The 43520-nt window shown below is 59.9% G+C and carries 34 protein-coding genes; 23 read left to right on the top strand and 11 right to left on the bottom strand.

Annotation, left to right across the window (positions count from 1 at the left end; translation table 11 throughout):
* The first annotated feature begins 110 nt into the window (after window positions 1-110).
* Complete coding sequence (gene nrdD, locus T370_RS22875) at window positions 111-299, top strand: anaerobic ribonucleoside-triphosphate reductase (protein WP_034506307.1); 189 nt, start codon at window positions 111-113, stop codon at window positions 297-299.
* A gap of 516 nt (window positions 300-815) precedes the next feature.
* Here the strand turns inward: nrdD and T370_RS0111335 are convergent.
* Window positions 816-1352: a ferritin-like domain-containing protein gene (locus T370_RS0111335; protein ID WP_005024673.1), complete on the bottom strand. Its 537-nt coding sequence runs from the start codon at window positions 1350-1352 to the stop codon at window positions 816-818.
* A 268-nt stretch (window positions 1353-1620) separates the two neighbouring features.
* Between T370_RS0111335 and T370_RS0111330 the strand changes: the two genes are divergently transcribed.
* The 3 genes from T370_RS0111330 to T370_RS0111320 all read left to right on the top strand — a co-directional run bounded on the left by T370_RS0111330 (window position 1621) and on the right by T370_RS0111320 (window position 4786).
* Window positions 1621-2418: an acyl-[acyl-carrier-protein] thioesterase gene (locus tag T370_RS0111330; protein ID WP_029435787.1), complete on the top strand. Its 798-nt coding sequence runs from the start codon at window positions 1621-1623 to the stop codon at window positions 2416-2418.
* A gap of 858 nt (window positions 2419-3276) precedes the next feature.
* Complete coding sequence (locus tag T370_RS0111325; RefSeq protein WP_005024675.1) at window positions 3277-3987, top strand: FadR/GntR family transcriptional regulator; 711 nt, start codon at window positions 3277-3279, stop codon at window positions 3985-3987.
* A gap of 1 nt (window position 3988) precedes the next feature.
* Window positions 3989-4786 carry a sulfite exporter TauE/SafE family protein gene (locus tag T370_RS0111320; protein WP_029435786.1) on the top strand — a complete coding sequence of 266 codons (798 nt, stop codon included), beginning with the start codon at window positions 3989-3991 and terminating at the stop codon, window positions 4784-4786.
* 67 nt (window positions 4787-4853) lie between these two features.
* Here the strand turns inward: T370_RS0111320 and T370_RS0111315 are convergent, their stop codons facing one another.
* Window positions 4854-5489: a CPBP family intramembrane glutamic endopeptidase gene (locus T370_RS0111315; RefSeq protein WP_029435785.1), complete on the bottom strand. Its 636-nt coding sequence runs from the start codon at window positions 5487-5489 to the stop codon at window positions 4854-4856.
* The gene (menA, locus tag T370_RS0111310) at window positions 5486-6406 is read right to left on the bottom strand and encodes a 1,4-dihydroxy-2-naphthoate octaprenyltransferase (protein WP_005024679.1); all 921 of its coding nucleotides are present in this window, start codon (window positions 6404-6406) and stop codon (window positions 5486-5488) included. The genes T370_RS0111315 and menA overlap by 4 nt, the downstream gene beginning before the upstream one ends.
* Window positions 6407-7788: 1382 nt before the next feature.
* On the opposite strand from menA, the gene T370_RS0111295 reads away from it, so the two are divergent.
* From T370_RS0111295 to T370_RS0111235, 12 genes are all read left to right on the top strand, one after another.
* Window positions 7789-8037, top strand: coding sequence for a DUF3311 domain-containing protein (locus tag T370_RS0111295; RefSeq protein WP_005024680.1), 249 nt, complete (start codon window positions 7789-7791; stop codon window positions 8035-8037).
* Window positions 8034-9509 carry a sodium:solute symporter family protein gene (locus T370_RS0111290; protein WP_029435782.1) on the top strand — a complete coding sequence of 492 codons (1476 nt, stop codon included), beginning with the start codon at window positions 8034-8036 and terminating at the stop codon, window positions 9507-9509. Before T370_RS0111295 ends, T370_RS0111290 begins: the two co-directional genes overlap by 4 nt.
* Before the next feature lie 406 nt (window positions 9510-9915).
* A complete protein-coding gene (locus T370_RS0111285; protein WP_029435781.1) occupies window positions 9916-10884 on the top strand; it encodes an exodeoxyribonuclease VII large subunit in 969 nt (322 codons plus the stop codon).
* A 531-nt stretch (window positions 10885-11415) separates the two neighbouring features.
* On the top strand, window positions 11416-12141 hold the full coding sequence (locus T370_RS0111280; protein WP_029435780.1) for a response regulator transcription factor: 726 nt from the start codon (window positions 11416-11418) through the stop codon (window positions 12139-12141).
* A gap of 241 nt (window positions 12142-12382) precedes the next feature.
* A complete protein-coding gene (locus T370_RS0111275) occupies window positions 12383-13867 on the top strand; it encodes a HAMP domain-containing sensor histidine kinase (protein ID WP_005024684.1) in 1485 nt (494 codons plus the stop codon).
* 360 nt (window positions 13868-14227) lie between these two features.
* A complete protein-coding gene (locus T370_RS0111270; protein ID WP_029435779.1) occupies window positions 14228-16381 on the top strand; it encodes a molybdopterin-containing oxidoreductase family protein in 2154 nt (717 codons plus the stop codon).
* 93 nt (window positions 16382-16474) lie between these two features.
* Window positions 16475-17197: a 4Fe-4S dicluster domain-containing protein gene (locus T370_RS0111265; RefSeq protein WP_029435778.1), complete on the top strand. Its 723-nt coding sequence runs from the start codon at window positions 16475-16477 to the stop codon at window positions 17195-17197.
* Window positions 17194-17934 carry a cytochrome b/b6 domain-containing protein gene (locus T370_RS0111260; protein WP_029435777.1) on the top strand — a complete coding sequence of 247 codons (741 nt, stop codon included), beginning with the start codon at window positions 17194-17196 and terminating at the stop codon, window positions 17932-17934. The genes T370_RS0111265 and T370_RS0111260 overlap by 4 nt, the downstream gene beginning before the upstream one ends.
* A 10-nt stretch (window positions 17935-17944) precedes the next feature.
* Complete coding sequence (locus tag T370_RS0111255) at window positions 17945-18238, top strand: ComEA family DNA-binding protein (protein ID WP_005024688.1); 294 nt, start codon at window positions 17945-17947, stop codon at window positions 18236-18238.
* 176 nt (window positions 18239-18414) lie between these two features.
* The gene (locus T370_RS0111245) at window positions 18415-19575 is read left to right on the top strand and encodes a hypothetical protein (RefSeq protein ID WP_029435776.1); all 1161 of its coding nucleotides are present in this window, start codon (window positions 18415-18417) and stop codon (window positions 19573-19575) included.
* Window positions 19576-19650: 75 nt separating this feature from the next.
* Entirely contained in the window at window positions 19651-19893 is a 243-nt protein-coding gene (locus tag T370_RS0111240; protein WP_029435775.1) for a hypothetical protein, read from the top strand.
* Window positions 19894-19973: 80 nt separating this feature from the next.
* Window positions 19974-20696: a UGSC family (seleno)protein gene (locus T370_RS0111235; protein WP_029435774.1), complete on the top strand. Its 723-nt coding sequence runs from the start codon at window positions 19974-19976 to the stop codon at window positions 20694-20696.
* A 577-nt stretch (window positions 20697-21273) separates the two neighbouring features.
* Here T370_RS0111235 and T370_RS0111230 read toward each other — a convergent pair.
* The 4 genes from T370_RS0111230 to T370_RS25690 all read right to left on the bottom strand — a co-directional run bounded on the left by T370_RS0111230 (window position 21274) and on the right by T370_RS25690 (window position 26942).
* Window positions 21274-22692 (bottom strand): outer membrane homotrimeric porin, encoded by a 1419-nt coding sequence (locus tag T370_RS0111230; protein ID WP_029435773.1) that lies wholly within the window; start codon window positions 22690-22692, stop codon window positions 21274-21276.
* A gap of 112 nt (window positions 22693-22804) precedes the next feature.
* A complete protein-coding gene (locus T370_RS0111225; RefSeq protein ID WP_016360861.1) occupies window positions 22805-24178 on the bottom strand; it encodes a sodium/glutamate symporter in 1374 nt (457 codons plus the stop codon).
* Window positions 24179-24298: 120 nt separating this feature from the next.
* The gene (locus T370_RS0111220; RefSeq protein ID WP_029435772.1) at window positions 24299-25945 is read right to left on the bottom strand and encodes an amidohydrolase; all 1647 of its coding nucleotides are present in this window, start codon (window positions 25943-25945) and stop codon (window positions 24299-24301) included.
* 751 nt (window positions 25946-26696) lie between these two features.
* The gene (locus T370_RS25690) at window positions 26697-26942 is read right to left on the bottom strand and encodes a hypothetical protein (RefSeq protein ID WP_211250521.1); all 246 of its coding nucleotides are present in this window, start codon (window positions 26940-26942) and stop codon (window positions 26697-26699) included.
* A 463-nt stretch (window positions 26943-27405) separates the two neighbouring features.
* On the opposite strand from T370_RS25690, the gene T370_RS0111210 reads away from it, so the two are divergent.
* The 3 genes from T370_RS0111210 (at window position 27406) to T370_RS0111200 (ending at window position 32074) form a co-directional block, all read left to right on the top strand.
* Complete coding sequence (locus tag T370_RS0111210; RefSeq protein WP_029435770.1) at window positions 27406-28047, top strand: class I SAM-dependent methyltransferase; 642 nt, start codon at window positions 27406-27408, stop codon at window positions 28045-28047.
* A gap of 358 nt (window positions 28048-28405) precedes the next feature.
* The gene (locus T370_RS0111205) at window positions 28406-31507 is read left to right on the top strand and encodes a sigma-54 interaction domain-containing protein (RefSeq protein WP_029435769.1); all 3102 of its coding nucleotides are present in this window, start codon (window positions 28406-28408) and stop codon (window positions 31505-31507) included.
* 303 nt (window positions 31508-31810) lie between these two features.
* Window positions 31811-32074 (top strand): hypothetical protein, encoded by a 264-nt coding sequence (locus tag T370_RS0111200; RefSeq protein ID WP_005024701.1) that lies wholly within the window; start codon window positions 31811-31813, stop codon window positions 32072-32074.
* A 346-nt stretch (window positions 32075-32420) separates the two neighbouring features.
* Here T370_RS0111200 and T370_RS0111195 read toward each other — a convergent pair whose 3' ends face one another.
* Window positions 32421-34061: an FmdE family protein gene (locus T370_RS0111195; protein ID WP_029435768.1), complete on the bottom strand. Its 1641-nt coding sequence runs from the start codon at window positions 34059-34061 to the stop codon at window positions 32421-32423.
* A 567-nt stretch (window positions 34062-34628) separates the two neighbouring features.
* On the bottom strand, window positions 34629-35276 hold the full coding sequence (locus T370_RS0111190; protein ID WP_005024703.1) for a LexA family transcriptional regulator: 648 nt from the start codon (window positions 35274-35276) through the stop codon (window positions 34629-34631).
* Between the two features lie 116 nt (window positions 35277-35392).
* On the opposite strand from T370_RS0111190, the gene T370_RS23625 reads away from it, so the two are divergent.
* Window positions 35393-35743 (top strand): helix-turn-helix domain-containing protein, encoded by a 351-nt coding sequence (locus T370_RS23625; RefSeq protein ID WP_051643822.1) that lies wholly within the window; start codon window positions 35393-35395, stop codon window positions 35741-35743.
* A gap of 58 nt (window positions 35744-35801) precedes the next feature.
* Here the strand turns inward: T370_RS23625 and T370_RS0111180 are convergent, their stop codons facing one another.
* Window positions 35802-36209 carry a secondary thiamine-phosphate synthase enzyme YjbQ gene (locus T370_RS0111180; protein ID WP_016360856.1) on the bottom strand — a complete coding sequence of 136 codons (408 nt, stop codon included), beginning with the start codon at window positions 36207-36209 and terminating at the stop codon, window positions 35802-35804.
* 212 nt (window positions 36210-36421) lie between these two features.
* Here T370_RS0111180 and T370_RS0111175 point away from each other — a divergent pair, with 212 nt between their 5' ends.
* Complete coding sequence (locus T370_RS0111175; RefSeq protein WP_029435766.1) at window positions 36422-38623, top strand: sensor domain-containing diguanylate cyclase; 2202 nt, start codon at window positions 36422-36424, stop codon at window positions 38621-38623.
* A gap of 455 nt (window positions 38624-39078) precedes the next feature.
* Here the strand turns inward: T370_RS0111175 and T370_RS0111170 are convergent, their stop codons facing one another.
* Window positions 39079-41019, bottom strand: a complete 1941-nt coding sequence (locus tag T370_RS0111170) for a sigma-54-dependent Fis family transcriptional regulator (RefSeq protein WP_029435765.1) — start codon at window positions 41017-41019, stop codon at window positions 39079-39081.
* A gap of 354 nt (window positions 41020-41373) precedes the next feature.
* Here T370_RS0111170 and T370_RS0111165 point away from each other — a divergent pair, with 354 nt between their 5' ends.
* Window positions 41374-41886, top strand: coding sequence for a tripartite tricarboxylate transporter TctB family protein (locus tag T370_RS0111165; protein WP_005024711.1), 513 nt, complete (start codon window positions 41374-41376; stop codon window positions 41884-41886).
* Window positions 41887-41907: 21 nt separating this feature from the next.
* On the top strand, window positions 41908-43416 hold the full coding sequence (locus tag T370_RS0111160) for a tripartite tricarboxylate transporter permease (protein WP_029435764.1): 1509 nt from the start codon (window positions 41908-41910) through the stop codon (window positions 43414-43416).
* Window positions 43417-43520 lie beyond the last annotated feature (104 nt).

The raw sequence follows: 43520 nt of genomic DNA, 5'->3' as shown, positions 1-43520 counted from the left end.
CCCCGCAAGCTCGTGGACGGGCTGTTCTTCTGGCAGAGGGAACACTGCAAGAGCAGTTATGAGAGCGAGAGGGAGGGGAGGCAGTCGCCGCCGGAATTGAGGAGGCAGGAATGAGCAGGATTGGGGAATGCGAATCAGGCAGGACGTGGAATGGATTCCGCGTTGAAGGCGGGAAGGCAGGCCAGGGTGTGAAGTTCGAGCGTATCCGGCGCATCACCGGGTACCTTGTCGGCACGGTGGAGCGTTTCAATGACGCGAAGCGGGCCGAGGTCATGGATCGAGTGAAGCACACCGTCTAAACAAAAAAATTTCCCTACCGGTGGTGTGCTCTGATGGAGGCATATCACGGCGCGAACCGAGAGGGGGAGTTTCGCATTCACACAGCATACCGATGCTCACTTTTTTGAGGCGTTGGGAAGACGCTTTTTGCCGTCTGCACCAAGCTGTTTGGTGCAGGATATTCGTTACATGTTAAAATAATTAGATAGTATCACTTCACCGAAGGAAGATAGCCCCTCTTGCCGAAAAAGCACGGACGGTATCAAGACAAAAAGCGGTTCCACACGCGGCGTATGCCGGATGCGGAACCGTTTTTACGCGCGGAATGCACAAGAAGCCACTCCAACGGACGGCATTCGTTCCCAGGCCGGCATGGAAGGCAATCTGTGCCGGAAAAGCCTGCGAGCACAGATTCGATAACGTCGAAAGTCTTTGGAAAGGGAGGGACGCGAGCCGCGCTGACAGTTTTGGGGAAAGGGAGTTTGCTGAAGAAAGCCCCCTTTCCCGGTGTCTCTAACTTTTCAAGTGTATCCGCTCTAGTTTGCGGCTGCGGGAGCGATGGCAAAGCCCTTGGTGGTCCCGCCGGTCGAAGACGGCGTACCGGCGATCTTGGAGAGGAAGGTATCGCCGAGGGTTTCGATGTGATCGCTGATGTTATCGAAATAATTCAAGTGAATCTGCTCTTCGCCGATGATCGTTTCAAACAGTTTGGCGGTCAGGATATCGCCGTTGTCCACACAGACTTTGCGAAGCTCGTTGTACACGAAGATGGTGTCGTCTTCACTGTCGCTGTCGCTACTGTAAATCGCTTTGACTTCCTGCCCCTTGACCACCTTCCCGGCAACTTCGGAAGTAGGCTCACCGCCGAGTTCTTTGATGCGCTCGGCGAACATTTCGCAGTGGCGCATTTCATCGATGGCGATGAGTTTCATATTCGCGGCCAGTTCGCCATAGTCCATGTCGTCCAGGTTGTAATGCTGGTTCATGTATTGATGAATCGCATGTAGTTCCATGCTCCGCGCCTTGTTCAGCGCTTCAACGACGTTGGCCTTGCGGGTTTCACGATCAGACATGGCAAATCTCTCCTTACAAAGGTTTGTGCCAATATACGTCACCCGGAAACGCCTGTCTATATAACATGGGGAATACAGGAAGCGCCGCTCCGGCTGAAACGGGTATTGTACGCGCATGCGGCAAGCGGCACCGTGAACCCCGCCTCACAGCACCCGGCACCCCGTGTGACCGGGCCGCAACGGTTAGGCAAACGGAGGCCGCGTCCTGGACGAAAGCGCTACGGGCGTGCTACAGGCAGGAAGTACTCATTTTCCCCCGGAGAAGCATATGTTGGATTATCCCGAATATACTCTAGGCATTCAAGCCCGTTACGGCGAAGCGGGGACCGACGGCAAGATACGTCTCGGCGCGTTGGCGAACTGGTTTCAGGAGGCGGCCGGACACAACGCCTCGGCCCTCGGTTTCGGCGACGAGCGGCTTTTCGCGGAAGGGAAGGCGTGGATACTCACCCGCATGGCCTTTCGTATCAAGGAGTTGCCCTCGCCCGGCGACAAGGTGAACATCCGCACGTGGCCCGCGAAGCTCGAACATCTGGGGCACAGAGGGTATGAAGTGTACAACGCTTCCGACGAGCTGATCGTCGCCGCCGTGAGCGCGTGGACGGTACTGGATCTCTCCACCCGCCGCCTGACGGCCCTGCCCGAAGAGCTTGCCGCCGTCTATCCTGTGAACACGATTCCTTGCATCCCCTTCCCGTCCCGTACCATCCCACGGTTGCGCGAGGGGATAGGCAGCGCCGACGTGCTGGTACGGCGCGACGACCTCGACATCAACGGACATGTCAACAACTCAAAGTACCTTGGGTGGTTGCTTGAGTGTCTGCCGTGGTCCCCCGGTGAAAGCCTCATCCCGTCCCTGCTCGACGTGACATTCCGCGCCGAATGCTTCCCCGGCGATGCGCTCACCTCACAATGCGTCCCCCTGCCCGACGAAGCCGACGCCACCGCGCCTGAAGGGTTCCCGCAAGCGCCGCACGGCCTGCTGCATGTGATTCGCCGCACCGACTCGGGCGATGACGTCTGCCGCGCCGTGACGCGCTGGACGCAAAAAGTCCGGCTGCCTTAATGATGTGTCCCAGCATGGCCGCCCCGATAACCTGACCAACTCCAAAAGGCCGTTTCAGACGGCCTTTTTACTGCCCTTTGAAGTGGAATTCCGGTTCTCAAGCATATTTCACATGAAACGGCTTAGAGCCTTTCGAAATGAGAATCCTCTGACCCGAACGCAATTCTTTGACTGTGTAACATATCATAAATTATAAATAAAAATCTATTATTCGGCTGGACGATTCTTGGAATGGTCTATCATTCAAAAGGGATCCGCTCCAGTCCCCATTCGGCCCCTTCTGCAACCGCAAGCAAGGAATCGTTTCCGTTCCGTACCAATATCGACCCAATGCCGACCATTTACCGCTTGCACAAAACCGACCAATTCCGCACTGTAGGGAAATGTACGGGCATACAGTGGCATCCGAGACATTTTTTCGCATCCAACATGGGCTCCATACAGTGCCTTTCAGCATATACCGCGCACAGTGCCATGATCCATCCGTTTTCACCCAATATGAACTTAATGACCCGTTGTGAAAAAAGAATATCAGTCCATCATAAAGTGCAACACATTTTTTGCTTGCACACTCGATTCCGAGAGGATACCTCTCAATAAGTTGAAACAACGGCATAAATGGCTTGATGTGACGCCATACGCCGATTCAGGACGATCTTATGCGAAGAGACCTTTTCCATCGCGCGCGCATCTGCGCTCTTCCTGTTTTATCTGCATATCACAGTGTATTTTATACTCTTTTCCCTATTCCAATTTTTTGAGGACAAAAGAAACAAAAATGGTCTGAGTGGTCTATTTACGGTTGACAGAATCTTTCAATGGTCATATTGGCCTTACCAATTCAGTGAGGAATACATCATGCCCAAAACAGACTCTTCCGCCGGGCGTCCGCGCCGGAGCTATCAGAAGCTCACGGAACGCCTCCGGCAATTCATGGAGGAAGGCCATTTCCGCGACGGGGACAAACTGCCCCCGGAACGGGCCCTTGCCGAGTCCTTCGGCGTTTCCCGCAGCAGCGTCCGCGAAGCCATCCGTGCCCTTGCCGAAAAAGGGCTCCTCGAAAGCAGGCAAGGGGACGGGACGTATGTCCGCGTGCCCGACATAGAGCCGCTCAAGGAGGCCATCCTTGAAGCCGTGGATTCCGAGGGCCTGATGTTCGACGAGGTGACGGAATACCGCCGCATCGTGGAGCCGGGCATTGCGGAAATCGCTGCCGTGCGCCATACATCCGAACAGCTTGACCGCCTCAAGATCATCGCCTGCGATCAACAGCGCCGCCTGCTCGTCGGCGAGAACGACGGCGATCTCGACGCCAGATTCCACCTCGCCCTCGCCGAATGCACGGGCAACAAACTGCTCATAGACACCGTCGCCCGGCTGAACCGCATCTACGCCAAGGGGCGCACCCCGGAGCTGCGGGACACGCCGTGGCGCCAGTTCTCGGTTTCCTCCCACCTGCGCATCATCGACGCGCTTGAGCGGCGGTCCCCGGAAGACAGCCGCAAGGCCCTCGAAGAGCATATCGATACGGTTATCCACAAACACCTTTTCGCCACCGTGAGGGACTGACATGCTGATTTCACTGGTTGTTTACTGTTTGCTCGGGGCTATTGCGGGCGTTCTGGCCGGGCTTCTCGGCGTGGGCGGGGGCATCGTCATCGTGCCCATGCTCGTCTTTGCGTTCGGCTGGCAAAACTTCCCGCCGGACGTACTCATGCTCATGGCCCTCGGGACGTCGATGGGCAGCATCATGTTCACATCGATTTCCAGCTCGCTGGCCCACAGCCGCAACAAGGGCGTCCAGTGGGATGCCGTACGGAACATCACCCCCGGCATCCTGATCGGCACGTTCTGCGGGTCGTTCATGGCTTCCCACGTTCCGGCGCGGTTCCTTCAGCTCTTTTTCGTAGCCTTCCTCTTCTTCGTGATCACCCAGATGCTCAGCGGCAAAAAGCCCAAACCGTCCCGCCACCTGCCCGGTCTCGGAGGCATGAGCGTCGCGGGCGGGATCATCGGCGTGGTTTCGAGCCTCGTGGGCATCGGCGGCGGCACGCTCTCCGTGCCCTTCCTGCTCTGGAACAATCTGGACATGCGCAAAGCCATCGGCACCTCGGCGGCCATCGGCTTTCCCATCGCCCTTGCCGGATGCTTCGGCTACATCGTGAACGGCTGGAACGCCGCGAACCTGCCGCCCTATTCCTTCGGCTACATTTACCTTCCGAGCCTGTTCGGCATCGTCATCGTCAGCATGTTCACCGCTCCGCTGGGTGCGCGCCTCGCCCAGACCCTTCCGGTCCCCAAACTTAAGAAATGCTTCGCCCTCCTGCTCATCGTCGTCGGCATCAGGATGCTGCTCAAGGCGCTGTAAACAAACGGCACCAAAAGGCGGGGAGCAACCCCGCCTTTTTTATGGGCAACACCCTTTTCCGGCCCCCTCAGACGCCCGGCGTCAGGGGCCAGAGGATGAACACGGTGACCGTCCAGAAAGCATGGGAAAGGATGCAGGGGACGAGGCTGTCGGTTTTCCAGTAGAGCCAGCCCCAGAACAGCCCCGCCGTCAGGGCGGCCATGACCAGCATGAGGTTCCCTGAAAAAACGTGGACCCCCGCGTAAACGCACACCGCAAGGAGCCATCCGGCCTTTCCGCCGAAACGGTGCATGAACCAGCGCTGGACGAAGCCGCGCCAGAAAACCTCCTCGGCGGGGCTGGTGATGAAAAGCAGTACCAGCGCCATAGCGAGCGGCGAACCTTCATGGCGGATATCGTAGATGGCCGATACCTGATGCGGCGCAAAGCGGAACAGCCAGCCGGAAAGCGTATTGCCGAGCGCGAAGATCGCATAGAGGAGCGCCGCCGAAACGAGGCCGATAAGCACGGCCCGCCCGGTCCACTCCGTCCGTTTCATCGGAACGCCCGCGAACCAAAACGAGAGCAGGGCCAGCACCGAGGCCGCCGTACCCATGCCGATCCAGAAATTGACCCAGTGCAGGCCGAAATTCACCCACCAGAAGAACGCGGCCAGTGCCAGCGTGCCGCACACCTGTCCCGCTGTGGGAATGCGCGGCGTCATGCGAATATCCCCCTGATCAGGCCCTGCGCCAGTTCAAGGCCCCGCGGCAGCAGTATTCCGGCAATGAGCAGCAGCCCGAACAGGAAATGGTGCCTCGCGGATACGCCGTCCAGCGATACGAGTTCGGATTCGGGCAGAGGCCGGGTCCCGAGCGTCCGCAGCGTACGCCACAATCCCGGCGCGAGCACGAAAGGCAACAATCCGGACAGCGGCAAAACGCCGAATGCGGCGAGAAGCAGCAGGACGCCGTACGCGCCTACGCACAGGGCCGCGTACAGGTACAGGGCTTTCCTGCGGCCCAGCAACATGGCGAGAGTCGTGATCCCGGCCTCGCGGTCGTGCGCGATGTCGCGGATGTCGTTGGCGTGCATGATGCTGGTGACGAGGCACGCAATAGGCAGGGAGGCGAGAAAGGGCCGCCAGTCAAGGGAACCTCCCTGAATGTAGTAGGCGGGAAGCGCCATGAGCGGCCCCATGAGCAGGAATACCATAATCGGGCCGCAGGCATGGTATTTGTAGGGCCAGAAGCCGCTGGTGTAGCCGTAGCCGCCCGCAATCCCCACGAGGCCGAAGGCGAGGATCGGCCAGCCGCAGGCGAACCCGAGCACGATGCCCACGGCAAAGGCCACGCACAAGGCGATGAGGCCGCCCCGCCGCATGGCTTCGGGGCTGATAAGGCCGAGGAGGATGGGCGATTCGCCGTGGGCGGAAGCTTCGGTATCCACGCCGCTCCGGTAGTCGCCATAGGTGTTCAGCATATTCGTGCCCGTCTGAACCGCGACGCCGCCCAAAAGCGTGAGCAGGAACAGCCCGGCATGAGCGGCATCCGAGGCCCACGCCAGCGCCGCCCCGAGCGTCAGAGGAATCACGGACGCGGTGAACGACCAAGGCCGCGTCGCCAAAAGCCACTTCTTCATGGAACTCTCCTGATGGACAATGAGCCGCCCTCAAAACCGGGGAAAGCGGCGGAGCAACGCTTACCCCTTTTGGGGGCGCGCATTCGTTCTTGAACCTATCATCTTTCTGTTATTGTAAAATACGGTCACAGTATACACGGTTTGTTTTGTTTTACCACATTTTTTTACCGTGCAGGAAAGACTGCTGGAACCCTCTGCGCCCCTCTTTTTGCGCATCCCGGCCTTCTTGGGAGAGTTGGCGTTTGCATCGCTCACGTATCTCGACGCAGTCGCGTTTGGCCATTTGTTCGAGCTGCCAATATAACGTGATAGTATCAAAACGCCATATCGCTTCCATGAACGGATGCATCCCGGAATCACTATGCAACGGCAATACTGTATCTCTGCAACAAAGAAAGGCTCTCCCCGAATTTGAAAGGAACGGCATATCCTCTCAAAAACGGCATCTTTTTCCTCATCAGGCGCTGAACAAATCCGTTTTTCTCCTGTTCCAAAATATTTTCATAGCAAAAAAGGTGGCGCGTAAGCCTTGAACGGCCTTTCCCACATCTTTTTTACGGAGTTGCAGATGGTTCTTCTGAGGATCCGTGTTTACCCGGAGCCCGTTCGCTCAAGAAAGCTGTGCCACAAATGGTCGATCTTTCCTTGTTATAGTGCCACGGCCTGGGTACCGTTTGGACAATGCATCCATTTTCTTCTTGACCCCTATAGCCCATCTTTCTATTCTCTTTATATACCAAAACGGGTTGCACGGAAAAATCATGAACAAGCGTTACGGCATCCCCCTCCATTCCATTGTTTTGCTCGCCCTCTTGCTGGCGGCGGGGGGATTTGCGCGCGTTTTTCCCGTGCACCCAACAAACGGGTCGGCCCGTTTCGATGCGCCGGAATACATCCAGCCTCTCCTCATACAGGGGGTATGCCCTCCGGGTTCCGACGAGGATGTTCCATCCTTCAAGTCAAAAGCTCCGCCGCCGGACCCGGGCACACATCTGGCGGCGTCCACCTCTCCCCCTGTCCCTCCTCTGACGCAGGGCCGCCTGTGTTCTCTCATCCCCGAGTGCCCCCGCCCTTCATGGCGCGGCCTCCTGCCCTTCCCCCTTCCCCCACCTTCCCTTTGATCCCCTTCCCTTCGTCGTCTGTGCACCCCGCGTGCGGGCCTCCCGTGCCTTCCCTTTCCCAGGGATAGCGTGCGGGCAAGTTGCAAAGAGCCATGCCAAGCATTCCTCCTGTCGCGTCCAGCGTATGGGCCGGGAGGGGCGCCTTCGCGGATAAGGCTGCCCTTCCCTTGCACCCGTTGAACGGCACCCGAAAGGGAGCAGCGGAGAGCCCGTCTACACGCCTGAACAGGGCGTACCACTCTCAACCCCGTGAGGCGACACATGCAATCAAGAATCCCCACCTATATCTTCTCCCTGTTCATCCCCCTTGCGCTCGTTATCGGCTGTTTCGGCTTCTATAACCGTGTGGAACCGCGCATTTTGGGATTTCCTTTCATCTACGCCTGGATTTTTGCCTGTTTTTTCCTTGTATCGGCCAGCATGTGCATCGGCTGGCTCCTTGATCCCCAGTCCGACAGGAACAAGAAACGGGCTTCCTCTTCTCGCGCACCGAAGGAGAATGCATCATGACCGCTCTCGTTTTCATAGCCCTTATGGCTTTTTCAGTGGTACTGGCTTTTATGGCGAAACGCGGCGTCATTGCCGATTCGATGGATGACGTCATGGTCGCGGGGCGCTCTTTCGGCGCATTCATGGTCTTTTTCGTCACCGTAGGCGAAACCTACGGCATCGGCACCATGATCGGCGTACCGGGCGCCATCTACTCCAAGGGCGTCAGCTATTCGCTGTGGTTCCTCGGCTATATCCTGCTCGGCTTCGTGGTAGGCTATTTCATGAACCCGGCGATCTGGCGCATGGGCAAGATTTCGGGCGCCATGACCATGCCGGACTGCTTCCATTGGCGCTACGGGAGCAAGGCGCTGGAAGTACTCGTCGCCGTGATCTGCATCGTGTTCCTGCTGCCGTGGATGCAGATGCAGTTCGCGGGGCTGGCCACCATCCTGCGCTACATCGGCTGGGACATCAGCTACACCGTGGGCATCGGGATCTCCGCGGCGATCGCCTACCTCTATATCGCAGTGGCGGGCATCCGCGCCCCGGCATGGATCAGCATCATGAAGGATATCCTCATGATGGCGGCCATCGTTTCCGGCGGGCTCGTCGCCATCCACAACATGCCGGGCGGGATCTCGGGCATCTTCGATATGGCCATCGCCCATTTCCCGGATAAAGTCGTTATCGACGCGGAGCCCATCACCAAAAACGCCACATTCGTCTTCTCGACCATCATCTTTCAGGCGCTCGGCTTTTGCGTGACGCCGCTCCAGTACCAGTTCATATTCACTGCAAAATCGGAGGACACCATCCGGCGCAACCAGATCATCATGCCGTTGTACATGTTCATGTACCCGTTCCTGATTGTGGCGGCGTACTTCGTGCTGGTGACGGTGCCGAACCTGAATGATCCGGACTCGTCGTTCATGGCGCTGACCGCAGCCAACCTGCCCGAATGGACGGTAGGCATGGTGGCGGCGGGCGGCGCGCTGACCTGCATCCTCGTCATTGCGGTGAGCGCCCTCAATCTGGGCGGGATTTTCAGCCGCAACATCTGGGGCGTGTTCCGATCTTCCGTGTCTCAGAAGCAGGCCGTCCTCGTAACGAATATGGCTACAGGGGCGTCTCTCCTGATCAGCGTGGTATTGGCGGTGATGCTGCCCAACCTGATGCTCGGAGTCATCAACATCGCGTACTTCTGGGCGACCCAATGTTTCCCGATGGCGCTGGCAACGTTCTTCTGGCGCGGGGCCACCCGGACGGGCGTATTCGCCGGCCTGCTGACGGGCGTGGTCGCCGTCGTCGTCCTCACGGAAACGCACGTGACCTTCTGGGGCCTGAATCAGGGATTTGTCGCCATGACTCTGAACGCGCTGGTCATGGTAGCGGTTTGCCTGTGCACCAACCCGGATGAAGCGACGAACGAAACCAGCAACGCCCTGTTCGCCTATGCCGCTCAGGAAGAACCCGAAGCCGCGGATCTCTAGAGCCCATTCCTTTTGAAACGGCACGGAGGCATTGGGGAAGGGGAATTTTTCTGAGGAAAGCCCCTTCCCCTGGCTTGCGGAGCGGTTCGCGCGCCCCTTTCCAAAGGCTTTTCTGCGTGGCGAATCCTGTCCCGCAGCGTTCCTCCCCATCCCTCCCAATAGCCCTCCCCGTCCGCTTCGGGAAGAAATTGACGCGGCAATTCGCCGCGGACAGGACTCTTTCTTCCTCACTCGGACATGGACATGTACGCCGTCAAGGGCGCATCCTCGGATGAGCTTCGTCTTTGGCGGCAACTCCCACGCCTACAGCATACGCCGCGGAAGGTGGAGTTTTTCCCATCCATGCCGATTGACTCGACCGGGAAACCGTGCTGAACTTTTCGCAACGCCTTCTGGAGAATCCGCTATGCCAATGCCCGCTATGCCGTCATTGTCCGTTGCCCGTCTGAGTTCCGTTTTCGAGGACATGGCGGGGGCGGCCCTTAAAAATGCCGTAGATGATTCCAGCTGTGTCTTCAGGACACAGGGGATCATCGGAGATTGGACCGCCAAAAGGACGTTTTGGAATGGCGTCCATTACGGCATTGAACTCGCTGACGGGGGAAAAAGCATCTGTGTGGACCTGCCGCTTGAGGTCATTCAAAGCGGCGGCATACGGCCGGGGGATCGCGTTGATGTTCTCGGCATTCCGGTGGTATACTTGAAGAAATCCGTCGTCCTCTTCAAACTCCATGTCCATGCGGCCTCGGTCATTGAGGCTTCCGCGGGAGGGCGCGGCCCAGAGCCCGTAAAGAATATTGAAGGGACGATCAGCCATCTCAAGGAACTCGGCTTTAAAAGGATACCCTTTCCGAAACGGGCAACCGCCATCTCCGTGATCCATTCCAAATCCCATGCCGCCAACGTCTTCGCCGACTTCAAGAACGAACTTGATCTGAAAAGCGTCAACGTGGAATCCCTGCCGACCGCCATGACGGATCCGTCCGCCATAGCCCGGGCGATAGATCAGGCAAGCGGCAATGTCGTCGTGCTGATACGCGGAGGCGGAGACGATGCCGAGTTCACCACGTTCCAGCATGACGACGTCGTCAAGGCCCTTGCGCGCAAAGCGGCGCACAGGATCACCGGCCTCGGGCACTACGGCAACCTGACGTATGCGGACATCATAGCGGATTTCTGCACGACAACGCCCACCAGCGCCGGAGCCTACGTCCGGGAACAGCTGATCCGTACCTACAATATGCGGCAAACGGAAAGGGAAGCCCTCGAAGAACAGGCCGCGCTCATCAAAGCGCTACGGATCAGCAAGCTCAAATGGATGCTCGTTGCCCTCGCGGGAATAGCCTTGGCGGGGTATCTCGGGTTTTTCCGCTAGATAAGGATAACGGCTAAAAAATCCTGTCGGACGGTTGAACAAACCTCCCCAGCGCCCCTTTCCGGCATTGTATCGGGAAGGGGCGCTTTCGCCTTCCAATACATGGAACAACGGCAAGACGATGAGCCGTCGTGCCTTTTCCCGGCGGCCTGCCCTCCTCATCAGGCAGAACCCAACCCTGACCGGAATCGGCATTCCACACCATACGCGGGGCTTCACCTTGGGGCATGGCGGGTTCCTCTGCACTCCTTGGCAGTTTGTGAAGAAAAACCACGACATGCCGTCATCTGTCGACAAAAGGCCGCGAAACGCCTTGTCAAACGCTCCGGTTTGACGGAATAATACATCTAACGCCAATGTTCACAATATAGACTTTATACATTAATATACTGTGTTATTTGTATAAATAAAAAAGAAAGAACCCGTGTGACACCGAGCACGGATATCCGCTCGCCGCATTTGAAAGATGCCTTGCGAGGGTATCCCCCAATACGTCCCCGCCCAACGGCTGCCCCATCCAAAGGAGGATGCATGTCCACCATCAAATATTCGCAGATTTCCGCGCTCCTCGTCGATGACGACGCCAAGCTGTGCGGGCTGCTGCGGGACTACCTTGAAGGATTTGGGTTCTCCCTCGACGTTGCCGAGGACGCTTCGTCCGGGCTGGAAAAAGCCGTTGCGAACGAATACGACGTGATCCTGCTCGATATGATGCTGCCGGATATGGACGGCCTTGACGTGCTGCGGCGCTTGCGGGAAATCGGCTCCACGCCCATTGTCATCTTCTCCGCGCAGGATGAGGAAGCCAGCCGGATTGTGGGGCTTGAGATGGGCGCGGACGACTATGTGCCCAAAGCCTTTTCCCCGCGCGAGCTGCTGGCGCGGGTGCGGGCCGTGCTCCGGCGGGCGCAGCCCGTGCAGGCGGAGCGGAAGGAGCCCGAAGAGGACGGCGTGGTCCGGGTGCGCGGATTGTGGATGGACCGCAAGTCCATGAAGGCGCGCATGGACGGCGTCCCGATGGATCTCACCGCGCTGGAATTCCGCATCCTGTTCGGCATGGCGGCCCATCCGGGACGGGTCTTCACCCGCGAGAACCTGCTTGAGCTTGCCGTGGGCCGCGAATTCAGCCGGTATGACCGTTCCGTGGACATGCACATCTCCACGCTCCGGCGCAAACTCGGAGACGATCCCCATAACCCGGCCTATTTGAAGACAATACGCGGAATGGGCTATACCCTGCTTCCCGAAGAGGCCTGACCCGAATTCTAAACAACATGCGGAAAACATTCCGCTACCCGTTCCGAGAATTCTTTTTCTTTGCGTCCCCAAAGGCAGGGAGCCATTCCCACGTCCTTTGCCTCTCCGCCAAGCGTCCGCTTCAGCGCGGAGCCGCCGGGTCAAGGGGGCGCTGCCCCTTTGCGGGGTTCCGAAGGGGCAGCGCCCCTCGGTGGAAGTCGAGAAAATCCGGCGAACAAGCCTCCATTCAGGAGAAAAAACCATGCGCGTGGGACTGTACCAGAAATTCTTCACCTGGGCGATGCTCAACCTCGTCCTGCTCGGCGTCATCACAGCCCTGTTTATCGGCGGGGTGCTGCTGTTCAACAACAATCTGTACTCGCCCATGCTGTTCAACGGCAGTATCGCCTCCACATTCCGCATGACCTCCGTGGAGCTGCAATACAAACCCGAAAGCCAATGGGCTTCGGTCCTTGAGGAATGCGGCAGGGAGTGCGGCCTCCATTTCGGCATCCTGATCCTCGACGATATGGACCCTCCGCTTGCTGCGGGCGGCCTGCCTCCAAGAGTTGTGGAGGCGGCCCGCACCATTCCCCGCCCGCCCTATTCCCTGTGCGCCGAACCCGATTCGGGCGCGTTCAGCACGATCACGCCCGCCGTGGAACTTGAAGCGGGCATCCTCCCGCAACAATACGTCATTTTCATGCGCGACGGCGATCCCGCCCAATACTGGTACGCCCGCACCATCCTTGTCTCCAACGACGAAGGCGTTGTCCGCTACGTACTGCTCGCGGCGTCTTCGCCGTCCATCACCGGAAACGGGCATTTCTTCGAACTGCGCCTCGCCGTGGCCCTGCTCCTGTCCGGGCTCGGGCTGTCGTTCCTGTGGTGGTGGCCCTTCGTGCGCCATCTCACCAAGCCCATCATCCTCATGACCAAAGTGACCGAGCGGATTGCGGCGGGCGATTACAGTTCGCTCTCCGACGATTCGCCCATCAGCCTCAAGGCCGTGGGCGAAGGGCGCGGGGACCAGATCGGCTGCCTCGCCAAGGCCACCGGCATCATGGCGGAAAAGGTCAAACAGCAGGTCCACGGGCAGCGCCGTTTCATCCGGCACATCGCCCATGAGCTGGATTCGCCGCTGGCCCGGATCAAGCTCGGGCTCGCCGTGCTGGACAGCCGTGTGGACGAGAAAAACCAGCAGCGCGTACAGGAAATCAGCGACGAGGTGGAGCAGCTTTCCCTGCTGGTCGAGGATGTGCTGAGCTTCATGCGTTCCGAGGCCATTCCGGAGTCACCCGCCCGTGAGGCCGTATCCCTCGCGCCGCTGCTCCAGTATGTGACACGCCGCGAAGCCCGGGACCGCGACGTGCGCCTGAGCGTCGACGAGGGGCTCAAGGTCTGGGCGGACGCAAGCTGCCTCGGCCGGGCGCTCGCCAACGTGGTGCGCAACGCCGTGCGTTATGCCGGGGAAGACGGCCCCATCGCCATTGCCGCAAGGCCGCAGGGGGACCGTGTGTGCGTGGAAATCCGCGACAGCGGCCCCGGCGTCCCCGCCGAGGAAATGGAGCACATCACCGAACCGTTCTTCCGGGGCGAACAAGCGAAGAAATATCCCGGCGGTTCCGGGCTCGGCATGTCTATCGTCAAGCATTGCGTGGAAGCCTGCGGGGGCGAGCTGCATTATTACAATCAATACCCCAAGGGATTCACCGTCTCCATTACGCTCAAGGCTTGTGACAAATAACCCTACCGCTGTATCATTCGAATAGGGAACAGCTTGTGTAAAATCGTTGAAACAGATTGTTTTACTTTCTTTTTTCATCGGAATCATCCATACGCTCCTCCTTTTTTCATGAAAAGCTCACTCTCCGTTGAGAGTAGTTTCCTGCGGCGTTTGTAAGGAAACGTCTTTGACGAGATCGGATTCAACGAATTTTATCCTGTAATAACAATATGATATACTTTTACAAAACTTTTACAAAACGTTGAACTTTTTTTTACAAACTTTCCGCATAGTCGCTCCATCCGGTGATTTTCTCCCGCAGCACGGATCTGTATACGAACGGCCTCGCGTGGCGCGCGGCGTTCCAAGGACGGAGCACCCATGTCCAACACATTCTCCCGCAGACATTTCCTTCAATACGGCATGGCGGCGATCGCCGGGGGCACGGCCCTCGGGGGTCTGCCGGTCCATGCGGCTCAGGCTCCCGCCGGAACGGCCGCTCCCCAAAACGATTTGGTGAAGGGCTACTGCCCTTTCTGCCAGGTCCGCTGCACCTACCACGCGCGCGTGCGCAACGGCAAAATCCTCGAACTCATCGGCGATCGCGGCAACCGCTGGACCGGCGGGGCCATGTGCCCCAAGGGCCTGTCCATCGTCGAGCTGCTCAACAGCCCCTACCGCCTCGTGCAGCCCATGCTCAAGCAGGGCTCGGAATGGAAAACCATCTCCTACGCCGAGGCCGTGGACATCGTCGTGGACAAGCTGCGCCAGAGCCGCGCCAAGCACGGCGACAAGATCGCCGAGCGCCTTGCCCTCACCTCCCCCCTGTGGGATTGCCGCGAAAGCGAACTCGCCGCGCTCATGACCATGCGTACGGCGGGCGGGGTCAACGTCATGCCCGCCGGTGAAGTCTGCATCAGCACGGCGTCCAACGTGCTCGGCATGTTGCTCGGCGCGAACACCTCCACCACCACGGTCAACGAGATCGTCAACGCGAAGACCCTCGTGCTCTGGGGCGCGAACATCAGCGAAACCTACCCGCCCTACACCCGCTGGCTTGACAAGGCCCGCGACGCCGGGGTGCGCATCGTGAGCGTGGACTGCCGCAAGACGCCCACCAGCGCTTGGGCCGCCGACCAGCTCATGCCCCTGCCCGGTACGGACGGCGCGCTCGCCCTCGGCGCGATCCGCTTCGTTCTTGAAAACGGAGCCTTCGACCGCGCGCGGGTGGACGAGAGCATCACCGGCTTCGAGCGCATGGAAAAGGGCGCGCAGCCGTGGAGCGTCGACAAGGTGGCGCAAGCCACCGGGCTGTCCGAAGACGCCGTCACCGCCTTCTACCGGACGCTTGCCGAGAGCCCCCGCACCATCATCTGGATGGGCGGCTGCCTCTCCCGCTACACCAACGGGTTGCAGAGCATCCGGGCGATCATCGCGCTTCAGGCCCTGCGCGACAACCTCATCGGCTCGGGCAGGGGGCTCCTTACGATGGAGGGCGGCAAGCCCGAAGGCGAAAAGGAATTCGTCGACGCCGTGTGCGGCCCGGCCAAGGATTCCGGCGTCAACTTCCGCCGCCTGCTCAACACCATGAAGAAGGGCAACCTCGACGTGCTCTTCCTCAATTCCAGCTACCGCCGCTACCCCGACTGCACCGGCGTCGCCGAGGCGATCAAAAAGGTGGGGTTCGTGGTCCATCGCGGCTTCTTCAAGACCGAGGAGATGGATGTGGCCGACCTGTTCGTGCCCGCCGCCTTCGGCCCGGAAAGCGCGGGTTCGCATTACGGAGCCGAGAAGCAGGTGGTCTGGCGCGACAAGTGCGTGGACGCGCCCGGAAGCTGTGTCCCCGACTGGCAGTTTTACCGTGACATCGGGCGCAAGCTGGCCCCGGAGATCTATCCCGATTTCACCGGACCCGAAGAACTGAGCGAACGCTTCCGCAATACGGTCCCGAGCTGGAAGGCCATGAGCGTTTCCAGAATGCGCCAGTCCCCGGACGGCCTGATCTGGCCCCAGCCCGAGGAAGGCGCGCAGGAACGGATCGGAACGGTCTTCACGTCCGGAACCTACGCCACGGAAAACGGCAAAATCCCGCTGGATCTCAAGCTGATGGGCGCGTTCGGCTGGACGCCGCCCAAGGGCAATCCCCACGGGGCCGACTCCGACAAGGAATACCCCCTCGTCCTCACGCAGGGCAAGGTGGTGACCCAGTGGCAGCAGACCATGACCAATTTCGCCGCCTCGCTGGCCCAATTCTCCCGTGGGCGCTATGTGCTGGTCCACCCGGACACGGCCAAGCCTCTTGGCATCGCCCACGGCGATACAGTGCGCATCAAGACCGCCACCGGCTCCGTAGAAGCCGTGGCGGAACTGACCGCTTCCATCCGGCCCGGCATCATCTTCACGCCGTCGCATTTCACGGGCACAAGCCCCCATGCCGCGACGCGGAGCAAGCCGATCAATGCCATCCTGCCCAACTACTGGGACCGCGTGTCGGCCCAGTTCAACGGCGTGGGATGCACGCTGGAAAAGGCGTAAGGGGAGGAGGAGCGGGGATTTTCCCCGCCCTCTGCGCCGGAACCCTTCCCGGCGGCCCGGCGGCGACGCCGCAAATGAATTTCGGAGAAGAACATGCCCCGTTACGTGATGGCCATAGACGCCTCCAAATGCCTGAACTGCAAGGCGTGCCTGATTGCCTGCCAGCAGCGGAACGCCGTGCCCTACGGCCTCTCCCGCAACTGGGTGCGGGAAACGCCCGACACGGCTTCGCCCTCCGGCTGGCGCTACCAGCCCGGAGCCTGTATGCACTGCGACGAGCCGTCCTGCGTTGACGCCTGCCCCACGCACGCCACCTACAAGGCCGAAGACGGCGTGGTCATGGTGGACGAAACCCGCTGCATCGCCTGCGGAAGCTGTATGCGCGCCTGCCCCTATCAGGCCCGCCACATCGACCCCGCGCGCCGCGTCGTGGACAAGTGCGATTATTGCGCGTCCTCCCGCGCCGAAGGCATGGAACCCGCCTGCGTCAGCGTATGCACCACCCGCGCCCGCGTGTTTGGGGATGCGGACGACCCACAGTCCCCGGTCAGCAAGGTGCTCGGCTCGCACAAAGTCACGTTCGTTGAGGCCAAGGACGCGCCCACCAAGCCGACCCTCGCCTATCTGAACGATGTGGCCGACAAACACTGGCCCAAGGCCGAAAGCGCCGGTCCCGTGGGCTTCATGGGAACCGTGGCTACCGGGGTGCGCTGGCTCGGCGCGCTGTCCCTGTTCGGGGTCGTGGGCGTGGGCCTGCGCCAGCTGATCCGCCCCACAGGCGAAGCATCCCATGAAGAAAAGAGGAAGGGCTCATGATCCGCCGTCATTCCCTCAGCGCCGTCTGTATGCACTGGTTCAACGCCTTCTGCTGGATCGCGTTGCTGTTCACGGGGTTCGCCCTGCTTTCCAACCCGGCCATGCAGCCCGTGGGCATGTGGTGGGCCGATCTCTGGACCGGCGTGTTCGGCGCGTACGGGCTGCTCGTCTTCCACCTGCTGATCGGTTCGGCGTGGCTCGCCGTCTACTTCCTCTACATCATTTTCGGGTTGCGCCACGACGTAGTCCCCTTCCTCAAGGAAGTATTCAGCCTCTCCCCGGCCTCCGACATGATCTGGTGCGTCCGCAAGGGTATGCGCCTCGTCCTTGGGGAAAAGGCCATGCGCAGCATGGGGCTTGACCCCACCCTGCCGCCGCAAGGCTTCTACAACGCCGGGCAGAAGCTCGCCGCCGTGGCCGCCGTGCTGTGCAGCGTGGGGCTTGCGCTCTCCGGGCTGTTCCTCGCCGCGCTGGCGCTCCATCTCGTCGCGCCGGGCTCCGAGGACGCCGCCCAGTGGGCCCTGTTCATCCATCTGCTCTGCGCGGGCGTGATGGCCGTTGTCCTGCCCATCCATATTTATATGGCCGCATTCGCGCCCGGCGAAGGCCCCGCGCTACGGTCCATGTTCTCGGGATTCATCCCCGTAACGTTTATCCGGCACCATAACCCGCTCTGGTACGAACAGCTCGTGCGCAAAGGGGTTATCCGTCCAGAAACCACCAATACCCTTTCCTAAGGAGCCCTCCATGAACATCAAAACCATCGCTTCCGCCGTCCTCGCCGCCGTGGTGCTGTGCGCCGCCCCCGCCTTCGCCGACGGCAAGATGAACCTCAACACCGCCACCGAACAGGAACTTTCCGCCAATCCCGCCGTGGGCCCCGAGCTGGCCAAGGGCATCGTGGAATTCCGCGAAAACGTGGGCGACATCAAGAGCATGGACGAACTGCTGGAAGTCAAGGGCGTTACGCCCGAAGTGCTCGAAAAGCTCAAGCAGGCCGTGACCGTCGAAGCCATCGAAGGCGCGGAATGCTCGTGCTAACGCTGATCACGGGCGGCCCCGGCAAGGGGTTCCCGCATCGGACGGCCACAGAGGCCGACAAAAACAGCAACCGGATCGCTTCACGCCTTCATAGTGAAGGCGGCTGACGCGCGGATCGTTTTCGGCAGTTGCCGGAACCGCGCCCAAGCTCGGAGCGAGCCGCAAGAGGAGGATGTATGTCGCATATCTCACTCCGGGCCATCGGCAAGACCGCAGCAGCGATCTGTCTCGCCGTGGCGATGAGCGGCGTGGCGATGGCAGACGACGCGCCCGACCGCGTGGTCATGCAATCGCCCGCCAAGGACGCGGCGGTCCTTGCCAAGATGCAAGGGCTCGTCAACAACAGGAAGGCCAAGACGCTCAGCGGCCTCAGCCGTACCATCAACGACGGCGTGGTCATCCGCAAGAGCACCATCAAAGACGGCAAGATCATCATTCCGCCGTCCGGCCTGTACATCACGGTCCGCTCCACCAACTGGCATCCCTTCGATAACGAGCCCCTGACGCTCGCGGGCAAGACGTACCATGCCATCACGGATCGCTATGTCCGTGACGTCATCCGTAACGTCACCATGAAGAAGGGACAGGTCCTTCCGAGCAACGCCAACAAGAGCCGGGGCTGGGAACTCAGCTCCGTGGAGAACGACACCTACGGCATTGAAGGCGGCAATTCCGCCGTGTTCAAGATCGTGAAGACCACGGGCAACTACTACGGTTCCCAGTTCCCGGTCTACGCGGGCGCACAGATCAGCAACGCCGCCGCCGACGGCTCGCTCGTCAAGGGTTCCAAGGATCCCGAAGGGCATACCGTCCCCACGGCTGAAAACGGCCTGAGCGAAATGATTTACGGCAGCAACATCGCTACCGTAGGCCGTACGCATGTCATCATAGACGCCATTGAAGGCGACTCCGTGAAGGTGCGCGAACTCGCTACCGACAGCTGTTCCGCCATCTTCGTGTCCCCCAACGAGCCCGTGGTCGCCAGCTACGGCAAGGGCGACACCTTCACCATCGGCGACGCCAAGGTTGAAGTCACCGACGTGGCCGCCAACGCCGCCACCGTGAAGCTGACCGACAAGTCCGGCACCGTGACCAAGGTCCTCGGCCCCCTGACCCCCGAGAACACCCGGATGCTGCTCATGTCCGTGGTTGACCGCGACCGCCTCTGGACGCTCTCCAAGGACGGCAAGGTCGCCGTGCACCTGAATATCCGCCAGAGCGACAAGCCCATTGCCGACGGCAAGGTGTCCCTCGTCGCGTATAATGATGTTGTTGAAGTCAACGACGGTAGCGTGTGGCCGGCCGATACCCGGTTCCTCGCCCGTCCCGAAACCTGAGCGACCTGCACTTTCCCCCATGAGATCGTCCTTGAAAACGACAAGGAAATCGTTCTCGACGGGGGAGCCAACAACGTGTTTGTTGGTCCGAACAAGCATTTCTCCATTGTTATCGACGAATTTGACGGCAAGATCGTGAAGGCGTGGCACATCGAAAACAGCAAGGGCGAAAAGAGCCCCAACCTTGCCACCCGCTCCGGCGGCAAGCACATCGACCTCGTGGTCGGCAAGGCCTGCCGCTCCACGGCCCACTTCATCAGCCGTTTCTATCCCGCCATGTATGACGAAACCTTGAACGGCATGGATTCCTTCAAGTAACCCTCTCACCGCCCGCCCGATCCGTCCCTTCGGCACACGGATCGGGCGGCCTTTTTCCCGAAAAAGCGCAGGAGATTGACATGGGAAAGGTTCTGATCGCGTTGTGCACCGTATTCCTGCTGGCCTTTCCGGCCCGTGGAGAGCAGGCCGTGACGTGGGAAAGCCTGACCGTATGGAACGATCTGCCGCCGCTCTACGATCCGGCCCCGTGGCCTTCCGATCTCGCGGGCAAGCGCGTGATCCTGCGCTGGAACGGCAAACACAACGGCGATCTTCTGCTCGATTACCTGCACTCGCTGCTGTCCCGCGCCTTTCCGGACACCGAATTCATCAAAGCGTATGAAACGGACCCCGCCCTCAGCGGCATCTCCAAGGATCTGCCCGAATCCGAGGCCACGGCGCGGGCGCTCCTCGAACTGCGCCCCGATCTGGTCATCGCGGCGACCGGGGACTGCCGGGCCTGTTCCGCATGGCTCGCCATCGATCAGATCCAGCTCGAACGCGCGGGCGTCCCGACCCTGACCATTCTGACCCAGCCGTTCCTCAAGACTTTTCACAACGTCCGCCAAAATCTCCGCATAGGCCCCCTGCATTGCGTCGCCGTGCCCCACCCCGTCGCCATCATCCGCGACGAAAAGGTCCGCGCCAAGGTCGACGAGGCGTTCCCCGCCATCCTTGACGCACTCCGCTCCGGGAAGGCGGCGGACAGCACGAAAACCTTTCCGGCAGAGACGGCGCCTCCGGCGGAAGCCAAAGCATCGTCCGCCGCACCGGGAAAACAGATTCCGGCAGACCTTCAGTGACCGGAACGGCAAGAGCCCGCGTGGATTGCGGGCTCTCGCACAGATGTCCCGGTAAGGCGGCAATGCCGCCTCCTAGCCAGCGAAGGCCGATCCCGAAACGCCGCTCGCCTCATTGCCAGAAAAAAGCCGTCCGCACGGTACAGGGCAAAGAGAAATATCTCTCTTCCGACCTGTACCGTGCGGACGGCCTATTCATTCCAACCCCATACGGGACCGACGCCGTTCCCCCATACAAAAACGGCCCCCCGCCATTGCGCAGAGCGTCCGTTTTCGACATTGCATCGGCAGCCGGGATTCCGCAGGGCTTTTTCCATACCCGGCGCCTTGTTTCACCCAAGCGGGGAGGCAAGGAAGGGGCCCGGCTGATTCCCGATACGGAGGTGACGGGCTGGCCTTTCGAAGGCCGCCCGCCCCAGAAGCCCTCGGCAGAAGGATGATTCCCCTGCACGTCCAGGCGCGTTTCCCGTCATGTATTCCCACGGCGGGAAACGCCCGGATCAAAGGGCACCGTCTCCGCCCAAGCCTTGAAACGCGGAGCCTCCGCCGGAGGAGAGGCAAAGACCCGCGTCGCAATCGTCTAGAACTTATAGCCGACGCTGAAGGTGCCCTTGAAGTTGTTTTCCTTCGCTTCGTAGCCCACGCCCTTCCACAGATCCTTATCCAGATCGAGGCGGATGTAGCCGAGTTCCACGAACAGGGAGAGGTTCTTGTACAGCTTGTATTCCGTGTCGAAGTTCACTTCCACGGCCTTGTCGCCCGTGGTCAGGTACATCATGCTGTACTGCGAATGCTGGGGATTCGAAATCATCCCCTGACGCACCATTTCCTTGTTGTTCGTGCCCTGATAGTACACGACGCGCAGGACGTGGGAGAGGTCTTCCATAAACGAGATGTCCTTCACACGAGCCATGACAGCCCACGTGCCGGAAATGCCGTAGCCCATCGTCTGGGCCGCGCCGCCGTAGTTCGTGCCGTCGAAGCCGTAGGAGGTCACGTACACGTCGGGGTCGATGGAGGGTAGACGTTCGGAACCGTTGTACGGGTTGGCGTCGTCGCCCGAGGAATACCAGAACAGCAGGCCGGGGGTGCAGGATTCCAGCTTGTATTCGGCGAGGAGCGCGGCGTACCAGCCGGAGCGCTTCACGTCGAAGTTCTTGCCGTTCAGCTTGCTGGTGCCCAGATCCACGCTGCCGTAGGCGGCGTCGAGGGCAAAGCGGAAGGGATCGAAATAGCTCAGGTCCGCGGAGACGCCGCCGAACCACGCGCTGCCGTGATCCTTATCGCTGTTGGCCACGATGGTCGACGTGCCCATAAGGGGAAGCATACCCTGTGCCATAGGATAGTTCAGGTCGAAGTTCCCGCCCTTGAAGCTGTCATGCCCGATGATGCCGCCCATGCCCCACGGAGTCACTTTCACGCCGTCAAAGGTCATCGGCACGGTCACGCCGATGAAGTCCATCGCGTCGTGGGCATCGTGCTTCGTCATTTCGGAGTCGTTGTCATTTTCGGCGCGCAGCCAGAACAGGCTCGCGCTCACGTTTTCGGTGAACTGGTTGCTGATGGTGATGCCCGCGCCGTCGGCGTCGAGGATCGGGGAGCCGATGCCGGTGAAGGTCGGCTGGACGTAGGGCTGGAGGCCCATGCGGACCTTGGCGTCGGTCTGGGGAATGATCCAGTCCACGTAGCTGTAGCGGACCTTGATTTCCTTGCCGTCCGTGCCGAGGGCGGCGCCTTCGGCGGCCTTGCCCCAGTTCTGGTGGCCGATTTCGAAGAACATCACGCCCTTCAGGGATTCCGAAGCGATCACGTCGATCTGGGTACGCAGACGGGTAGCGGCACGCATCTTATCGTCGCCGTTATGCTTTTCAAAATTGCGGTCGGCGAACGATACACGGTTCTGCCACAAGCCCGTCATCTTGAAGTCGACCGCCTTCGCGGCGGAAGTTGCGCCAAGAACCAAACCGGCGGCCAACAAAAGCGTCATCAGTCTCTTCATCTTCCTCTCTCCTTTGGGTTGAACGTACTCCGGGTGAGGGAAACCCGGCATTCCCTTTCCTCCGGGGGCTAACCCCCGCATCCCTCATGTGCAATCCGTTTCCGATGGGGGATCAGAACGCGGGCTTGCGGATGAACTTCAAGAGATACATGGCGATGGGCGTCGCAATGATGACCGCTGCGAACACCCAGACGATGGGATATCCCGGCAGCGGCGCGAACGGCATGGACAGCGTGACCGGCAGGAAGGTCAGGCAGGAAAAGACGTTCATGAGGCCGCCTTCCACCGCGACGGGGGTTTCGTAATCCGGATCGGCGATGCGGAGCAGCAGCAGGCCCGAAGCCGCCGTGCCCGTGGCGTAACCGAACATGATCAGGCAGCGCTCGAAGCCGTACTCGGGGGAGCGGCGGCCGAACCACACGCAAATGATCAGGGTAATGAATGTGGCGGCGGCGATGGCGACGATGAAGGGCAGCAGCACCTCCTGAAGGGCCCTCATTTCAATGCCGAGGAACACGGCGCAGATCATGAAGTCCACGGAACCGCCGACCAGACGCCGGGTCGTTTCGCCGTCTATGAGGTGCAGGATGTCGATCTTGCCCATGAACTTGCGCAGCAGCATGGCGAGGAACATGCCCCAGCAGAAAGTCAGGCCGAAACCGAGCCCCGCGATGCCGGCGGGCATGTACTTGGAGAACAACAGCCCGAAAAGATAGGCCACGCCATAGATCGCCGCCATGAGGCCCACATGGAAGCCGAGGTTGTCGATGTTGGCGGGGTGGGTGGTGCTGTGGGAACAGGGGGGATTGTCGCCGCGATCCATAAGGCCGCGCAGGAAGTTCTGGGGCAGCTCGCCGGAACGCCCTCCGGTGCACCAGCCGCGCTTGATGCCGTAGAAGGCCAGCGGCACGCCCACGATGCCCGCCACGAGGAAACCGACGGCGGCGAAGGCCAGCCCGACGCTCAGGGCGTTGGCGGTCTGATAGGAGGTCTGCCAGATGGTGGCGTAGGCCTGCGTCTGGCCTGGGCCCTGCGTGAAGCCCGCGCCGAGGAGGTAGCCGTTGACGGTTTCAAACGTGCCCCCGAACAGGTCCTGCCACAGCACGAAAACGCCCTTGCCGATGAGCGCCTGCACAGAGAAGGTCATACCAAACACGAGCGCGATCCACAGGGCGCCACGCATCACAACCTTGCCGCTGGCGGGCTTCTTGGTCTGGAGCAAACCGATGCCCACGAAGCCGAACGCGAACAAGTGGAAGGTGATCATACTGAAAATGTTCGGCGTAATGTCCTTCCAGCCGGTGGAGGTGGGCATCCCGACCAAATCAAGGTTGATCAGCACGAACCCGATGAGGCCACCTATAAGGGAGGAAGGAAACAGCAGCTTCTGGAACAACGGCACCTTGGCACGGATTAACGTCCCGAGCATGAGCAGCATACCGATCCAACACAATGCACCCAGATACGGATAAAATGACGCTTCCATGAATCCCTCTCTTGGTAAGGCAACCGTCAAAGTTGTGAGTATCCGCAACCACAGGAGCCGGGGAAACCCGACGGAGAAGGCGGGAAGGAGCGCCCCCATGCCGCCGGGTTTCCGGCAAGGCTATTCCAGCGACCCGTATACGAGTTCGTTGCCGACGATGGTCGCCAGCACCGGAATGTCGCGGATAGCCTTTTTGTCCACGGCGAGGGGGTTGTCCCCAAGCACGACCATGTCGGCCAGCTTGCCGGGTTCGAGACTGCCCTTGCTCGTTTCCTCACAGGCCTGATAGGCGGCCCACGAGGTCACGCTGCGCAGCGCGTCCATGACGGAAATGGTATATTCCTCGCCAAGGACTTGCCCGCTGCTGGTGATGCGGTTGACCGCAGACCACACGGAGAGCAGGGGATCAATGGGGGTTACGAACGTGTCGTTGTGGTTGCTGAACAGGATGCCGCGTTTCAGGGCGCTGCGGAGCGGGCTGATGCGCTTGGCGCGATCCGGGCCGAGGAAGATGTCGCGGTGGCGGTCGCCCCAGAAGTAGGTGTGGACCACGAAGAACGAAGGCACCACGCCGAGGCGCTTGATACGGTCGAGCTGATCCTCGCGCACGGTCTGGCAGTGGATGATGATGTGCCGGGCGTCGGCGCGGGGATAGCGCTTCTGCGCCTCTTCATAGGCATCCAGAATGAGCTGGATGGCTTCATCGCCGTTGCCGTGGATGGCGATCTGCCAGCCCTGCCGATGCAAAGCCACGATGCGATCGATGAACCCTTCCGGGTTTTCCTGGATATAGCCGCGCCACATGGGGCCGTCCGGCAGATCATAGATGATTTTGTGGTAGGGATTGCTCAGGCAGCCGGTATAGCATTGCAGGCTGCCGTCGACGAGGTGCTTGACAGCGCCGAGGCTGATCTTGCGGTCGGCGGTCAGCGGCGTACCGGAAGCGTGAGAAGTGAACTGGTTGAGATCGCAGCAGCCGAGGCCGGGCAGGATCTGCACGCGGTTACGGAGCAGTCCCTTTTCATGGGCCTTGCGGAGCTGTGCCCACTGCTTTTCCTGCGTGAAGCCGTCCTGCGCGGACGTGACGCCCTTCGCGGTGTAGGCGTCGCAGGCGGTTACGATGCTGCGCATCCAGTCTTCCTCGGAAGCTTCGGGCAGCAACGCGGCAACGGGATTCATCGCCGGGGGTTCCTCCAGAACGCCGTTGGGGTTGCCGTGCCCGTCGCGGCGGATGATCCCGCCAAGGGGATCGGGCGTATTCCGGTCATAACCGGCCAAGGCCAGGGCGCGGCTGTTGCAGGAGCACAAATGGCCGGAAACATGGCGCAGGAGCACCGGATGATCGGGCGTCACGTCGTCCATGTCGGACGCGAGCGGGTGGCGGCGATCCGCAAGGGCGGTGTCATCGTAGCCATACCCAAGAATCCACTCGCCCTTAGGCGTGGAGGCGGCCTTTTCCTTGAGCAGATCGCGGATTTCGGCAATGTCCTTCACCTTGCCTACCGGCGGGGAGGAAAGATCAAGCTGCGTGGCGAACATGAGCCCGGCCCATACAAAATGGCTGTGCCCATCGATGAAACCGGGCAGCATGGTCCGGCCCCGTAAATCAGTGACCACGGTATCCGGCCCGGCATGGGCCATAACGTCATCGTCCGTTCCCACAGCGAGGACGACGTTGCCTTCAACGGCCAACGCGCTGACCACGCTTCCCCGTGAATCCATCGTCAATATCGTGCCGTTCCGGTAGATCTGCGTTGCCTTGCCCATGGTGCTGGCTCCTTTGTTGAGATTGTTCACGCGATTGATCTTTTTAGAGCAATCGACATGCCAATCGGAAAACCCGGAGCCTATTAGCAGCGATCCCTATGTTTCTATTACATTATCTTAAAAAAAGACACCCGCATCCCCCGCGGAGAGCAAGCACCAGAGGCCCCGGAGTCCAACTTTTTGGACAAAACGGAGTTAGCGTGAACATAATATGTTGAATAAAAATGAGAAAAGAGAAAAAAGAAAACGCTGAAGCGGCGTAGAAAAAGGACAGGAGGGAAATCCCTTTTCCCTGAATCATTAAAAATCATTCATCCTTTTCAAAAAGAGTCTTTCTTGCGTCGCTGCCTCACCATGTTTCCAGAAAACTGGAATCATCCAAAAATAAAGACGCGGCTCTTTCCACTTTGCCTTTTTCGAAGGGACAAGCTCCCCCGACAGGTTCATCCGGCAGAGATGATAATCCGAGGAAAGCCACTAGAACACCTGTGGGCCCCCGCTCCGCACTGCGTGAGGCTTTCCTCCCTTATAGACACGAACCTGTCTGCAACTCCCCCTCTTTTGTTTTGCCGCAGCTGCTCTGTTCCTCTATGCCAAACTGCGGAACAGAACTTTTCCGGCAAAAGAAGTTACCTTGACATAACTTTAAAAATAAAAAGTTCCTCCGGCGACAGCGTCAGCCTTCCGAAACATCATCTGGCGGAAACTGGCGAAGATACGGCGTGGCATACACCTCCGATCCCACACCCCATCAATCCGCCTTTTCCCCCAACGGTTTTTGCCCATGTGCAAAAGGACCGGACGGATGGTTGCCGCTTTGGGCGCGGACTGTTTCCAAGTGACCTTCCCATCTTGATTTGTATGCGTCGCGCTCTTTCTCGGCTTGCTTGAGCGCATCCTTGCATATGGCAAGCTCCTTCTGAATCTCGGAAAGCCGGCTCTCCAAGACGGCCTCCTTTTCAGATTGGCTCTGTGGGATAACGGCCCGGATGTTCATCCCCACCGCCTGCATGTACCGGAGCATGTCCGGGAAGGACGTCTTTTCCCCACCGGCACCTTCAAGCCACCGTTTTGTGGTCACTTTGCTGACACCGCACATCTCTCCAAGCTGTTCATAGGTCATTTTGGGCTTTTGGTTGCGCAAGGCCTCAAGCCTCCGGATGAACTCCCTCCAGACCTGTTCAAAAACTTTTTCTGCGTTCATTTTAGTTACATAAGTGAAACGATGTTACATCGGTAGTTCGGTTTTCGTTGACTTAGAAGTTTCATTGAAGTAACTTTTTATTATAAACAAACATGACCACGGCCTCTCAAGCGGCTACCACAAAGGGCCCCTCTGACGCCCAGGAAACAGCCGAGCACCAAAAAATGCAGGTCCAAAGGGACTACTGCATACCCATATGGCATAAATAACACAATGTAATGATTATAGTTTCAACATCCATCCGGGGAGAGTGCTCATGACGCAGGGAGTGGGAAACTGGACCTTTAACGTGCTCCCCTGCCAAGCGGGCAGGCGCAGCGAAAAGCAGTCTCCGTGGTATGACATGGCTACGGCGGCGGTGGCCATGATTGCCCGGCCCTACATCCCGCAGGGCGGCAAAGTGTATGATCTGGGGTGCGCTGCCGGGAACGTCGGACGCGTGCTGGCGCCGACGCTGCATGAGCGGGAGGCGCAGTTTGTGGCCCTGGACGGCTGCCGGGACGTCGTGGTTGACTACTGCGGGCCGGGAAGGGCCATTATGGCGGACGTGGCCAGTTATCCGTACAAGCCTTTCGACGTGGCGGTGGCCTTCCTGACGCTCATGGACCTGCCCTCCTCGACGCGGCAACTTTTATTGTCGACATTGCGGAGCAAGATGAGGCCGGGCGGGGCAATCATCATCATAAATAAAGAAAAGCCCCCCAGAGGTTCCCTGTCCGCCACAGCATCCCGGCTGACATTCGGCTGCAAAGTGGAAAGGGAGGCCCATGAAGCAAGGAAGTGGAGAGGGCACTATACGTTAGAGATATATTCGGCTCTCTACCGCAGCGAGTTGGGGCCCGATGCCGTGGAGGCTTTCCGGCTTGGCGATTTTGTGGGGTGGCTGATAGAGGGATAAAAAGCTATATCCCCTCTTGGAAATCGGAAGGATAACCGACTTCCTATCCAGATCCCCCCAGCCGCAATAAGCATATTTCCTTTGCTGCCACACCAATCAATGCCTCGGGCCGTTGGCATACCTTATTCCAGAGACGGATGGGGCTGGCCACGTCCGGCATATCCCTTCAGCCGGTGCCTTTTATCTTTCAGGCGCCATACATAGTGTCGACGTTTGGTTTCCGACATAGCTGATTTTCATATGAAGTCCTTTTCATTCCCATCGGATATCCCTATAAGACCAGATACGGTTCTGCCGCTCACCATGCGCCATATACCGCATACGGACGCGCCGCCCTCCCCGGCCTTTGGAGGTATCCATGCCCCGCTCTCTGAATCTTCCCCAAGCCATCCTCGCCATCGCCCTGCACGCCGCCGGACGCCCCCTCCTGACGCAGGAACTCGCCGTGCTGGCGGGAAAACCGCAAGAGGCCATCGCCTCCCTTCTTGAACCGCTCCTCGGCGCGGGGTTCGTTGCCCATACCGAAGCCCCGGACGCGTGGGTTTGCCCCGGCCTGCCGGATGCCGTGCGGGACGAATTCGTGCGCCTTCTCGTCCGGAACGCCCCTCCGGGCAGCCTCACCCATGCCCTCGCGCGGCTCGGGGCTCCGGACATGGCCCTCGACGACTGCACCGCCATCGCCGAGGCCATCGGCGACGATCTCGGCAAGCAGCGGCCGGGCAGCATCATCTGCATGGAATGCGCGCTGCGTTTCCTGATCGCCTGGGGCGAACGCCACCTGTACACCGCCGGAGGCTCGGAAAGCTGCCTGTACGGCAGACTCGCCCTGACCTTTCAGAGCATGTGCATCCTTGCCAACCGCCACATTCCTCTGGCTTTCAGGCTCTCGTCCATCGCCTACGAGCTGGCGGGCTACGGCGGCAACGAACGCTTCCGCCCCCTCATCGGCATCCTCAAAAGCTATATGCGGCTGCTCTGCTTGGAGCTCCCCGAAGAGCCCTGGAACATCAGCGAAATCGAGACCGAATTCCTGCGCCTGAAGGACGCCTGCGAACAGGAGATGAAAAACCACATCGCCTGCTTCGCGGGCCTGCTCTATGCCATCAGCGGCAACTATCCGGATTCGCTGCGCAGCCATGTCCATCAGGGGGAACCCGGCGACTGGCTCAACCGGATCGCGCTGTTCCATGCCATGAGCATCAGCCAGTCGGCCATGTACCTCGGACGTTACACCCTCGCTATCGGGACCGTGGAATCCGCCCGCCACTCAGCCGAACTTGCCGGAGAGAAAACCTTCTCCCTGCTCTGGCTGACCCATTTCTGTTTCCTGCTGCTGCGCAAAGGCGATTGGGACGAAGCGCTCAACCATCTGGACTTCCTGTTTTCCTGCACCCATCCGGTAGAGAATCCCAAAATTTTCTCCAGCACGGTGCGCGGGCTGGCGCTCTATCACTATCTCAACGGACGGCTCGACGCCGCCTACCGTATCCTCCGCCGCGAAACAGAAAACGCCATTGCCGCGGGTTCGCCCCACTCCCCCTTTATCGATCCCTATATTCTGGATATGCTGTATGGCTTCACAAGGGCGGGGTATCCCGAGATCCCCCGCTACGCATTCCGGGACACGCTCGAAGCACTCCTCCGCAGCCCCAACCGGCAGCTGCGTGGTGCGGCACTCCGCGTCAAGGCCCTGTGCCTGCGGGACGGCAGGGCGGACCTGTGGGATGCGGAGGAAACCGATCCCGTAAGCCTCCTCCGCCAAAGCGTGGGCTGCCTCGCCTCTTCCCAGGACGTACGGGAATTGGCCCTGTCCCGCCATGAGCTGGCGAACACGCTGGAAAGGCTCGGACGCCACGATGAGGCCCGCCCCTTCCGTATGCTGGTTTCGGAGTCCATAGGCCGGGCATCCCACGCGGACATGGACCCCCTCGAAATCTCGATCCTCGCCACGCGGGACAGGGACAGCGACATCTTTTCGCCGGGCGTCCCGAATATCGGCACCCTCTTCCTGAAAGAAGAACTCATGGACCGCTGCCATGACGCCTTCAACGACGTCCCCATCCGGCAGACGCTTGAGGACAACCTCCAGCGCATCGTCAACGTCGCCCAGCTCGAACTCAAGGCCGAGCGTGCCGCGCTGTTCAGGCCCTCGGCGGGCGGCAACTCCGTGGAGTGCGCCGCCTCGGTGAACCTTACCCGGACGGAGATGCAAAGCCCGGCCATGCGCGACCGGATTGCGTGGATCGCGGATTGCCTGAGCAATGGGAAGGGGGACCGGGATCGGCAGGCGATCTGCCTGTCCTTGAATGTCGGCGGGCGGCAGCCGTGGCTGCTGTATCTCGACACACGGTTCGGGCCGGGCTTTCTGACGCAGCTCAAAAAAAGCGAACTCGGGGAACTGGCGCGGCTGTTCGCGGCGGAAGTGCGGACCGCACTGCGCCTCGACGACATGCTGCAACAGGAAATCCATTGGCAAAACGCCAAATTCAACGCCGTGACGCTCCAAAAAAACACGGGCGAAGCCCCCATCATCGGCGAAGGGCTGAAACCGTTCGTCTCGCAGGTGCGGCAGGTGGGCATGACGGACGCCGCCGTCCTGCTTTATGGGGAAACCGGAGCGGGAAAAGACGTCATCGCGCGACAGATCCATCTTTTCAGCCAGCGAAAGGGGCCCTTTGTGGCGGTCCATCCGGCCAGCACCCCGGAACAGCTTTTCGAAAGCGAGTTCTTCGGGCACGAAAAAGGCTCCTTTACAGGCGCTACGAGCCAAAAAATCGGGTACTTCGAAATGGCCAACGGGGGGACCCTCTTCATCGACGAAGTGGGGGAAATGCCCCTGAGTATGCAGGTCAAGCTCTTACGCGTACTCCAGAACCAACGGTTCATGCGTGTGGGCGGCACCGCCGAAATCATATCCCGGTTCCGCCTCGTCGCCGCCACCAACCGAGATCTGCGCGATGAGGTCGCCAAAGGGCGCTTCCGTGAAGATCTCTTCTACCGGCTTTCCGTGGTCCCCCTGCGGGTCCCCCCGCTGCGCGAGCGCCGGGAGGACATCATCGGGCTTGCGGAGGCGTTCGCGGAATCCTACTGCCAACGCTACGGCAGGCCATCCCTCCGGCTTACGGATGCGGAACGGGCCTGCCTCCTGAACTACTCCTGGCCCGGCAATGTAAGGGAACTCAAGAACATCATCGAGCGGGCGGTCATCCTGAACGCGCCCTTGCTCGAACTGGTGTCACCCAGCCGAGCGACCGCTTCCGGATCGGGGGCGGGGGCCTTCATCATCCCGGATTTTCCCACGATCCCCGAACTTGAGGAGCGCTATCTGCGCTATGTCCTTGAGCGGACGGGCGGCAAGGTCTGCGGCCCGGACGGCGCGGAATCCCTGCTCCGCCTCAAACGCTCGACCATCTATCTCAAGCTGAAAAAATACGGGGTCATTCCTTCCGACTTCATATAAAGGCGGAAAACGGACGCTTGGGGGCAGTTCCGGTTCAAGCCGGGAGACCGTTTCCCTACATCCAAAGCGTTTCCTTGGGCATCCGGCTGCCAGGGAAAAGCCATCCTCAAAAAGCATTACGGGCGGGAAGCCCTTTGGCCAAATCTCGGACGGGGTTCCATCCTGTTGGGCCAACATTGCGGCACTGGCGACGGACAGGCAATCTACAGTAGTGTTCCGGGCTCTTTTTAGGTACTGTCGATACGGTGTCTTGATTGGTTGTATCTCTTCCGTTTGACACATTTTTGAAAAAGGACTTGCACTATGAGCCTTTATTTTTCGATCTGCGCCCCTTCCGGCAAGTTTCTTTGCGCGGACGCGCTGCTTGACTCTTCCATCCATGCGTTGAAAGAGGCTTCGGAAAAGGCTGCCGGAACCTTCACGCTCTCTTTCAGCCAGGATCAATGCATCTGGTCCGTCATGATGGAAGCGAAAGACGGCAAAACCACGGTCATAAACCCTCATTTGTACGAAAAAGCAAAAAAATTTAGTATGATGATAGAGGGATGGAATAAAGAAGCGGACTAGCGTTTTCTTGATGCCCTCCCCTGCTTCCGTTTTACTCTTATACCAACCATCAACATGAAAAATACCGACAGCGGCAAAAAAAGAAGTCCGGTGAAAAGCATCACCGGACTTCTTTTTTTGCCTTCGAGAAATGCAGCGTTGAAAAATGCCCATGCGCACCGGACGCCGGTTCAGCGTTCCGCAACGCCGTGCGGATCCCAGAGAAAAGCCCTGGTTTCCGTCAGAGGGGTGTAGCGCTACCTTCTCATTGAAACGTCACATGACAGTCCATTCTCCGCCAAAGAGGTCTCCCCACCTTCTTTGACGGAGCATTCGGATTATGTCCTCACCATGCCTTCTGGTTACGCTATTTGCCAAAAGAACACTTGGGGTATGTGCAGATCTTGCAGCCGAGGCAATACCCGCCTTCACCGATGCGGGCGAGTTCGGCGCGGGTGAGTTCACGCCCGGCAAGCAGGCGGGGAAGCACCAGATCAAGGAATGTCGTCTTGTAGTACAGGGCACACGCGGGAACGCCGAGCACCTGCATCCCTTCCGGGTGGGCAAGATCGCCGGGAATACGGCCCATGAGGCTCATGGTCCCCGGCAATACCGGGACTCCGTGCAGCACGTCGGTCAACCCGGCTTCGAGCAGGGCGCGGCGGGTCATGTCATCGGGATCGACCGACAGGCCGCCCGTGGTCACGAGCAGATCGGCCCCGGCCTCCTGGATTTCCCGGACCGCTTCGGCGATGCGCGTCACATCGTCCGGGGCAATGACCGAGCGCACTACGTCACAGTGGAACTGATGCGCCTTGGCCGTGATGACCGGGATGAATTTGTCCTCAATGATGCCCTGAAAAACTTCCGTCCCGGTAACAAGGATGCCCACTTTGGCCTTGCGCAGGGGCAAGACTTCGAAAAGCGGCTTTTCCCCAAGCGCGGAAAGCGCCTCTCCGAGACGGCTGCGGGAAATATACAGCGGAATGGCGCGTGTCCCGGCAAGGCGCGCACCCTCGCCCACCACCGTGGCGTCCTGCCGCGAGGCCACCATGATCTCCGGCAGCATGTTGAAACGGAACATCCGCTCCGCATCCACGCTGAACAAACCTTCGCGCTCCGCGATAAAATCGATCTTGCCTTCATGCGGGGGCAGCTTGTAGGTCACGCCGGGACCGGCCATACGGCGGGCGAAGGCTTCCGCGACGTCGTTCTCATGCACGAGATCCCCGGCGTCGGGCGCATCCTCGACCACAGCGACATGGAAACGCCCCATCTGCTGGAGACGGCAGATGTCGCCTACGGAAATACGCTGCCCGGCCTTGAATTCCGGCCCCTTGAACGCGCCCGGCTCAATGCGGGTCATGTCATGGGCCGCTGTTTTGCCCACCGCCTCCTCAACAGGCACAACCCGCGTCGGCGGCGCCTTCAGTACCCGGCTGGCCGTGACATAGGGAGCCTCCCCCTGACAGCCGCGGCAGACCGGCCCGTCCTCTTTGGGGTACGCTTCGCCGCACATGGGGCACAACCCGATGGCGCTCATATGTGTGTGCCCGAGGAAGCGGCGCTTCATGGTCACGGGCTCCGCCTTGCAGATGCCGTCCCCGGCTTCTTCGATTTCACTGAGCAGCCGGACCTCATCCTGATCCTTTTTGGGCTTTTCCTTGAGGAACCAGCCCCGGATTTCCGGGAAAGCGTCCAGCTTGGCGGGGTCCACGCTCACACGCACGCCCTCGCCCGTGTGCTTGTCGAACAACGACACCGCATACCGGCCAAGGTTGTGCACCTTCATCCAGTTGTTCCCCGCGCTGCACAGCGTCAGCAACTGTACGGCATCAGGCAGGCACTTGCGCGTCTCCACCACGGCCTCGAACAACGTCCCCTCGGGGATACGGGCCTTCGCCATTTCCACCATGTAGCCGCCGATAAGCAGGCCCGGCGCCGCATAGCCGTGAAAGTTTTCCGCAAGCCGCTTAAATTCCTGAAAAGTGTATGATCCGATGTTCATAACGACAACGCTCTCCTGTGAGACATGCTCCGAAACGGTTCCGTAATCCGAGAGTATAGGGGATTCGCAAGGGGCTGTCACTGAGAGATGTCCCGAATCAACCACAAAAACATGCAATATGATGCATAACCAGCCTCTCGCCCTTTTAACGGAAACACCATATGATCAGCCCGTATTTCACAACAATGGGACCAGATTCCGTCCCATCCTCGAAAACAGCCTTCCGTTTTTGGGAAAACGCCTTTTCCCTGCGCCTTACCCATAAAACCGGAGGCGAAAGGAGTGTCTCCGGGAGCCGATGAGGCTCTTGCGTTGCCATCAAAATATGAGGGGGCCTTCCGGGCCCTACAGGCTTCCGCCCCCCACCAAGGGGAGTGCGGCGTGTATCCTTCTGGGCAATAAGAGGCTGGCCCGTGACGGGAAACCGCCTCTCTGGAGGCTTGCCGTGTATCTTGGCCGTGCGTGCGGCACACGTTACGCCGGAATGCGCGGACAGGCCGAGCCGCGCACCCAAAAATCCGCCCCCGTTCCGTGAGGAGCAAGGGATGAGGGCCAGCCTCTGCCGGCTCAGATCGCTTGAAAAACCCAAGCGACCCTGCCGATGAGCCGTCCGGCTTCAGCAAGCGGAATGGACATCGAAGGGTGGAGCGGATTGTCCGTACGGAGCAAGAGCGTGTCACTGTCACAAAACACCCGCTTGATGACGACGCCTTCAAAAGGCACGGACACCGCGAAGATGCTGCCGCTGGAAGGCCGGACGCAGGAAGTGTCGACGCCCACGAAAGCCCCCTGGCGCACGGTGGGCGAAAAACTGTCGCCCGTTATTCGGAGGATGCGGAGTTCCTTCCCGGCATACGGCTCGGGGAGCATGATCGTCCCGGAAGGCTCCCATACGCCGTCCTGCACGCGATCGGAATCGTAATAAGGCAGGGAAACGCCCCGTCCAAGCGGCGTGGCGGCGGGTTCCGGCTCCATATAGCGCCCGTCTTCAGTGCGGAGATAGATGGGGCCCTTGCCCTGCTTGAGCCAGTCGGGGTTCACCCCGCGCATTTCAAACAGAACCAAAAACCAGCCTGGAGGCACTGTGCCGCGCTTTTTGGATTCGGAAATGGTCGATTGCTTGATACCAAGCACGTCCGCCAATTCCTGTTGCGTGCTCGTACCGGTTACGCTCTGAAACCTGCGGAAAATTTCGTCAAAGGAACTGGAGTCCATTGGGGATGCCTCTTAGTGCGCAGGAGCGGACCAACGCCCTGATAACCTGGTTGGAGTCTCATTTTTGTATGTTTTAGAATACATCTTTTTGTCAAGTCTGGGCTAGATCTCCCGGCATGGAAGATCTACCGGGATTGAAAAGCGCTATCGCTACCGTGCTCCGGCGCGTCCGAAGGGAGGCCAGGCTATCGCAACAAAAACTTGCTGATTTCGCTGGTCTCTCTCGTATTCACATTGCCCAGCTTGAGGGCCGCCGACAAAACGCCACCCTCAACGTCTTGCTTCTTATAGCGATGGCGCTGAACCTGGACGGGCTCTCGCTTTTCAGGATGATTCATGAGGAAATGCTGCGGACCGGGCACGGGCGCCGCAAGAGTGTCCGGCGCAAGGCGGAAAGGCAGGACGAGCCGCATCAGGAAGCTCTCCCAAAAGAAACGGGCAAGCAGTCTCCCTCGCCTCCGGAATGAATGCCTGCCGCGGGACCATTCGGAAGTCCCCAAAGCACAAACCGCCGGGCACAGTCAATCAGGCATTCTCTGACGCGGGCAGCCATTGGACCCAGATCGAACGGGAACGCGGGCCGTCGCCTTCATATAAGTAGACACTCTGCCATGTGCCGAGGCGCGGTTCGCCGTCCTCCACAATCACGAACAGGGACGGTCCCATAAGGCTCGCCTTAATGTGCGCGTCGCTGTTGCCTTCCCCATGCCGCCATTCTCCCCGATGCGGTATGATGCGGCTGAAAAAGGCCGTCATGTCCCGGCGCACATCGGGATCGGCCCCTTCATTGATCGTCAGGCCGCAGGTCGTATGCGGGCAAAACAGTGCCGCAACGCCGTGCCTCCAGCCTTTTTCCCGGATCACGGCGCAAAGGCGTTCCGTGATGTCCACCATCTCCTCCCGGTCCCGGGTGACCACCGTACATATCTCCATAGGAAACCCTCTCTTGCTCCGCCTTGTACAGGCATCGGGGCTTCAATGCAAGTAAACAGCTATGAATGATTGGACAGACATGCTGTATATAACATCATAGAATGTTTCATTTCACATAAAACACCCTGCCATTCTCGCCTTTCTCTGGACATTGCTTATCAACACGCGTTATTATTCATCGCAGGCGAACAGACTTCGTCCGAGGAAACGTTATGGACCAAAGAGAATTGAGGGGATTGCGTACCTATGCTTTGTACTGCATCGTGGCGGCCGCCCTGCTCGCCGTGGTATTCCTCTTCTATTTCAGCAGGACGAAGCAAAACATTCAGGAACAAGCCGAAGCGCAGCTCACTGAAGTGACGCGCCAGTACGCCAACGCCATCAAAGCGGACATGCGCGGCAATATCCAAACCGTCGAGGCGCTGGCCCATGTCTTCGGGGAACTCGGACAAGGCAACCCTGAAACGATCATCCCTCTGATCACGGGGGCCGTCGCTACGCTCGGGCTCAAGCGCATGGGGTTCGTCACCCTCGACGGCATGGCCCACACCACCGACGGCCTGACCTTCGACGCCCGGGACCGCCTCTATTTCAAGAGGGCGCTCACGGCCTCCTCCACCGTCGCCATCCTGCTCGTGGACAAGACCGACAACACCCCCATCAACGTCTACGTCTCCCCTATCGTACACAAAGGCAAAGTCCTCGGCGCCCTCTTCGCCACGGTACAGACGGACGCCTTCATCATGTCCATCGACGACCGCCTTTTCAACGGCAGCGGGCAGGTGCTCGTCACCAACAATCAGGGGCATATCCTGTTCCGGGGGCGCGGCCCGATCCCGCTCGCCCGCTACAACAACATCGCGGAACTGATTCCCACAGGCGTCCCCCCCGCCCCCGGGAATGACATACCGGACACGTTCGGCAGCGGCGGGCTGTTCCGCTACGATGGCTCGCCCTACTACATGGCGCACAGCAAGCTGGAAATCACCTCCACGGACTGGCACATCTTTTCCATCGTCCCGGAGGATACGCTGACCGCCAACGTGGGCACCATCCAGAGGGAAGTGCTCTATCTCATGCTGTTCTTCATCGGCTTGAGCATGGTGTTCCTCTGGCTCGTGCTCAGGATGCAAGGACGGCAAGCCAAGCGTCTCCGACGGGCCAAACAATTCCTCGAAACGGTCATCGAGAACATCCCCGGCGGCTTTTTCCGCTACAGCAACGACGAAAAACAGGAATTCGACTACATCAGCGAAGGGTTCCTCAAGCTGCTCGGACACACGCGGGCCTCATTCAGGGAAGCCTACGGCAACCGGTTCGACAACCTCGTCCACCCGGAAGACCGCAAACGCGTGCTCGACTCCATCAACAGCCAGATCATGCACAGCGACTACGATACGGTGGAGTACCGCGTGACCAAGGCGGACGGGCGGATCCTGTGGCTGTTCGATAAGGCGCAGCTCGTGCGCGACGAAAACGGGCGCTCGTGGTTCTACGTCATCGTCATGGACATCACGTCCCTGCGCAATACGCAGCAGGAACTCAAAATCAGCGAGGAGCGCTACCGTATCCTCACCGAGCTTTCCGAGCGCATCATCTTCGAACACGACCTCGTAACCCGCTGCTCCTATTTCTCTCCCCGCTTCAAGGAAAAATTCGGCTATGACCCCGCCGTGGACAGCGCTTCCGGCTCGCTTTCGGAATACTGTATACATGCCGTGGACAGGCCGCTCTACCGCCGGTTCGTCACCCAGATCCTGTCGGGGCACTCCGCTCCGGCCGAATTGCGTTTCCTCAAGCAACCCTCGGGGTTTCTCTGGTGCCGGGTCCAGGCCGTGGCCATTTTCGACGAATCGGGCCAGCCCGTACGGCTCGTGGGCGAAATCGAGGATATCGACGCGGAAAAGCGCGATACGGAACGGCTCCGCATGAAAGCGCAGCTCGATCCGCTCACCGGCCTCTACAACGCGAGTTCGGCCAGAAAGCGCATTGAAGCCAGCCTTCAACAGCCCCCCAGCGTGGGGATGCATGTGCTCGCGGTAATCGATGTCAATCATTTCAAGCAGATCAACGATACATGCGGCCATCTCACCGGGGATCACGCGCTCATTGAGACGGCGCGGCGCCTGGGCTCCATGCTCAACGAAGGGGACATCGCCGGGCGCATCGGCGGTGACGAGTTCATCGCGCTTTTCCGGGGCGTGCCCTCAATGGGTGCCCTCGAAAAACGCATCGACGAACTCAGGCGCGGGCTGTCGTTCCCCTTGCCGGACGGCCTTTCCATGTCCGCAAGCATCGGCATAGCGGCTTTCCCCAATGATGCAGCCGACTACACCGGGCTTTTCCGGTTGGCGGACGCCTCCATGTACGCCGACAAGCGGCACAGGGATGAAGATGAGATGAAGGGGAATTGAGGGAACATGGGGAGAGGGAGGGGAAACTTTCTGGAGAAAGTTTCCCCTCCCTCTCCCCAAACCCCTCTCCCTCCTCTTCAAAGACTTTCAACTGGTGGGGAGGCCGCGCGAAGGGAGTTCGTTCCGATGCGAGTCCGAAAGAACAAGTTCCTGCGGGTAGACTGAAACAACGCTTTTCCCCATGCCCGCTGATTCCCCCGCAAGCGGGCCCTCGGTGGCGGGGCCTCCGAAAAGCTCGGATGCCGGGTTAAGCTGGGATGTTTGGGGAAATATGTTCCATTCTCGAGAGTACGCCGCTCTCGAGAATGCTGTGAACAAGGATTCGATAAGCATAAAAGTCTTTGGAAATGGAGGGGTGGGCTCCGCGCCGATGGGTTTGGGGAAGGGGAAGCGTGGGGGCGCTCCCCCCCTTTCTTCAGAAAAGTTTCCCCTCCCCCCCAGTGTTTCTCCAGCGTTTATTCTTCCAGACCGTACTTGCTCATCTTCCGGTATAGCGTGGGGCGGCTGACGCCGAGGGCAAAGGCCGTCTGACTGATATTCCCGCCAAAACGGACGAGGGCGGCGGCGATGGCCTGCCGCTCGATGTCCTCAAGCGTCGCCTGCGCCGGGGTGGGCGCGGCGGGCCTGCGGTTCTCCATGAGATCCGCAATCCCAAAATGCTCGGGCAACAACGCGCCGCCTTCCGCCAGATGCACCGCCCGCTCCACGGCGCTCTCCAACTGCCGGATATTGCCGGGCCACGGGTAGCGAAGGATCGCCTCCGCTGTCTCCTGAGGCAAGGGGACCGGATGCCGGTTCAGACGCAGCTCGTGCCGATGGATGAAGTGCTCCGCCAGCGGGAGGATATCTTCGGCGCGCTCGCGGAGCGGAGGCACGAGGATGCTCAAGGTGCTGATCCGGTAATAGAGATCCGCCCGGAACTGGTGCTGCGCAATGGCCTGCTTGAGATCCTTGTTGGTCGCGGAGATGATGCGGAGGTCCACGGGTACGGTGCGCAAACCGCCCACGCGCTGGATTTCTCCCGACTGGAGCACGCGCAGCAGCTTGACCTGCATGTCGAAAGGCATATCCCCGATTTCGTCGAGGAACAGCGTGCCCGTGTCCGCAAGCTCGAACTTGCCGGGCCGCCCGCCCTTCTGCGCTCCCGTGAACGCGCCTTCCTCATAGCCGAACAGCTCGCTCTCCAAAAGCTCTTTTGGAATGGCCCCGCAGTTGATCGCCACAAAAGGCCGGTTCCGGCGGGGGCCGTCGTTATGGATGGCCTGCGCGAACAGCTCCTTGCCCGTTCCCGTCTCGCCGGAAAGCAGGACCGGGGCCGTGCTTCCAGCCGCGATGTGGGCAAGGTGCAGAGCCGAGCGCAGGCTCTCGCTCGCCCCGAGGATGGACTCGAAGGTGAAATGCGCGTGCGCTCCGGTCATCTCCACCGCCATGCGCATCATTTCCTTCTTTTCCATGACCGTGAACAAACCGCCCACCAGTTCGCCGCTGTTCATGCGGATAGGGTCGAGGGACGCGAAATGCGTCGTCCCGCTGCGCCGGGCAAGGATTTCGCGTGCCCGGAACCCCTTCCCTTCCTTGAGATATCCCGTGATGTTATAGCTCTCGCCCACGCTCTCCTCAAAGGACTTGCCCTCGCAGCCGGGCGAAAGCTTCAGCAGCTTGCGGGCCGTGCTGTTGGCCTCCACGATGCGCCCGGTCTGATCCACGGTGACGATGCCGCGGGAATCGGATTCCACCAGCGCGCGCATGTACTGGTTCTTGATCGCCAGCTCGCGGATGCGTTCGCGTTCGCGCAGCTGCGAAGTGACGGTTTCCGCCGCCTGCCGCACAAGCCCGAGCGTGTGGATGTGCATCATGTCGGAACCGCCGCTCAGGGAAATGGCGCCGAGCACGCGGCCCCCATCCAGCGAAAAAACCGGTGCGCCCGCATTGCTGATCTTGCGGGCCTGCGCGGAGTACATCCGGTCGCCGGGCAGGAACACGGGGACGCGCTCCTCAAGCGACAGGCCGATGGCGCATGTCCCGATGTCACGCTCCGTCCAACGGTAACCGGGGATGCAGCGCCGCCGCTTGAAATGCTCCACGAGATCGGAATCCCCAACGACATACAATACATAGCCCTCTGAATCCGCGAGGGCCATACAGAACCCCGTATCCCGCAGCAGGCGGTACAGGGAATCGATCTGCTCTTTCGCCAGCGTATAAAAAACGCGCTGCCCGTTGATGCGCTCGCGCAGCTGCTCATCGGAAAGGCGGGTGGATTCGGGAGCGCCATCAAGGTGGGGGTCCACGCCGTAACGGGCGGACCGCTCCAGCGAGCGCCGGATAATATCTTCCTGATCCGGTACGCTTTGCCGGATAGTCTGCGCGGAAGGAGAAGGCAACGTGGTCAACATGAAATGGCCTTTGTAATAAAACATTACAATGTAATGATACGTTACATTATTTTACCTAAAAAGACGAAAACCGCTGGTAGTTCTTCACTCACGAGGTATCTTTTTATACCACAAAGGACTACATATGTCACGTATCGTTACAATCCCGTATCGCCCGTTTTTACGCCTTTATTATGTAATCGCCTTATTTTTATTATAAAAATAAGATTGTAACGTTCTGGCACAATACCTGCTTAGAAGGACACGGGCACAACAGCGGCCCGGCGCGGACACCCCCCTCCGCGCGGCAATCGCAAAGAGCGGAATGTTTAATCGGATTACGTCGAAAACCTTTTGGATTCTGGGGAGAACCACATGGGCAGGCTTTTAAGACGGAATATCTGGATCGAAGCGGGCATCAGCCTCTTCCTCATGCTCTTCTTCATCTATTTCTATTGCCACATCGATCAGTGGGTCATCGAAACCCTGCCCTCGACCATCAGCCCCGCCTTTTTCCCGTCCGTCGTCACTCTCGTCCTCATCATCATGAGCGCGCTGCTCACGGGGTTCTGCCTCCGGTCCGTGCGCCACATGCTCGCGGGCAAGGTCGACGAGGAACGCCTTGAACTTCAGGAAGGCGGAGAGGAGGCCGGACGCTTCGCCGCCCTCGCCGGTTACGTCGGCATCCTCTTCCTCTACCTCATCGGCCTCCACTTCATCGGATTCGTCTACTCAACGCCGATCGTCATGTTTCTTGTGTCCCTGATGCTCGGACTGCGCCACTGGCTCATCGGCATCGTCTGCTACGTGCTGTTCACGCTCCTACTCAATTACGTGGCGTTCAACTTCATGCAGATCATCCTTCCTACCGGCGTCCTGTTCGGCTAGGCCAACCACGGGAGAGGCAACATGTTCGCGGACATCTGTACAGGGCTCATTTCCATCCTCACTCCGGAAACCATCGGGGCCGTGGCCCTCGGCATCTTCACGGGGCTCATGTTCGGGGCCATCCCCGGCATTTCGGGCATCATGGCCATTTCCATCCTCCTGCCGCTGACCTTCTACGTCAGCCCGCTGGTGGGCATCCCCATGCTGCTCGGCATCTATAAGGCCAGCATGTTCGGCGGCTCCATCACCGCCGTCCTCCTCAACACCCCCGGCGCGCCGCCGGCCGTCTGCACCGCTATGGACGGCTACCCCCTCACCAAGCAGGGCAAAGCGGGCAAGGGCCTCAACGCGGCGCTGGTCGGCTCGGTGTTCGGGGACACGTTCAGCAACATCCTGCTCATCTGCGTGGCCGCCCCCCTGTCCTATCTCACCCTCAAAGTCGGCCCCGTCGAACAGTGCAGCCTTATCCTGCTGGCCCTGACCGTAGTGGGCAGCATTTCGGGCTCCTCCATCCTCAAGGGCATCCTCTGCGCGGGCGTGGGCATCCTCCTCGCCACCGTGGGCGTCTCCGGTACCACCGGGGCCATGCGCTTCACCTTCGAAAACGAAAACCTCATGTCGGGCATCGCCCTCATCCCGATGGTCATCGGCCTGCTCTGCCTGCCCGAAGTCATCCATCAGGCCTGTTCCGGCATCCGCAAGACCTTTGAACAGCAGTTCGATCTTTCCGGCGAAAACGGCCGCCTCTCGTGGCAGGAAATCAAGAGCCGCATCCCGGTCCTGCTCCGTTCGTCCATCATCGGCTCGGTCATCGGCGCCATGCCCGGCCTCGGGGCTTCCCCCGCCGCGTACATGGCCTACTCCGAAGCCCAGCGCACCTCGAAACATCCCGAGAAGTTCGGCAAAGGCGCCATCGAAGGCGTCATGGCCCCCGAAGCCGCCAACAACGCCGTGACCGGTTCCGCCATGATCCCGCTCCTGACCCTCGGCATCCCCGGCGACGACGTGACCGCCGTGCTCATGGGCGCGTTCCTCATCCAGGGCATCACCCCCGGACCCAACATTTTCTTTGAAAACACCACCGTCGTCTACGGCATCTTCGGCTCGCTCATTATGTGCGACATCCTGCTCTACGTCATCGCCAAGCTCGGTTTCAGGGTATGGGTCCGCATCACGCAGCTCCCGAAGCACATCATCTTCTCGACCGTGACCATCTTCGCCTTTGTCGGCACCTACTCCATCAACCAGAACCTGTTCGACATCCTCTGCCTCATCCTGTTCGGCATCCTCGGCTACGGGATGCGCCGGTTCCAGTTCCCGGCCGGGCCAATGATCATCGGCTTCATCCTCGGGCCTCTGCTGGAGTCCGCCTTTGATCAGACCATGACCCTTTCCGACGGCAGTTTCATGATCTTCCTGACGCATCCGTTCTCGGTCGTGCTTCTTCTGCTCACCGTCGCCGCCGTCTTCAGCATCGCCCGCGCACGTCTGCGCCGCTCGAAGATCGCCCAGCTTGCGCAGGAAGGATAGGAAAAGATGAAATTTGGGGGAGGGGAGAGGAACCCCTTCTGGAGAAGGGGTTCCTCTCCCCTCCCCCAAATTTCATCTTTTCCTATCCTTCCTGCGCAAGCTGG

This window comes from Bilophila wadsworthia ATCC 49260 (genome assembly GCF_000701705.1).
In the GTDB taxonomy this organism is placed as follows: domain Bacteria; phylum Desulfobacterota; class Desulfovibrionia; order Desulfovibrionales; family Desulfovibrionaceae; genus Bilophila; species Bilophila wadsworthia.
The sequence above is the reverse complement of the archived record's forward strand: the minus strand, read 5'-3'. Positions and strand labels throughout refer to the sequence as shown.

Bases quoted from the DNA above. Each gene is read 5' to 3' on its own strand.
- nrdD (WP_034506307.1), top strand. From the start codon at position 111: ATGAGCAGGATTGGGGAATGCGAATCAGGCAGGACGTGGAATGGATTC.
- T370_RS0111335 (WP_005024673.1), bottom strand. From the start codon at position 1,352: ATGTCTGATCGTGAAACCCGCAAGGCCAACGTCGTTGAAGCGCTGAAC.
- T370_RS0111330 (WP_029435787.1), top strand. From the start codon at position 1,621: ATGTTGGATTATCCCGAATATACTCTAGGCATTCAAGCCCGTTACGGC.
- T370_RS0111325 (WP_005024675.1), top strand. From the start codon at position 3,277: ATGCCCAAAACAGACTCTTCCGCCGGGCGTCCGCGCCGGAGCTATCAG.
- T370_RS0111320 (WP_029435786.1), top strand. From the start codon at position 3,989: ATGCTGATTTCACTGGTTGTTTACTGTTTGCTCGGGGCTATTGCGGGC.
- T370_RS0111315 (WP_029435785.1), bottom strand. From the start codon at position 5,489: ATGACGCCGCGCATTCCCACAGCGGGACAGGTGTGCGGCACGCTGGCA.
- menA (WP_005024679.1), bottom strand. From the start codon at position 6,406: ATGAAGAAGTGGCTTTTGGCGACGCGGCCTTGGTCGTTCACCGCGTCC.
- T370_RS0111295 (WP_005024680.1), top strand. From the start codon at position 7,789: ATGCAATCAAGAATCCCCACCTATATCTTCTCCCTGTTCATCCCCCTT.
- T370_RS0111290 (WP_029435782.1), top strand. From the start codon at position 8,034: ATGACCGCTCTCGTTTTCATAGCCCTTATGGCTTTTTCAGTGGTACTG.
- T370_RS0111285 (WP_029435781.1), top strand. From the start codon at position 9,916: ATGCCAATGCCCGCTATGCCGTCATTGTCCGTTGCCCGTCTGAGTTCC.
- T370_RS0111280 (WP_029435780.1), top strand. From the start codon at position 11,416: ATGTCCACCATCAAATATTCGCAGATTTCCGCGCTCCTCGTCGATGAC.
- T370_RS0111275 (WP_005024684.1), top strand. From the start codon at position 12,383: ATGCGCGTGGGACTGTACCAGAAATTCTTCACCTGGGCGATGCTCAAC.
- T370_RS0111270 (WP_029435779.1), top strand. From the start codon at position 14,228: ATGTCCAACACATTCTCCCGCAGACATTTCCTTCAATACGGCATGGCG.
- T370_RS0111265 (WP_029435778.1), top strand. From the start codon at position 16,475: ATGCCCCGTTACGTGATGGCCATAGACGCCTCCAAATGCCTGAACTGC.
- T370_RS0111260 (WP_029435777.1), top strand. From the start codon at position 17,194: ATGATCCGCCGTCATTCCCTCAGCGCCGTCTGTATGCACTGGTTCAAC.
- T370_RS0111255 (WP_005024688.1), top strand. From the start codon at position 17,945: ATGAACATCAAAACCATCGCTTCCGCCGTCCTCGCCGCCGTGGTGCTG.
- T370_RS0111245 (WP_029435776.1), top strand. From the start codon at position 18,415: ATGTCGCATATCTCACTCCGGGCCATCGGCAAGACCGCAGCAGCGATC.
- T370_RS0111235 (WP_029435774.1), top strand. From the start codon at position 19,974: ATGGGAAAGGTTCTGATCGCGTTGTGCACCGTATTCCTGCTGGCCTTT.
- T370_RS0111230 (WP_029435773.1), bottom strand. From the start codon at position 22,692: ATGAAGAGACTGATGACGCTTTTGTTGGCCGCCGGTTTGGTTCTTGGC.
- T370_RS0111225 (WP_016360861.1), bottom strand. From the start codon at position 24,178: ATGGAAGCGTCATTTTATCCGTATCTGGGTGCATTGTGTTGGATCGGT.
- T370_RS0111220 (WP_029435772.1), bottom strand. From the start codon at position 25,945: ATGGGCAAGGCAACGCAGATCTACCGGAACGGCACGATATTGACGATG.
- T370_RS25690 (WP_211250521.1), bottom strand. From the start codon at position 26,942: ATGAACATCCGGGCCGTTATCCCACAGAGCCAATCTGAAAAGGAGGCC.
- T370_RS0111210 (WP_029435770.1), top strand. From the start codon at position 27,406: ATGACGCAGGGAGTGGGAAACTGGACCTTTAACGTGCTCCCCTGCCAA.
- T370_RS0111205 (WP_029435769.1), top strand. From the start codon at position 28,406: ATGCCCCGCTCTCTGAATCTTCCCCAAGCCATCCTCGCCATCGCCCTG.
- T370_RS0111200 (WP_005024701.1), top strand. From the start codon at position 31,811: ATGAGCCTTTATTTTTCGATCTGCGCCCCTTCCGGCAAGTTTCTTTGC.
- T370_RS0111195 (WP_029435768.1), bottom strand. From the start codon at position 34,061: ATGAACATCGGATCATACACTTTTCAGGAATTTAAGCGGCTTGCGGAA.
- T370_RS0111190 (WP_005024703.1), bottom strand. From the start codon at position 35,276: ATGGACTCCAGTTCCTTTGACGAAATTTTCCGCAGGTTTCAGAGCGTA.
- T370_RS23625 (WP_051643822.1), top strand. From the start codon at position 35,393: ATGGAAGATCTACCGGGATTGAAAAGCGCTATCGCTACCGTGCTCCGG.
- T370_RS0111180 (WP_016360856.1), bottom strand. From the start codon at position 36,209: ATGGAGATATGTACGGTGGTCACCCGGGACCGGGAGGAGATGGTGGAC.
- T370_RS0111175 (WP_029435766.1), top strand. From the start codon at position 36,422: ATGGACCAAAGAGAATTGAGGGGATTGCGTACCTATGCTTTGTACTGC.
- T370_RS0111170 (WP_029435765.1), bottom strand. From the start codon at position 41,019: ATGTTGACCACGTTGCCTTCTCCTTCCGCGCAGACTATCCGGCAAAGC.
- T370_RS0111165 (WP_005024711.1), top strand. From the start codon at position 41,374: ATGGGCAGGCTTTTAAGACGGAATATCTGGATCGAAGCGGGCATCAGC.
- T370_RS0111160 (WP_029435764.1), top strand. From the start codon at position 41,908: ATGTTCGCGGACATCTGTACAGGGCTCATTTCCATCCTCACTCCGGAA.